We start from the raw sequence: 57,671 nt of genomic DNA, 5'->3' as shown, positions 1-57,671 counted from the left end.
CTGATGGCGATCACCAGCAGGTGGTACCAGAGAAAAGGCAGATACTGCAGCGTGGACACGCCCAGCGTCGCCGCCATGAACACGCCGCCGTCGCTCCACGGCACCATGGGCGCGGTCACCGTGCCGCCGGCCTCGACATTGCGCGACAGCACCCGGCGCTCTATGCCCTGCAAGTCGTAATTGCGCTCGGTGATGGTGCTGGCGGTGATCAGCGACACATAGGCGGCGCCGCCGAAGAAGTTGCCGAAGAAACCGCCCAGAATCGTCGAAACGGTCAAGCGGCCCGGATTATTGGCCCAGCGCAGAAAATTGGCGCTGATCACTTCCAGGATGCCGGCGCGCTCCATCAGGCCGCCCAGGCCCAGCGCGAACAGGATCAGCGCGATCACGCTGAGCATGGACTCGATGCCGCCGCGATTGAGCAAGGTGTTGAGAAACTCGACGTCGGACGTGGTGCGGTTGCCGAAATAAGCGGTGCGCACCGCATCCAGCACGGGCATGTCCTGCGCCCACCAGGCGCAGACCACGCCCATCACCGCGCCGGCGGTGATCACCGGAATGGATGGCAGCCGCATCGTCAGCATCGCGATCACCGCCACCGCCGGCAGCAGTAGCCAGCCATTGATGGTGAAGTGCGAGGCCAGCGCCTGCATCGCCTGATCCGCGCGGCTGGTGTCCAGGCCGGCGTCGACATAGAAAAAACCGACGCCGAGGAACAGCAGCGCGGTCAGCGTCGCCGCCGGCACGCTGACCCACATCATCGAACGGATATGGTCGATCAGGTCCACCTTGCACAAGGAGGCGGTCATCACCGTGGTGTCGGACAGCGGCGACATCTTGTCGCCGACGTAGGCGCCGGAAATCACCGCGCCGGCCACCAGCGGCAAGGGCATGCCGAAGCTGTAGCCTATGCCCATCATCGCGATGCCCGCCGTGCCGGCGGTGCCAAAGGAGGTACCGGTGGCCAGCGAGGTCAGCATGCAGATGATGAAGGCCGCGCCCAGGAAGATCTGCGGACTCATGATGGCCAGGCCGTAGTAGATGATGGCCGGCACCACGCCGCCGGCGATCCAGGTGCCGATCAAGGCGCCCACGGTGATCAACACCAGCACCGCCACCATGCCGTTGTAAATGCCCTGGATCAGGCCTTGCTGCATCGCGTCGTAACTATGGCCCAACCAATTGCCCAGGCCTATCACCAGGAACCAGCTGCTGAACAGCGCCAGTTGGATTGGCAGGTCCAGCACATTCAGGAACAAGAACATGATGGCGATGAAGCCGGCCATTACCGCGACGACCTGGATTGCGCTCGGCAACCGTGGCGATCTTGCTTGCATGATGCTTCTCCTCTGCTTTAGTTATGCCGCGCGTGGAATCGAGTCCACACGCGGAAACGGCCCACGCGGCCATCAGCCGGTGCATGGCCTGGCGCGCGAGACCAGACGAAAACGCGGCCATCGCCTTGGATAGGGAATCGCCCTAAGAACCTGTTTACGATCTGCTGCGCATGGGCCATACGGCGTTGAAAACGCTTTCAGAATGCTCATGTACCCCCTGTACATTCCGCTGCTTCAACCGTTTTCGCCTTGTCTCGCCCACGTTCTAAAAACGCGCCAGCCGGTAGGGCCGCAGATCCAGGCCGCTGGGACGCTGCAGCAGCATGTCGCACAGCAGCGCGCCGGTGGTGGCGGCCAGCGTCAGGCCCAGATGACCATGGCCGAACGCGAAATACAGGCCCTGGCGATCCGGCGCCGGGCCTATCACCGGCACGGTGTCCGGCAACGACGGCCGGTTGCCCATCCACAGCGTCATGCCTTCGGTGGAAAAATCGCCGACGATGCGCCGCGCCTTGTCCAGCAGGATTTCGGCGCGCCGCCAATCCGGCGCCGCGTCGCGGTGCGCCAACTCCACGGTGCCGGCCAGGCGCAGGCCGCCGTCGGCCAGCGGCAGGATCACGAAGCTTTCGCTGGCGCACTGGATGAAATGGCGCAAGGCCACGCCGGCCTTGGGCAGATTGACGTGATAGCCGCGCTCGCTTTCCAGCGGCACCCGGTAGCGACACTGCCGGGTGAAGCGGTCGCTCCAGATGCCGGCGGTGACGATCACGTTTCCCGCCGCCAGCGTGCGGCCATCGGCGCAGACCACGCCATCCACCTTGCCGCCGCGCTCGCTCAAGGCGGTCGCTTCCACTCGCTCGAAAGCGCCGCCCGCGGCGAGGAAGGCGTCGAACAGGCCGCGGCTGAACAGATAGGGATCATCAACATGGGACCAGGCCGCCACCTTGACCGCGCGCTCCCAGCCGTCCTGCAACATCGGTTCGCAGGCCTGCGCCGCCGACCGGTCCAGCGTCTGCCAGGCCACGCCGTGCTCGGCCTTGCGCCGCCACGCCGGCAAGGCCTGTTCCAATTCGGCCGCGTCGCGATACAAGGTCAGCGCGCCGTGCCGCCGCCACATGCCATCCAAACCGGCCTGCGCCACCAGCGGCGCGTAATCGGCCGCGGCGCGGTTCAGCAGCGCCGCCAGCGCGCGGGTCAAGGCCGCCACTCGCGCCGGCCGGCTGGCCAGCGCGAAACGCGCCAGCCACGGCGCCAGCGAGGGCAGATAGCGCCAGCGCACCGCCAGCGGCCCTAGCGGATCCAGCAGCCAGCCGGGCAGACGCCGCCACACACCGGGCTCGGCCAGTGGAATCACATCGCTGACCGCCAGCGCGCCGGCGTTGCCGTAGCTGGTTTCCCGCGCCGGCTCGCCGCGGTCCAGCAGCAGCACCTCCAGGCCGGCCTGCCGCAGCTGCAGCGCCGTGGCGATGCCCACCACGCCGGCGCCGACGACAATGACTCGCTCGCTCATCTCAGGCCACCTCGAAGCCGTGGACGTAAGGATCGGCATCGTCCAGCAGGATGCGGTTGTAGCCGGTGAAGCGCGCCCAGCCCTGCACCGAGGGCACGATGGCCGGGTAGTCGCCGACCCGGGTTTCCTCGAGCACGCGGCCGATGAACTGGCTGCCGATGATGCTCTCGTGCACGAAATCCTCGCCGATGGCGAGCAGGCCGCGCGCGTGCCGCTGCGCCAGCCGCGCCGAGGTACCGGTGCCGCAGGGCGAGCGATCCAGCGCCGATTCGCCGTACAACACCGCGTTGGCGGCGCTGGAGCCGATGTTCTTGGGCGCGCCGGTCCACAGACAATGGCGCACGCCGCGGATATTGGGGTCCAGCGGGTGGACGATGTCGTAATGCCGGTTCAGGTATTCGCGCAGTTCGCGTCCCATCGCCACCAGTTGCGCCGGCGAAAAGTCGGCCATGTCGCGATAGCCCGGCTGCGTCTCGACGATGGGATAGAAATTGCCGCCATAGGCGATGTCCAACCGCAAGCGCCCCAGCGCCGACACCTCGACCTCCACATCGCGCAGATAGAGAAAGGACGGCACATTGGTCAGCGTCACCGCGGCGACCTTGTCGCCGTCCATCCGGTAGCGCGCCGCCACCTTGCCCGCCGGCGTGTCCAGATTCAGTACACCGGGCGTGGCCGGCGTCACCAGGCCATGCTCCAGCGCCATGGTGACCACGCCTATGGTTCCGTGGCCGCACATCGGCAGGCAGCCGCTGGTTTCGATGTACAGCACCGCGATATCGCAATCCTCTCGTGTCGACGGATACAGAAAAGCGCCGGACATCTGCGCATGGCCGCGCGGCTCGAACATCAGGCCGGTGCGTATCCAGTCATAGCGGCGCATGAAGTCCAGCCGCCGCTCCGCCTGCGTCTCCCCTTCCAGCTGCGGGCCGCCGTTCACCACCAGCCGCACCGGGTTGCCGCAGGTATGGCCATCGAGACATTCAAATTCATGTACCGCCATCTTCGTGCTCCTCGCTTGGGATGGCCTCACTGTAACCGCGCTTATTTTTGAATACAATTTTCACATCCAGCCAGATGGAGTCTTGCCTACAAAATTTCTTTCATTTACATGGAAATCAATATTTTTATCATTAAAATCAATGCGTTAATTTATGTTGCGTTTTATACACCTTGCATCGCAGCATAAAAACAGGCTGTTCATACCATCTTTATGGATACATAATTCTCAAAAATTGAATACAAAATTGCCAATGCGGTCCATGCCAGCCATTGCCGGCCCAGGGCGCGCCTGTGATAATTCGCCGGTTCAAACCGCCGACACCGCCATGACTCAAGCCAACACGCCGCGCCAGACCCTGACCTCCGCCACCACCGACGCATTGCGCCAGCGCATCCTGATGGGCGAATGGCCGGCCGGCACCCAGTTGCGGCAAGAAGCATTGTCCAAGGAGCTTGGCGTCAGCCGGGTGCCGCTGCGCGAAGCGCTGCGACAATTGGAAGCGGAGGGATTGGTGGCCATCACCGAGCGGCGCGGCGCGGTGATCGCCCAGCTATCGCTGCCGGAAGTGCTGGAATTGCTGCGCGTCAGAGTGCTGCTGGAATGCGATATGCTGCTGGAGGCGGTGCCGCGGCAGACCCAGGCGGATCTGGACGCCGCCGGCGCCTTCCTCGCCCAGTTCGAGGATGCGCTGCATAGGCGCGATGTCGGCACCTGGGGGATTCTGAATTGTCGTTTCCACCTGGCGCTGTACCAGGCGGCCAATCGACCGCAAACGCTGGCGCTGATCGAGCAACTGCACAACCGCACCGATCGCTATACCCGGATGCAGATCCTGCTGACCAATTTCAGCGACCGCGCCCATCGCGAGCACAGCGAGATGCTGGAATTATGCCGCCGCAAGGACGCGGTCAGCGCCGCTGCCTTTCTGCGACAGCACATCCTCAACGCCGAAGAGGCACTGGAAGCCTGGCATCAGACACACCAAGGGGAAAGCGGCCGCGGCGTGGCGGCCAGACAGGCCTGAGCCCACATCCTGGGCACATTGCATGACCATGCCCTGTCACGCCTATCGATCGCTGATGGCCGCCACCGATTCGACGACTCACTTCTCATCCAGTTTACCGACCGTGAGCCCACCTTGATCGGCAAGGTTGGCCATACCCAGATAGTCAATATGACTACTTTTCTTATATTCAAAATAGCTCTATTGACATTACAATTTTGATCGTTTGATTATTATCAAATAATGCACAGCTTTGAAAATGCTATAGGCATCAAAATAACAGCAAAACATATTCCCCAGACAAAGCGATATTGATTCCCATAGGCTTACCGCTTTGTTTAACAAACAAAAATCATACCCCCACACCACCCCACACAGTCCTGCCCACCCCAATCTGTATACATCTGATCACACCAAACTGTACATTGCCTGTATCCATACAATGCGATAACAATGCTCACGACAATTAAAAAGCGATTCATCATAATTAGGCTATGAATTTCAGCGCATAGCCCGATTGTCAGACGATTGACTGACAACATGAAATCGCCCGCCGCCGGAAGCAACTGTCGGACCCGCGTTCCATCCGGCACCTCTTATCGTGTCAGCTGAAACAAAATGAGCCATTGTGATGCCACATTTAGACAGAAAATATGACATTCAAGAACTGAATGATAATCAGATCGCCATAAACATTAATGGCGACACCGTAGCCGCCGCCCAGGGCGAGACCGTGCTCAGCGTGCTCAACGCCATCGGCCTGCGCCGCGTTGCCCGCAACGACAATCAGCAAACCATGGCCTCCTACTGCGGCATGGGCGTTTGCCATTGCTGCCTGGTGCGCATCGACGGCCGCTACAAGCGCCGCGCCTGCCAGACCGTGGTACAGCCTGGCATGCGGGTGGAAACCGGAGCCAATCGTATCGAGCAGGAGGGCTTGCAATGAGCTTGCGCCCCGTCATCGTCGGCGGCGGGCCGGCCGGCATGGCCGCCGCCATCGAACTGGTCAAGCACGGCCTGCCTTGCACCCTGCTGGATGAAGCCTCCCGCCTTGGCGGCGTGGTATACCGCGGCCCCTTGCGCCAGGGCGTGACCCTGGACTATCTGGGCGAGCGCTATCGCGACGCGATGCACGCCCTGCACGCGGAATTCGCCGAGGTCGCCCATGCGGTGGACGTCAAGCTGAACAGCCGCGTCGTCGGCGGCGAGGCCGGTCAATGGCTGTACGCGCTGAACGCGGAAGAAAAGGTGGAGAAGATAGACTTCGAGCACTTGCTGCTATCCGCCGGCTGCCACGAGCGCAGCGTGCCCTTCCCCGGCTGGACTCTGCCAGGCGTGATCATGCTGGGCGGCCTGCAACTACAGATCAAGAGCGGCGTGGTCAAGCCGCTGGGCCGCACCACCATTGTCGGCACCGGCCCGCTGCTGCCGCTGGTCGCCTGTCAATTGCACCGCGCCGGCGCCGCCGTGCAAGGGGTCTACGAAGCCTGCTCCTTCAGCCGCATGGCCAAGGAAACCCTGGCCATGCTCAATAAGCCGCAGCTATTCCTGGACGGCCTGAGCATGCTGGCCTACCTGAAACTGCACGGCATCCCGCTGCATTACGGCTGGGGCGTGGTGGAAGCCTGCGGCCAGCAGGAATTGCAGCAAGTCACCGTCGCGCCTTACGACGACAACTGGACGCCGGATCTGAACCAGGCCGTCAACCTGGCCACGGAAACCCTGGCGGTCGGCTATGGCTTCATCCCGCGCACCCAGCTGACCCAGCAAATGGGCCTGCGCCACGCTTACGACTCCGACGGCTTCCTCAAGCCGGAAATCAACGGCTGGCAGCAAAGCAGCGAAAGCCACATCCACCTGGCCGGCGACATCGGCGGCCTGCGCGGCGGCGAAGCCGCCATGCTCAGCGGCCGCATCGCTGCCCAGTCCATCCTCAAGCAACGCGGCGCGATCAGCGCCGAGCTGGCCGAAAAGAACCGCCAGCGCTACCTGACCGAACTGAAAGCGATACTGCGCTTCCGCGTCGGCATCGACAGCTTCACCCAACGCGGCAGCGGCCAGCTTTCGCTGCCGCGCGAAGACACCGTGATCTGCCGCTGCGAAAACGCGCTGCGCAAGGACATAGACACCGCGCTGGAACAGGGGGTACAGGATTTGATCAGCCTGAAGATGCGCACCCGCGTCAGCATGGGCGATTGCCAGGGCAAGATGTGCGTCGGCTATTGCAGCGACCGCCTGCGCGAACATACCGGCAAGGCCGATGTGGGCTGGATCCGCCCGCGCTTCCCGCTGGACCCCTTGCCGTTCTCCGCCTTCCAAACCGAAACCGAAGAGGCCTGACCATGAGCAGACAATACGATATCGTGATTGCCGGCGGCGGCGTGATCGGCGCCTCTTGCGCCTACCAACTGTCCAAGCGCAAGGATCTGAAAATCGCGCTGATCGACGCCAAGCGCCCCGGCAACGCCTCGCGCGCGTCCGCCGGCGGCCTGTGGGCGATAGGCGAATCGGTTGGCCTGGGCTGCGGCGTGATCTTCTTCCGCATGACCTCGGCCAAGAACAAGCGCGAGGCGGCCGGCGCCGCCATCGCCGTGGACGCCAGCACCCCGCACATCCTGCCGGAATCCTTCTTCAATTTCGCGCTGGCTTCCAATGCGCTGTATCCGGCCCTGCATCAGGAATTGATCGAAAACCACGGCATGGATTTCAAGTTCGAGGAAACCGGGCTGAAATTCGTGATTTACGATGAAGAAGATCAGCTCTACGCCGAACACATCGCCGCGCAGATCCCCCATCTGTCCGACCAGGTGCGCTGGCTGGACCAGGCTCAGCTGCGTGCAAACGAGCCCTATATCAGCCATGAAGCCACCGGCGCGCTGGAATTCCTGTGCGACCACCAGGTCAGCCCCTTCCGCCTGACCGACGCCTACACCGAGGCGGCCCGCCAGAACGGCGTCGACGTGTTCTTCAACACCAATGTCACCGGCGTGCTCAAGCAAGGCTCGCGCGTCACCGGCGTGCGCACGCTGGAAGCCGGCGAATTCCATTGCCACACCCTGATCAACGCCGCCGGCTCCTGGGCCGCCGAACTGAGCCAATGGGCGACCGGCGTCAGCATCCCGGTCAAACCGGTCAAGGGCCAGATCGTGCTGTCGGAAAAGATGCCCAAGCTGCTGCGCGGCTGCATCACCACCAGCGATTGCTATATCGCGCAGAAGGACAACGGTGAAATCCTGATCGGCAGCACCACCGAGGACAAGGGCTTCGACGTCAGCAATACCTATCCGGAAATCGCCGGCCTGGTCAAGGGCGCGATCCGCTGCCTGCCGGAGATGAAGAACATCAATATCAAGCGCTGCTGGGCCGGCTTGCGCCCCGGTTCGCCGGACGAGCTGCCCATCCTGGGGCCGATGCAGGGCGTGGATGGCTACCTGAACGCCTGCGGCCATTTCCGCACCGGCATTCTGACCTCGGCCATCACCGGGGTGATGCTGGACGCGCTGGTGCGCGGCGAAACGCCGCCGCTGGACGTGAGCCCCTTCCTCGCCGACCGTTTTCACGCCGCCCCCGTCAAACCGGCCGCGGCCGAGCTGATGCCGGCCTAAGAGCCAGTCAAAGACAAACCAGTTCCCAGATGTTCCTCTGTTACAGGCCGGCTAGTCCGGCCTGCTTTTTTTGTCCAGCCGAGCCCACCCTCTTACTGGCCAACGCCGCGACGTTCGTACACCGCCTGCGCCAAGGTGCCCAGGTCGACATACTCCAGCTCGCCGCCCACCGGCATGCCACGCGCGATGCGCGTCACCTTCAGGCCGCGCTCCTTCAGCAGTTCGGCGATCATGTGCGCGGTGACCTCGCCCTCGGCGGTGAAATTGGTGGCGATGATCACCTCCTCCACCCCCTGGTCCTGGACCCGCACCAAGAGCTTGTCCAGATTGATGTCGCGCGGGCCGACATTATCCAGCGGCGAGATGCGGCCCATCAGCACGAAATACAGGCCGTCGAAGCACTTGGCCTGTTCCAGCGTCAGCAGGTCCGCCGGCATCTCCACCACGCACAGCAAATCCTGCCGGCGCTCCTCGTCGGCGCAGATCGGGCACAGCGGCGTTTCGCTGAAGGTGTTGCAGCGCTCGCAGTGGGTCAATTGGGTCAGCGCACGGTCCAGCGCGCGCGCCAGCTTGTCCGCGCCCTTCTTGTCGCGTTGCAGCAGATGGAAGGCCATGCGTTGCGCGGTCTTGGGGCCGACGCCGGGCAGCACTTTCAGCGCGGAGATCAGGTGGTCTAGGGCGGGAGGATTTTTCATCGCGTTCACAATCGGGAAAAACGGCGGCGCAGGCGCGCATGCCGCCAGGCAAAGACCAAGTGGAAAATAGCGTAATGCAGCCGCAGCAGCAGCAGCGCGCTCGGCGCGAAGCCGACACGGTCCACCACTTCGCAACCGCCGGCCACCGCGCGCACCCGCCGCCGGTGCAGCCAGCGCCGCTGGGTCAGCATGGTCGAACGCTCGTCGAAGGCGCCCGGCTCCAGCCGCGTCAGCTCCAGCTCGTCATACTCCACCGGCAGCAGGCCGAACAACAGGATCCAGCAACGCCCTATGCGCGCCGGCGGCGCCAGCCCGGCGGGCAGCGCATTGCCAGGCAAGCGCATGCGGAGCCAGGGGCGCAGCTCGGCATTGATGCCGACGGCGTTGGTGGCGTGCGCCCACACCTGGTCCGCATCGGCGCGCAGCCGGCTACGCACGGTGAAATGAGCGAATCGGCGCATCGCGGCCTCCATCGGACAACGCAAAAATGGCCCGGCGCGCGCCGAGCCATCCGGATAGCGAAGCCGCTGCGATCAGAACGGCAGCTTCATGCCGGCCGGCAGGTTCAAGCCGGCGGAAAAACCGGACATCTTCTCCTGGGTGGTGGCTTCCACCTTGCGCACCGCGTCGTTGAGCGCGGCGGCGATCAGGTCTTCCAGCATTTCCTTGTCTTCCTTGGCGTCTTCCAGCAGGCTGTCGTCCAGGCTGACGCGCTTGACGTCGTGAGAGCAGGTCATCACCACCTTGACCATGCCGGCGCCGGACTGGCCTTCCACTTCCACCTTGGCCAGCTCTTCCTGCGCCTTTTTCATATTGTCTTGCATTTGCTGGGCCTGCTTCATCAGGCCGGCGATACCACCTTTGCCAAACATAATGGTTTCACTCCTTAACGGGTTGAATGGTTTCGATGAGCAGCGTCGCGTCGAATTCACGCACCATTTGCTGCACCACCGGATCGTTTTTCATATTCTCGCGGGCGATGTCCAACTGCTCCTGCCGATGGCGGGCGTCTTTCATCGCCGGCGTTTCCAGGCCCAGTTCCTCCACCGTCACCGTCAATTCCACCGGCCGGCCGAAACGCTCGCGCAAGGCGAGCTTGAGCTTGTCCTGATAATCGCGGCTGGTCATGTGGCGGAAGCTTTCCGGCACCGCCAGCGCCAGGCTGTGCTGGCTCCAATCCTTCAATACCGCATTATGGGCCAGCATGCGCGCGGCGCCCAACTTGACGCCCAACTCGGTCACCAGCGCCTGCCAGTCGCCGTCGAACTCATAATCGACCGCTTCCTCCGGCGGCGCCTGCAGATAGGACGGCATCTCCTCGTCCGCCGCCGCGCCCTGGCCCCAGGGCACATCCTCCGGGCCGACATCGCCGGCCTTGTCCTCGTCTTCCTCGCCGGCCACTGGCGCCGCGGGCCGCGGCGGCGGGCTTGCCGGCGCGGCGGCCGGAATCGGGGCCGGTGCGGGGCTGGCCGCGGGCTCGGGTTCGGGTTCCGGCGCCGGAGCGCTGTCCTCGGCGGCCGGCTGCGGCGCGGCACGCGGCGCCGGCGCGCTCAGGCCGGCGGCCTGCAAGGCGCGTGCGGCTGGCGACACCCCGCCGCCAGCGGCCTGGGCCGGTGGCGGATTGGGCCGCGCCGGCGCGCCTGCCGCCGGGCGCGGCGCCGCGGCTTCCGGCTGCGCGTTGACCGGATGGAAGGCCAGCATGCGCAGCAGAGTCATATTGAAACCGGCGTGCTCATCCGGCGCCAGCGCCAGGTCTTTGCGGCCATGGATGGAAATCTGGTAATACAGCTGCACGTCCTGCGGCGCGATCGCGTCCGCCAGCGCCTGCAGCGCTTCGCGCTCCGGCTCGTCCGCCGCAATCGCCTGCGGCACCGTCTGCAGCAGCGCCAGTTGCTGCAGCAGCACCGCCAGCTCGGTCAGGGCGCTGTCGAAGCTGATGCCGCGCTCGGCCAATTGTTCAGCCTCGGCCATCAGCTGCGGGCCGTCGCCAGCCGCCAGCGCCTGCAGCAAGGCGTACAGGTAGCGGCGGTCCACCGCGCCCAGCATCGCGCGCACGCCGTCTTCCTTCACCTCGCCCAGGCCATAGGCGATGGCCTGGTCCAGCAGCGACTGCGCGTCGCGCATCGAACCGGAAGCGGCGCGGCCCAGCAAGGCCAGCGCCGGCGCCTCGTAGGCGATGCTTTCCACGTCCAGCATGTGGGCCAGGTGGCCGGCCACTTGCTGCGGTGTCATATTGCGCAGCGAGAACTGCAGGCAGCGGCTCAGCACCGTGACCGGCACTTTCTGCGGATCGGTGGTGGCCAGGATGAATTTGACGTGGGCCGGCGGCTCCTCCAGCGTCTTCAGCATCGCGTTGAAGGCGCTCTTGGACAGCATGTGCACTTCGTCGATGATGTAGACCTTGAAGCGGCCGGATGTCGGCGCGTACTGGGCGTTTTCCAGCACTTCGCGGATATTGTCGATGCCGGTGTTGGACGCGGCGTCGATTTCCAGCAGATCAACGAAGCGGCCGGTGTCGATCTGGCGACAGGCCGAGCATTCGCCGCAGGGTTCGGCGGTGGTGCCGGTTTCGCAGTTCAGGCTCTTGGCCAGAATCCGGGCGATGGTGGTCTTGCCCACTCCGCGCGTCCCCGTCAGCAGGTAGGCGTGGTGAAGACGCTGTTCTTTCAGGGCATTGGTCAAGGCGCGCACCACGTGCTCCTGGCCGACCAGGTCGGCAAAGCGCTTGGGACGCCACTTACGGGCAAGGACTTGATAGCTCATGGGGGCGGATTTTAATGGCAATCGCCGCGCGTGGCGACAGGTTTCGCGCCGCCGCCGCGGCGGGCGGCGCGTGGTTTCAAGGCTGAGCCGCCGCCTGGCCGGCCAGATAGCGCAGGCGCAGCTGATCGGCGATTTCCTGCACCGCCTTGGCGTACAGCGTGCTGCGGTTGTAGCGGGTGATCACGAAGAAATTATTGAGCCCCAGCCAGTATTCGGTCACGCCCGGCGCGGTCTCCAGCGGCACCAACACAGCCGGCACGTCGTCGGCCACCGGCGCCTGCGGCGTCACGCCCATTTTCTTCAGCTCGCCCACGGTGTAGTGCAGATTGAATTTATCGGCGACCAACTGATCGATCTGCGGCCCCGGCTGCACGCTGGCCGGCAGGATCACGTCGGCGCCATGGCGCCAGCCGTGACGCTGGAAGTAATTGGCCACGCTGCCGATCACGTCGTCGGAGTCGCTCCAGATGTCGCGATGGCCGCTGCCGTCGAAATCCACCGCCCATTTGCGGAAGCTGGACGGCATGAACTGCGGCCAGCCCATCGCGCCGGCGTAGGAGCCCTTCAGCGTCAGCGGGTCCTTGCCCTCTTCCTTGGCCAGCAGCAGGAACTCGGTCAGCTCCTTGCGGAAAAACTCGGCGCGGCGCGGATAATCGAAGCCTATGGTGGACAGCGCGTCCACCAGGCGGAAACTGCCGGTGTTGCGGCCGTAATGCGATTCCACGCCCAGGATGGCGACGATCACCTCCGGCGCCACGCCGTATTGCTGTTCCGCGCGCGTCAGCGCGGCGGCGTTGGCGCGCCAGAACGCCACGCCGTCGGCTATGGTCTGCTCGCCCACCGTGGATTTGCGGAATTGATACCAGGGCCGCGAGGTGGACGGCTTGTCCAGTATCTTGATGATATTGGGCTTGAGTTCGACATTGGCGAACACCGCCTCCAGTTCCGGGCGGTTGAACTGACCGCTGGCCACTTGCTCGTCGATATAGCGCTGCACGTCCGGGCGCGCCAGGAAGGCCGCGTCGGCCTGGGCCAGTTGGAAGGAGAACAAGGCCGCCAGCGGGGCCAGTTTGCACAAGAGTCTCATAGGCGAAGAAAAGTGATAGCTGTTTTCAAGTTGCAAGACCGCGCGCGCATCACGCCCGGAACGACAAGGCGCTGGATACCAGCCGCGCGGTGATGTCGACGATGGGAATCACCCGCTCGTAGGCCATCCGGGTGGGGCCGACCACGCCCAGCGCACCGACCACCTGGCCGTTGATGCGATAAGGCGCGGTCACCACCGAGCATTCGTCCAACGTTACCACGCCAGACTCCTCGCCGATGAAAATGTTCACGCCCTGGGCGTCCCGGCCCTGGTTCAGCAGCTTCAGCAGCTCGGTCTTGCGTTCGAAGACATTGAACAGCTGACGCAGCCGCGACAGGTCGTCGGACAGGTCGTTGACCTCCAGCAGCCGGTTGCCGCCCGCCACCACCACCGCGGCGTTGCTGGCGTTCATCGAGCTTTGCCCCAGCCGTATCGCCGCCGACATCAGCTCGGCGATATCGCCCTGCAACTGGCGCAGTTCGTCCGCCACGCGGCTGGCGATGCTGGCCAGGCCCTGGCCGGCGTAATGCTGGTTGATGAAATTGCCGGCCTCGATCAACTCGGACGGGGAGTAATCGCGCTCGGTGGTCAGCAAATGGTTCTGCACATCGCCGTCCAGCGTCACCAAGATCATCAGCACCCGCCGCTCGGACAGGCGCAGGAATTCGATCTGGCGGAAGGCGATGTCGGAACGCTGCGGCGTGACGATCACGCCGGCGAAATGGGTCAATTCGGACAGCAGCGAGGACGCCGACTGGGCGATGCGCTGCGGGCTGTCCGGCTGCAGGTTCAATTCCAGCTCGTGCAGCGCCGCTTCTTCCAGCGGCCGGATAGTGAGCAGGCGATCGACGAACACGCGGTAGCCGCGCGCGGTGGGCACCCGGCCGGCCGAGGTGTGCGGCGCCACGATCAATCCCATGGTTTCCAACTCCGCCAGCACATTGCGGATGGACGCGGACGACAACTCGATGCCGGGCAGCATGGACAGGGTTTTGGACCCCACCGGCTGGCCGTCGACGATATAGCGTTCGATCAGGACCTTGAGCAGGTGTTGCGCGCGTTCGTTCATCATGATGGTTTCATTGTACACAGGGTGGACACTTGTAAAAGTGGTCGCAATCACAACTTTTTCAAGCAATATCGCCACGCGCCCGTCCCGAAGGACGGTGGCGCCGGCAAGCGGCTCTGCCGTTGGCCAAGGCTTTATGAGATAATCGACGGCATCTTTTCGGCTATCGGCGCGGCAAGCGCGAGCGCGGCGGGATCCGCCCCCGCGCCGCGCAAACCCCTGTCCGGCATCGGGTTTTTCCCGCCGCCATGGACGCGGGCCGCTGCTGGCCGAGCATTCATTTTGTTTAGCGCCCCCCACACTGGAGACAGCATGGCATCCGAAGACAAGAGCAAAGCGTTGGCCGCGGCCCTTGCCCAAATTGAAAAACAATTTGGCAAGGGTTCGATCATGCGCATGAGCGACAACCAGATCAACGAAAACCTGCAGGTGGTCTCCACCGGCTCGCTGAGTCTGGACCTGGCGCTGGGCGTCGGCGGCCTGCCGCGCGGCCGCGTGGTGGAAATCTACGGCCCGGAGTCGTCCGGTAAAACCACCTTGTGTCTGCAGGCGGTGGCCGAGATGCAAAAATTGGGCGGCACCTGCGCCTACATCGACGCGGAAAACGCGCTGGACCCGCAATATGCGCAAAAGCTGGGCGTCAAGGTCGACGACCTGCTGATCTCGCAGCCGGACACCGGCGAGCAGGCACTGGAAATCTGCGACATGCTGGTGCGCTCCAGCGGCGTCGATCTGATCGTGATCGACTCCGTGGCCGCACTGGTGCCCAAGGCTGAAATCGAAGGCGAAATGGGCGACAGCCACGTCGGCCTGCAAGCCCGCCTGATGAGCCAGGCGCTGCGCAAGCTGACCGGCAACATCAAGCGCACCAACACCCTGGTGATCTTCATCAACCAGATCCGCATGAAGATCGGTGTGATGTTCGGCAACCCGGAAACCACCACCGGCGGTAACGCGCTGAAGTTCTACGCCTCCGTGCGCCTGGACATCCGCCGCACCGGCGGCATCAAGAAGGGCGAGGAAGTGATCGGCAACGACACCCGCGTCAAAGTGGTGAAGAACAAGGTGTCGCCGCCGTTCCGCCAGGCTGATTTCGAAATCCTGTACGGCGAGGGCATCTCCCGCCAGGGTGAAATCATCGAACTGGGCGTCAAGCATGGCTTCATCGACAAATCCGGCGCCTGGTACGCCTACAACGGCCAGAAGATCGGCCAGGGCAAGGACAACACCCGCGAATGGCTGAAGTCCAACCCGGAAATCGCCGCCGAAGTGGAACGCAAGATCCGCGACGCGGTGGGCATCAAAGTGGAAATCACCGAAGGCCAGCCGGACGAAGAGTTCGCCGACGACGCGCTCGACGCCTGATTCCCTGAATGGAAAAAAGCCTGAGGGCGCGAGCCGTCGATCTCCTGTCCCGCCGCGAATACACGCGGCGGGAACTGGAGCGGCGGCTCGCTCCGTTTGCGGAGAGCCCGGAACAATTGACGGCCTTGCTGGATGATCTGGCCGAACACAGCTGGCAGTCCGATCAGCGTTTCGCCCAGCAGTTCGCCGACAGCAAGGGCCAGCGCTACGGCAGCCGCCGCCTGCAACAGGAAATGCGTCAACGCGGCGTGGACGCCGAGCTGATCCGCGACGCCTTGCAAGGCCGCGACGACCTTGCCGCCGCCCAGGCGCAATGGCGGAAGAAGTTCGGCCAGCTGCCGGACACGCCGCAGGAACGCGCGCGCCAGATCCGCTTCCTGGCCGGGCGCGGCTTCCCGATGGCGGTGATCGCCAAGGTGCTCAGCGGCGCCGGCGACGACGACCTGCCGCTGGACGAGGACTAAAATGACCGCGCGCGGCATCGCCACCCATATCGACATCGCCGCCGCGCCGGCCCTGGTCTGGCGCGTGCTCGGCGACTGGGCCGCCTATCCGGAGTGGAACCCCTTCATCGTCGGCCTGCACGGACGTCAGCAAGTCGGCTCCCGCCTGGTGCTCAGCCTTCATCCGCCCGGCCGGCCGCGCCTCACGCTGCGGCCGCGGCTGGAAGTCTGGCAAGAGGTCGACGAACTAGCCTGGCAAGCGCGCGCGCTGCTGCCCGGCCTGCTGGACTGCCGCCACGGTTTTCAGCTGGAAGCGCTGGAAAACGGCGGCACTCGCCTGCATCAGACGGCCAACTTGAGCGGCCTGCTGCTGCCGCTGCTCGGCCCGGCGCTGCTGGCCGATATCCGCCAGGGTTTGGAAATGATGAACCAGGCGCTCAAGCGCCGCGCCGAAACCCTTGCCAGCGCCGCTGCGGCTTGACACAATCAGCTGTCCGCGCCGCCAGGGTTTGAGCGCCCAAAGCGGCCCAGAATTCGCAATCTTACGAAATCAAACATGAAAACCTCTGAAATTCGCCAGAAATTCCTGGATTTCTTTGCCGGTAAAAACCATCAGGTGGTGCCTTCCAGCAGCCTGATCCCCGGCAACGACCCCACACTGATGTTCACCGTCGCCGGCATGGTGCAGTTCAAGGACGTGTTCCTGGGCTTCGAAAAGCGCGATTACACCCGCGCCACCACCAGCCAGAAATGTCTGCGCGCCGGCGGCAAGCACAACGACCTGGAAAACGTCGGCTACACCGCGCGCCACCACACCTTCTTCGAAATGCTGGGCAACTTCAGCTTCGGCGACTACTTCAAGCAAGATGCGATCACCTTCGCCTGGGAATTCCTGACCGGCGAGCAATGGCTGAACCTGCCCAAGGACAAGCTGCTGGTCACCGTCTACGCTTCCGACGACGAAGCCTACGACATCTGGCACAAAAGCGTGGGCCTGCCGGCCGACAAGATCATCCGCATCGGCGACAACAAGGGCGCGCCGTACGCCTCCGACAATTTCTGGACCATGGGCGACACCGGCCCCTGCGGCCCCTGCACCGAGATCTTCTACGACCACGGTCCGAGCGTGGCCGGCGGCCCTCCGGGCAGCCCGGACGAAGACGGCGACCGCTTCATGGAAATCTGGAACAACGTGTTCATGCAGTTCAACCGCGACGAGTCCGGCACCCTGCATCCGCTGCCCAAGCCGTCGGTAGACACCGGCATGGGCCTGGAACGCCTGTCCACCGTGCTGCAACACGTCAAGTCCAACTACGAGACCGACGCGCTGGCCTGCCTGGTGCGCGCCGCCGCGCGCGAAACCGGCGTGGCCTACAGCCAGGACGTGCCGTCGCTGAAAGTGATCGCCGACCACATCCGCGCCTGTTGCTTCATGGTTGCCGACGGCATCCTGCCGTCCAATGAAGGCCGCGGCTACGTGCTGCGCCGCATCGCCCGCCGCGCCATCCGCCACGGCTACAAGCTGGGCCAGAAAGGCCTGTTCTTCCACAAGATCGCCGCCGACCTGGTGGCCGAGATGGGCGACGCCTATCCGGAACTGCGCGAGAAGCAAGCGCATATCGAAGACGCGCTGCGCGCCGAGGAGATCAAGTTCGCCGAGACGCTGGAAATCGGCATGGGCCTGGTGGACTCCGCGCTGGAAGGCGGCAAGACCGCGCTGGACGGCGACACCATCTTCAAGCTCTACGACACCTTCGGCTTCCCGGTGGACCTGACCGCCGACATCTGCCGCGAGCGCGACATCCACGCCGACCTGGAAGGCTTCGAGCGCGCGATGGAAGCGCAACGCGAGCGCGGTCGCGCCGGCTCCAGTTTCAAGATGACCGGCAAGGTCAGCTACAGCGGCGCCGACACCTGCTTCCACGGCTATGAATCCGCCAGCACCGACGCCAAGGTCTTGGCGCTGTTCAAGGGCACCGAGGCAGTCGCCGCGCTGGAAGCCGGCGAAGAAGGCATTGTGGTGCTGGACGACACCCCCTTCTACGCCGAAGGCGGTGGCCAGGTCGGCGACGTGGGCGAGATTTCGCTGCAAGGCGGCATCGGCGCGCTGTTCGACGTCAACGACACCCAGAAGATCCAGGCCGCGGTATTCGGCCACAAAGGCAAGCTGGCCCGCGGCCGCCTGGCCGTCGGCGACAGCGTGACCGCCACCATCGATCTGCACGCGCGCGCCGCCAGCGCCCGCAACCACTCCGCCACCCACCTCTTGCACGCGGCGCTGCGCCACGTGCTGGGCGACCATGTCGCGCAGAAGGGCTCGCTGGTGAATCCGGAGCGCACCCGCTTCGACTTCGCTCACGGCGAACCGGTCAGCGCAGAACAGATCGCCGAGCTGGAGCGCGTGGTCAACCGCGTGATCAGCCACAACTTGCCGGTCAAGGCCGAAGTGATGAGCATGGAAGCCGCGCAGAAATCCGGCGCGATGATGCTGTTCGGCGAAAAATACGGCGATGAAGTGCGCGTGCTGACCATGGGCGACTTCTCCGCCGAACTGTGCGGCGGCACCCATGTGCAACGCACCGGCGATATTGGCCTGTTCAAGATCGTGGCGGAAAGCGGCGTCGCCGCCGGCGTGCGCCGCGTAGAAGCCGTCACCGGCGAAGGCGCCATCGCCCACATCCAGGCTCAGGACGCGCTGCTGAAAGATGCGGCCGCGGCGCTGAAAGCCCAGACGCTGGACGAAGTGGCCACCAAGATCGGCAGCTTGCAGGACAACGTCAAGACCCTGGAAAAAGAGCTGGCCAAGCTCAAGGGCCAACTGGCCGCCTCCGCCGGCGACAGCCTGGCGGACAGCGCCGCCGACATCAACGGCGTCAAGGTGCTGGCGGTGGAACTGCCGGGCGCCGACAACACCGCGCTGCGCGAAACCCTGGACAAGCTGAAGGACAAGCTGGGTTCCGCCGCCATCGTGCTGGCCGCCAAGGGCGACGGCAAGGTGGCGCTGGTGGCCGGCGTCACCGCCGACCTCACAGCCAAGCTCAAGGCCGGCGAACTGGTCAACTTCGTCGCTCAGCAAGTGGGCGGCAAGGGCGGCGGCCGTCCGGACATGGCCCAGGCCGGCGGCACCCAGCCGGAGAACCTGGCGGCGGCCTTGGCCGGCGTGCAGGCCTGGGTGGCCGGCAAGTTGTAACAGTCGGTTTACGAGCTGTCGCGCGTCGCGAGGCCTCACACGGTGAGCGCCGCTTCGGAATCGTAAACACGCGCTAGCCTGCATCCCCATCAAAAGACCGCGCATGGCGCGGTCTTTTTTTGCCCATGGCGTGGCGAAGGCCGCTTTCTTGTTTCAGATCAAGGGATAAAGAATCACGGAATACTAATATTGAGAGGCTAAATTATGGCTTCTCCTTTTGTTGTTTGCATTTCAGCCCTGCTCGCCTCTCCGATCAGGGCGTTTTTTTGCGCGTGTCCATGAAAAAAGGCGGCCAGGCCGCCCTTTTCCCACCCTTGCCCCAAAGCGCCGACCGGCGCTCAAAACACCAGCTTGGCCCCGATCAGCCCCAGCATCAGCGCCAGGGTCGGCCGCAACCAGCGTTCCGCCAGCCGCCGCGTCAGCTTGCTGCCCAGCCAGATGCCGGGCAAGGAGCCCAGCAGCAAATTGGCCAGCAGCATCACATCGACATTGCCCAGGCCGGCATGCCCCAACCCGGCCACCAGGGTCAGCGGCACCGCGTGGGCGATCTCGGTGCCCACCAGCCGTGAAGTCGACAAGGCCGGATACAGCAGGAACAAGGCCAGGGTGCCCAAGGCGCCGGCGCCGATGGAACTGAGCGTCACCAGCGCGCCCAGCGCCACGCCGGTGGCGATGGTCAGACCAATGCGCGGCTCGGACGGCAGGCTGACCGCGCCCCCACGATTCAGCCAGCGCAGCAGCAAGGGCTTGCCCAGGATGGCGGCGGCGGTCAGCAGCAAGGCGACGCCCAGCACCAGCTTGAACAAGGTGTCCAGCATCTTCTCGGGCAGATGCAGATAAGACAGGCCGGCCAGCACCAGCAAGGCCGCCGGCACGCTGCCGGCGCTCAGCCAGCCGGCCACGCGCCAATCGACATGACCCTGGCGGTGATGCACCGCCACGCCGCCCATCTTGGTCAGCGCCGCGTACAGCAGATCGGTGCCCACCGCGGTGGCCGGGGAGATGCCGAACCACAGCAAGATGGGCGTCATCAGCGAGCCGCCGCCCACCCCGGTCAGACCGACGATGAAGCCCACCGCCAGCCCCGCGATCGCATATCCCCATTCCATAAACCCGCTCCTGCCGCCTCATTGCAATAGCAGGATGCTACGCCAGTTTCATATAACAATTTATACCGTTTTGAAACAACAATATTCAAAAAATGATTTATCTCAAAGACTTGCCTCGCGGGGTCCACCATCATGCTGCGGTAACATCGCGCCGGTAGCGTGGGCGGAGTTCGCTGCAATGTCCAAGCCCGATTTGCTCCTGATCACAAGCAAACAGGACTTTACAAATCGCGAAAATAGCGTCAATGTCAAAGAGTCGGGGTTTGCCCCGACCTCACACAAGTACGTGACCGAGAGGTGCAAGGATGATGACTTCCCGTATTCCTCTGAGTGTTCGCAGAAAGCAGGCTAGAGACCAGCACGAGAGTTTTCTCTATGCGGTCGCCAAGCCTCAGTTGAGTGATGCTGAGAGGTCGCGCCAACAGAAAGTGCGCCAACGCGCGCACGACCGGGACGATGCCCGGTTCCTGGCCGACCGCTGCGACGACCTGTTCTGAACACCCGCCCGGCGGATTTCCGCCTCATGACGGCTAGCGACCCAGCCTGAAGCCAGGCCGCAGCTCGACTCGCCCGCAAGCCGCGGCGCCGTATCCCACCCGCGCCGCCGTTCCACCGTTTTGCCTCTTGAACTCAGCCCCCGCCGGCAGGCCGCCGGCTGCGCGCCATTTGCGTCGCTCCCATTCCCGCACATAAAAAAAATCTGCTTTCCCGCCAAAACCCGCTCAAAAATGCAAAAAATGCCAGTTTTTCAAACATTTTTATACGATTTTTATCGCCTAACATGGGCTTTTATCGGGTTTTTGACGTGTGCTTGCGTACCTTCTCAGTACTGATTCGAATGGAGATTTTCATGATGGATGTCGTCTATCTGGGACTCTTCCTGCTATTTGGCGCGCTGAGCTACGGCTTCGTCGTCGGCTGCCAACAACTGGGAGACAAGAAATGAGCGTCTGGTATCTGCTCAGCGCCTTGATCGCGCTGGGCCTGCTTGGCTATCTGATCTACGCACTGCTTAAGCCGGAGAATTTTTAATCATGTTCGCCAATTTCATCGGCTCGGCCGCACCCCTGCAGCTGGGCTTGTTCCTGCTGGTGCTGCTGGCGCTGGCCTGGCCGCTGGGCGCCTATATCGCCCGCGTGATGCAGGGCGACAATGTCGGCCCCCTGCGCCTGTTCGCGCCGCTGGAGCGCGGCTTTTACCGGCTGGCCGGCGTCAAGCCGGACGAAGACATGGGCTGGCGCGGCTACGCCGTCGCCTTGCTGCTGTTCAATGTGCTAGGCGCGCTGGCGCTGTACCTGTTGCAGCGCTTGCAGGGCTGGCTGCCGTTCAACCCCCAGGGCATGGGCGCGGTGGCGCCGGATTCCGCGTTCAACACCGCCATTTCCTTCATCACCAACACCAACTGGCAAGGCTACGGCGGCGAGTCCACCATGGGCTATCTGGTGCAGATGCTGGGCCTGACGGTGCAGAACTTCCTGTCCGCCGCCACCGGCGCGGCGGTGGTGCTGGCGCTGGTGCGCGGCTTCGCCCGCCACAGCTCGGCCAAGATCGGCAACTTCTGGGTGGACGTCACCCGCTTCACCCTCTATGTATTGCTGCCGCTGTCCTTCCTGTTCGCGTTGGTGTTCAGCCAGCAGGGCATGATCCAGAACCTGTCCGCCTATCAAGACGTGCAGACGGTGGAAACCACCCATTATCAGCAGCCCAAGACCGATGCCCAGGGCAATGCGGTCAATGGCGCCGACGGCAAGCCGGTGATGATGGACGCCAGCACGCAGAAACAGACGCTGCCGATGGGACCGGTGGCCTCGCAAGAAGCGATCAAGCTGCTGGGCACCAATGGCGGCGGCTTCTTCAACGCCAACTCCGCGCACCCGTTTGAAAACCCCACCCCCTTGACCAACTTCCTGCAAAGCCTGGCCATTTTCCTGATCCCGGCCGCGCTGTGCTTCATGTTCGGCCGCATGGTGGGCGACCAGCGCCAGGGCTGGGCCATCATCGCCGCAATGACGGTGATGTTCGCCTGCGCGGTGGTGGTGGAAACCGGCGCCGAGCAGGCCGGCGTGCCGCAGCTGAGCGCAATGGGCGTGGATCAGCAGGCTAGCCATTTGCAGGCTGGCGGCAATATGGAAGGCAAGGAAGCCCGTTTCGGCATCATCGACACCTCGCTGTTCATCGCGGTGACCACCTCCGCTTCCTGCGGCGCGGTCAATGCGATGCACGATTCGCTGACCCCGATAGGCGGCCTGGTGCCCACCTTCCTGATGCAATTGGGCGAGGTAGTGTTCGGCGGCGTCGGCTCCGGCCTGTATGGCATGCTGATCTTCGCCATCCTGGCGGTGTTCATCGCCGGGCTGATGGTGGGCCGCACCCCGGAATACCTGGGCAAGAAGATAGAAACCTATGAAATGAAGATGACGGCGATCACCATTCTGGTGACCCCCATCCTGGTGCTGACGCTGACCGCCATCGCGGTGCTGGCCGCCTCCGGCAAGGCCGGCATCCTCAACCCCGGCGCCCACGGCTTCAGCGAGGTGCTGTACGCCTTCACCTCGGCCGCCAACAACAATGGCAGCGCCTTCGCCGGCCTGTCCGCCAACACACCGTTCTACAACATCGCCACAGCGGTGGCGATGTTCTTCGGTCGCTTCTTCATGATCGTGCCCATCCTGGCCATCGCCGGTTCGCTGGCCGCCAAGAAACGGCTGGCGGTGAACAGCGGCACCCTGCCCACTCACGGCCCGCTGTTCGTAGTGCTGTTGATAGGCACGGTCTTGCTGGTGGGCGCGCTCAACTATGTTCCCGCGCTGGCGCTGGGCCCGGTCGTCGAGCAATTGCAGATGATCAGCGGCCGTTGAGCCTGACGGGAGGAAGCAAAAATGAACAATATCAATCATTCCAATATCCCGGCCGCCCAGGCGGGCCACCGCAGCGCGGCCAAGTCCATGCTGGACCCCAGCCTGGTGAAACCGGCCATCGTCGACTCCTTCAAGAAGCTGTCGCCGCGCACCCAGTGGCGCAACCCGGTGATGTTCGTCGTCTATATCGGCAGCATCCTGACCAGCGCGCTATGGCTGCAATCGCTGGCCGGCCAGGGCGAGGCGCCGTCCGGCTTCATCCTGGCGGTGGCGCTGTGGCTGTGGTTCACCGTGCTGTTCGCCAACTTCGCCGAGGCGCTGGCCGAGGGCCGCAGCAAGGCCCAGGCGGCCAGCTTGCGCTCGGCCAAGAAGAACGTGGTGGCCAAGAAGCTGTCCGGCCCCAAGCACGACGCCGGCAAGACCGTGATCGACGGCAGCAGCCTGCGCAAGGGCGACTATGTGCTGGTGGAAGCCGGCGATGTGATCCCGGTGGACGGCGAGGTGATCGAAGGCGTGGCCTCGGTGGATGAGTCCGCCATCACCGGCGAATCCGCGCCGGTGATCCGCGAGGCCGGCGGCGATTTCTCCTCGGTCACCGGCGGCACCCGCGTGCTGTCCGACTGGATCGTGGTGCGGATTACCGTCAATCCGGGCGAAACCTTCCTCGACCGCATGATCGCGATGGTGGAAGGCGCCAAGCGCCAGAAAACCCCGAACGAGATCGCGCTGACCATCCTGCTGGTGGCGCTGACCATCGTGTTCCTGGTGGTCACCGTCACCCTGCTGCCCTTCTCGCTGTTCAGCGTGGAAGCGGCCAAGGCCGGCTCGCCGATCACCATCACCACCCTGGTGGCCTTGCTGGTGTGCCTGATCCCCACCACCATCGGCGGCCTCTTGTCCGCCATCGGCGTGGCTGGCATGAGCCGGATGATGGGCGCCAATGTGATCGCCACTTCCGGACGCGCGGTGGAAGCCGCCGGCGACGTGGACGTGCTGCTGTTGGACAAGACCGGCACCATCACCCTGGGCAACCGCCAGGCCTCGGCCTTCATCCCGGCGCCCGGCGTCAGCGAGCAAGCGCTGGCCGACGCCGCCCAGCTGGCCTCGCTGGCCGATGAAACCCCGGAAGGCCGCAGCATCGTGGTGCTGGCCAAGAAGCAGTTCAATCTGCGCCAGCGCGAGCTGGCCAGCCATGAGGCCGTGTTCATTCCCTTCACCGCGCAAACCCGGATGAGCGGCATAGACTACGACGGCCGCCAGATCCGCAAGGGCGCCATCGACGCCATCCGTCGCCACATCGCCGAGCTGGGCGGCCAGTTCCCGGACGCGCTGGCGAAAAGCGCCGATGAAGTGGCGCGCCGCGGCTCCACCCCGTTGTTGGTGGCGGAAGGCAATCGCGCCTTGGGCGTGATCGAGCTGAAGGACATCGTCAAGGGCGGCATCAAGGAGCGTTTCGCCGAGCTGCGCCAGATGGGCATCAAGACGGTGATGATCACCGGCGACAACCCGCTGACCGCCGCCGCCATCGCCGCCGAGGCCGGCGTGGACGACTACCTGGCCGAGGCGACGCCGGAAGCCAAGCTCAAGCTGATCCGCAGCCATCAGGCCGAGGGCAAGCTGGTGGCGATGACCGGCGACGGCACCAACGACGCCCCGGCGCTGGCCCAGGCCGACGTGGCGGTGGCGATGAACACCGGCACCCAGGCGGCCAAGGAAGCCGGCAATATGGTGGATCTAGATTCCAACCCCACCAAGCTGATCGAGATCGTGGAAATCGGCAAGCAAATGCTGATGACGCGCGGTTCGCTGACCACCTTCTCCATCGCCAACGACGTGGCCAAGTACTTCGCCATCATCCCGGCCGCCTTCGCCAGCACTTATCCGCAGCTGAACGCGCTGAACGTGATGGGCCTGAATAGCCCGGCCTCGGCCATCATGTCGGCGGTGATCTTCAACGCCATCATCATCGTGTTCCTGATCCCGCTGGCGCTGAAGGGCGTGAAATATCACGCCAAGAGCGCGGCGGAGCTGCTGCGCGGCAATCTGCTGGTCTACGGCCTGGGCGGCCTGCTGGTGCCCTTCGCCGGCATCAAGCTGATCGACATGCTGCTGGGCGCGCTGAACCTGGCATGAGCACTGAAAGGACTATGCAAATGAAACTGTTACGCCCATTGCTGGTGGTGTTCGGCGGCCTGAGCCTGATCACCGGCCTCACCTACCCGCTGCTGACCACCGGAGCCGCCCAGGCGCTGTTCCCGTTCCAGGCCAATGGCAGCCTGCTCCAACGCGACGGCAAGCTCGTCGGCTCGCGGCTGATAGGCCAGAACTTCACCGGGCCGCAATATTTCTGGGGCCGCCCGTCCGCCACCGGTACTATGCCGTACAATGCCGGCGGGTCCAGCGGTTCCAATCTGGGTCCCACCAACCCGGCGCAGCTGGACGCGGTGAAAGCCAATGTGGCGCGCATCCGCGCCGCTCACCCGGCGCAGAGCGGTCCGGTGCCGGTGGACCTGGTCACCGCCTCCGCCAGCGGCCTGGACCCGGAGATTTCCGCCGCCGCGGCTTTCTACCAGTTGGAGCGCGTCGCCGCCGCCCGCAAGATGGAGCCGGCCGCGCTGCGCAAGCTGGTGGAAAGCCGGGTGACCGGCGAAACCTTCGGCCTGCTTGGCGAACCGCGCGTCAATGTGCTGGAATTGAACCTGGCGCTGGATCAGGCCGCCAAGGCCTGATCGACCCGCGGCGCCGGGACGGAGCGGGACTCGCTCCGCCCCGGCGCCGATGAATTGAGCCGTAAAGACCGAAGCAAAGCGCATATGACCGATTCCCGTCCCGATCCGGACGCCCTGCTCGATGAGCTCAAACGCGAAGAACTGGACGCCCAGCGCGGTCGGCTGAAGATTTTCTTCGGCGCCTGCGCCGGCGTCGGCAAAACCTACGCCATGCTGGCCGCGGCCCGCGCCAAGCGTCAGGACGGCGCGACGGTGCTGGTGGGCGTGGTGGAAACCCATGGCCGCAAGGAAACCCAGGAACAGCTGGCCGATCTGGACGTGCTGCCGCCGCGGCGGATCGCCTACAAGGGCCACGAGCTGTCGGAGTTCGACCTGGACGCGGCGCTGGAACGCCGGCCGCAGCTGATCCTGATGGACGAGTTCGCCCACTCCAACGCGCCCGGCTCGCGTCACCCCAAACGCTGGCAGGACGTGGAAGAACTGCTGGCCGCCGGCATCGACGTCTACACCTCGCTCAATGTCCAGCACTTGGAAAGCCTGAACGACGTGGTCGGCCAGATCACCGGCATCGTGGTGCGCGAAACCCTGCCCGACCACGTGTTCGACCGCGCCGACGAAGTCGCGCTGGTGGACCTGCCGCCGGATGAATTGCTGGGCCGGCTGGCCGCCGGCAAGGTCTATCTGCCGCAGCAGGCCGAGCGCGCGGTGAAGAACTTCTTCCGCAAGGGCAATCTGCTGGCGCTGCGCGAACTGGCGCTGCGCCGCACCGCCGACCGCGTCGACGCGCAGATGCGCGCCTACCGCGCCGATCAGTCCATCAACCCGGTATGGCACGCGCGCGAACGGCTGCTGGTCTGCGTCGGCGCCAGCGCCGGCATCGATAAACTGATCCGCAGCGCCAAACGCCTGGCCGCCAGCCTGGACGCTGACTGGATCGCCGTTTACGTGGAAACGCCGCAGCAGCGCAAGCTGTCCGAAGAGCAACGCGCGCGCGTGCTCAAGGGCCTGAAACTGGCGCAGGAGCTGGGCGCGGAAACCACGGTGCTGGGCGGCAGCGAACTGGCGCCCACGCTGCTGGCCTATGCCCGCAGCCGCAATGCGTCCAAGCTGGTGCTGGGCAAATCCACGCGCGGCGGCTGGTCGCGCTTGTGGCGCCGCTCGCTGGCCAGTGAGCTGAGCCGCCGTTCCAGCGATGTCGACCTGTACGTGGTGGCCCACGAGCAGGAAGACGCCGCCAGCGCCGATGCCAAAACCGGCGGCAGCCTGCTGTTCGAAGACCATGAACACCCGCGCTCGCACTTCGGCTACCTCGCCGCCTTCGTCGCCTGCCTGCTGACCACGGCGCTGGCCGGCCTGCTGATTCCGCATGTGGCGCTGGCCAACGACATCATGATCTACCTGCTGGTGGTGGTGCTGGTGTCGGTACGCTACGGCCGCGGCCCCGGCATGCTGGCCTCGCTGCTGTCGGTGGCCTCCTTCGATTTCTTCTTCGTGCCGCCGCATATGTCGTTCGCGGTGTCCGACACTCAATACCTGATGACCTTCGTGGTGATGTTGCTGGTGGCCGCCATCATCAGCCAGCTCACCGCCCGGTTGCGCTTCGAAGCCAATATCTCCACCTATCGCGAACGCCGCACCCGCGCGCTGTACGATCTGGGCCGCGAACTGGCCGGCGCGCTGACCGCCGCCCAGATCGTCGACACCGCCGTCGGCCGGCTGGAGCCGCTGTTCAGCGCCAAAGTCAGCCTGTTCCTGCCCAATAGCGGCGACGAGGTGCGCCTGGCCGGAGAAGAGCACGGCTATGCCGACGTCGGCGTCGCGCAATGGGTTTACGACCACCAGCAGCCGGCCGGCCTAGGCACCAATACCCTGCCCGCCAACCCCGCGCTCTATGTGCCGCTGCGCGCGCCGATGCGCAATCGCGGCGTGATCGCTCTCCTGCCCGAGGTCACCGACCAGGCCTTCCTGCCGGAGCAGCAGCGCTTGCTGGAAACCTGCGCCGCCCAGATCGCGCTGGCGCTGGAGCGCGTGCATTACGTGGAAGTGGCGCAGGACGCCATCGTGGCGATGGAATCCGAACGGCTGCGCAACAGCGTGCTGTCGGTGGTGTCCCATGACTTGCGCACGCCGCTGACCACCATGGCCGGCCTGTCCGAGCGGCTGTGCTCGTCCAGCATGGACGACGGCCAGCGCGCCGAGATCGCCGCCGCCATCCAGGACGAGGCGCTGCGCATGAACAAGCTGGTGACCAATCTGCTGGACATGGCGCGGCTGCAATCCGGCGTCAAGCTGAACAAGGAATGGCAAATGCTGGACGAGGTGGTGGGCAGCGCGCTGCGCGCCGCCGAGCGCGGCCTGCGCGGCCGGGAACTGAGGCTGGAGCTGGCGCCGGATCTGCCGGTGCTGGAATACGACGCGGTGCTGCTGGAGCGGGTGCTGGTCAACCTATTGGAAAACGCCGGCAAATACACGCCGCCGGGCAGCCATATCACGCTGGCGGCCTGGCGCGAAGGCGCGGAAGTGCTGGTATCGGTCAGCGACGACGGCCCCGGCCTGCCGCCCAATATGGAACAGCGCGCCTTCGATAAATTCTCGCGCGGCACGGCGGAATCCAGCACCCCCGGCGTGGGCCTGGGGCTGGCGATCTGCCGCTCCATCGTGGAAATCCACGGCGGCCGCATCAGTGCGCGCAACCGCGCGCCGCACGGCGCGGAATTCCGCTTCAGCCTGCCGGCCGGGCACGCACCGGCGCTGCCGACGGAAGAAACGCCCTAACCCCAAAGAAACCCATGACCATGCAAGACGCACCGATCAGCATCGTCGTCATCGAAGACGAAAAACCGATACGCCGCTTTCTGAGCGCGGCGCTGGAAGAAGAAGGCCTGACCGTCCACGAGGCGGAAACCGGCAAGCAAGGCCTGATCGAAGTGGCCACCCGCAAGCCGGATCTGGTGATCCTGGACCTGGGCCTGCCGGACATGAACGGCCAGGACACCATCAAGCAGCTGCGCGAATGGACCGACCTGCCCATCCTGGTCTTGTCCGCGCGCACCCAGGAAACCGAGAAAGTGGCGGCGCTGGACGCCGGCGCCGACGACTATCTGACCAAGCCCTTCGGCGTGGCCGAATGCTTGGCGCGCGTCCGCGTGCTGCTGCGCCGCCGCACCCACGGCAGCGCCGCCGCGCAGCAGCTGTTCCAGTTCGGCGACATCAAGGTGGACCTGGTCAACCGCCAGGTGGCCAAGGCGGAGACGGCGGTGCACCTGACGCCGATAGAATACCGGCTGCTGTCCACCTTGATCCGCAACGCCGGCAAGGTGATCACCCATCGCGAGCTGCTGCTGGCGGTGTGGGGACCGTCGTTCTCGGAGCACAACCAGTATCTGCGCGTCTATATGGGCCACCTGCGGCAGAAGCTGGAAGACAATCCGGCGATGCCGCGCCACATCCTCACCGAGACCGGAGTCGGCTATCGGCTGGTGGAGGGCTGAGCGCATCGCCGCTTAGAGCCTGTTTACGATCTCGCATGCAAGGGCGAGACAAGGCGAAAATGGCTGAGAAAGCGGAATGCACATTCAGTACATGAGCATTTCGAAGCTGTACTCACCGTGTCACGTCTCACGACGCGCAGCAGACTTTGAACAGGTTCTTAGAAGCTGTTCATGCTCCAGGGAGCCAGGGCCGCGCGCAGCCGCTCACGCGCTGCGCCCCACCCCGTTCTCCACCGCGAACACCGCCGCCTGCACCCGGCTGCTGAGGCTGAGCTTCTTCAGAATGTTCTGCACATGGATCTTGACCGTGCTCTCCGCCAGATCCAGGCTGCGCGCGATTTCCTTATTGCTCTTGCCCTGGGCCAGGAAACCGAGGATTTCACGCTCGCGCGGGGTCAGCCGGTCCAGCTCCTGCTCCGCCGGTTCCACCGGCGCCGCCGCGCCGTGGCGGAACTGGGCCATCAGTTTGGCGGTCATCGAATCGCTCATCACCGATTCACCGGCGGCGGCGCGCGCCACCGCCTGGGTCAGGAAGTCGGCGTCGATGTTTTTCAATAGATAGCCTCGCGCGCCAGCCTTCAAGGCCGCGGTCAGATCGTCGGCCTCCTCGGACACGGTCAGCATCACCACCGCCCGCTTGGCTTGATCCTGCAGCATCAGCGTCAGCGCTTCCACGCCGGAAATGCCCGGCATGTTCAGGTCCAGCAACACCACGTCCGGGTCCAGCTGCCTGGCCAGCTTGACGCCCTCGGCGCCGTCCGCTGCCTCGCCGACCACGTCGAAGCCGGCCTGGCGCGCCAATAAGGCCTTGATTCCACTGCGGAACAAGGTGTGATCGTCCACCAGCAGAATGCGTATGCTCTGTTCAGACATCTTCAAGTCCAGAGGTTTTTAAATTCAGATATGGACAGTATGAGAGTTGTCCTCACCGCGCGCCAGTTTCTCTGGACTTGTTCCAAGTCCGGCGAGCTGGCGCGCGACCAGGCCGAGCCGCCGGGCAAGCGGAATGCGGCAAGGGGTAATGAGCATCTCGCAGCGCTACTCACCATGCCACGCCTCACGAAACGCAGCGGACTTTGAACAGGTTCTCAGGCCGCCAGGCGCCGCGCGCGCGGCAGCAACAGGCTGACCATGGTGCCGGCGTCCGGCGTGGATTCGATATCCAGCTGCAGGCCGGCGCGTTGCGCGCGCTCCTGCATGATGGACAGGCCGAAATGGCCGTCGCCCTTGTTGCGCACCGTGTCCAGGTCGAAACCGACGCCGTTGTCCAGCACGCTGAGCACGAACACCTCGCCGTCGTCGCTGAGGCTGACCGTGACCTGGCTGGCCTCGGCGTGCTTGCGCACATTGGACAGCGCTTCTTGCAGGATGAACAGGATCTGCAACTGCTGCTCCGGCCGCAATGGCGCGCCGGCGCCGGTGGAGCGCAGTTCCACCCGCAGCTTGGTCTGCTTGCGGAATTTGTCCAGCAGGCTGCTCACCGCCTGGCCCAGGCTTTCCGACAGCTTGGAACGGAAGTTGTTGAGCAGCTCGCGCACATCGTCGTAGCTTTCCTGGACGCCGGCCTCGAACAAGGCCAGGGTGTCGTCCACCAGGCCAGGATCGCCGCTGTCCAGCGCCTGGCGCATGATCTGGGTTTGCAGGTTCAGGAAGGACAAGCCCTGGGCGATGCTGTCGTGCAGGCCCTGCGCCACCAGGTTGCGCTCCTCCAGCACCGCCAGTTCGCGTTCCTTGGCCGCCAGCCGCAGGTTCTCGATCGCCACCGCCAGATGCTGGCCCAGCATCTCCAGCTGCCGCACCTGCTGCGGCGGCAGGATGCGCGCCTGGCGGAAGTGCAGATTGAAAATGCCCAAGGTGCGGTTCTGCGTCGCCACCGGAAAGGCGCTGACCACGCGGAAGCCTTCGCGGCTGCATTGCTTGTCCGCGCGGCCGCCCATATTCTCCACCCGGCTCTCGGCCATGGCGGCGGCTTCGCCGCACAGGCAGTCGCCCACCTTCAGGCAATGTTCCTCGCGCAGCAGCGCTTCCGGCAGGCCGTCGTCGGCCACCACGAATACCAGTCCCTGGCCGTGATCGGTCAAGCGCACCGCGCCGCCATCGGCGTCGAAGGCGCGCATCACCCGGGCGAGGAAGCCCTTGCACAAGGCTTCCAGCGGCTGGGACTGATTGCAGAAGGAGGTGATTTCGTACAGCAGCGCCAATTCCTGGTTTTTCTGCTGCAGGCTGGCGGTCTTGCTGCGCACCCGCTCTTCCAGCGTGGCCAGCGATTCGGACAGGCATTCGGCCATCAGATTGAAGCCGGTGCTGACCTGGCCGAACTCGTCGTCGGTCTCCACCGGCACCCGCACGCTGTAATCGCCGGCCGCCAGCCGGCGTATGCCCTGGTGCAGCTTGTCCAGCGGCCGCAGCACGATCAGCAGCATCAGATAGATCAGCGCGACGGTGCCGACCACCGCCATGCTGGCGAGCAAGAGCTGCAGCAGGCGCAGATAATCGGTATTGCGCGCGTTATAAGCCTCCATGCCGCTGACGAAGGTGTTGATGTCCGCCACGTAGAGCGCCACGCGCTCGGCGAAACGGGCGGCCTCCGCGGTATTGTCGGCGGGCCGCGTCAACGCGTCCTGCAGCACCGGTTTCAGTTGCGCGCGCCACTGCTCTTCCACCTGGGTCAGCGCCTGCTGGATGTCGGCCTCGCGCGGCACCAGCAACGGGCGCGCCGGATCGCCGCGGCGCAGCCGTTGCAAGATCTGCTCATAACTGGCCATGTCGCGGCGCAGCGCGTCCGCACGCGCGCCGTCCTGGCCGCTGAGCTGCAGATCCAGCGCCATGCGGGTAACCCGCATGCGCAGACTGCCGGCGTCGTTGATCGCCGCCGCGCCGCCTTCCTGCTGCCAGGACAGCCACAGCGTGGCGCCGATGGAACCCAGCGCCACCACCAGAAAGGCCGCCAGCACGCCGACGATCTTGGCGCTGAGCCGCTGGCCCAGCGGGCCGCCCAACACCGGCGAGACGTTCAGCCGCATCGCCGCGGCCCTAGCCACCGGTCATCGACATGAATCGCACCAGCTTTTGCGGCTTTTCGCTGAATTCATGACGCTCCGGTTTCAGTTCTATCGCCCCGCGGATCGCCGCTTCCAGCTCGGCGTCGGAAATGCCAGCGCGCAGCAGCGGGCGCAGTTCGAAACTTTCTTCCTGGCCCAGACACATGTACAAGGTGCCGTCCACCGATAGCCGCACCCGGTTGCAGGTGGCGCAGAAGTGTTGGGAAATGGGGGTAATCAGGCCCAGCGAGAAGCCGCCGTCCTGGGTTTTCCAGTAGCGGGCCGGGCCGCCGCCCAGCGTGGCCGCCTGTTCCACTAGCTTGAACTCGGTTTGCAGCTGACGCAGCACCGGCTGCAGGTCCAGGTAGTTGGCGGCGCGGCCGGTATCGCCCATCGGCATGGCTTCGATCAGCCGCAGCACGAAACCATGCTCGATACAGAAGGCGACCATGGCGCCGATATCGGCGTCGTTGACGTCCTTCATCGCCACCATATTGATCTTGATCGGAGAAAAGCCGGCGTCCTTGGCCGCCATCAGGCCTTCCATCACCCGCGGCAGGCTGTCGCTGCCGGTGATGTCATGCACGCAATCGCGGCGCAAGGAGTCCAGGCTGACATTGACGCGGCTGACCCCGGCGGCGCGCAGCGCCTGGGCGTGGCGCGCCAACTGGGTGGCGTTGCTGGTCAGCGACAGATCGTTGAGGCCGGGCAGCGCGGACAGGCGCGCCGCCAGTTCCGGCAGATTGCGGCGCAGCAGCGGTTCGCCGCCGGTCAGCCGCAAACGCCGCGTGCCCAGGCGCGCGAAAGCCGCCACCACGCGTTCGATTTCGTCGAAAGTCAGCCAGTTGGCCGGTTCTTCGAAGCCTTTGAAGCCTTTGGGCAGGCAGTAATTGCAACGCAGGTCGCAGCGGTCGGTCACGGACAGACGCAGATATTCGATGGAGCGCCCGAAGCGGTCGGTAAGCATGAGTTCCTCCATGGCAGCCAATGATACCGCTTAGTCGCAACCAAGTGGCCCGGCTGTCGCCGCCAATCTGAGATATTTCCAGATTCCATTTTACTAGCTAGACCAACAATTCGCAGTCCAACCAAAGCACGCTGGCCCCTAGTCACTTGTAACTAGGGGCCAGTCGGCTGAATTGAAGCCTGGGGGCCGGGTGGAGCCGCGCTCACCAGGGTGGGCCAGCGCGGCTATTAGACGTGCTTGAACTTATCCACCAACTCCACCAACTGACCGGCGGAGGCGTTGAGCCGGTCGGACAAGTCCGCCACCTCCTGCACCAGGCCGGAGTTTTCCTCGGCCAGGGACGCGATCACGCTGATATTGTTGGCCACCTCGCCGCTGGCTGCGGTCTGCTGCGCCATCGCCGCCGCGGTGCCCTGGCTCTTGGCGGCCGCCTCGCTGGCCTCGTCGTGGATTTCATCCAGATCGTGCACGGTCTGGCCCACCAGTTCCAGGCCAGACTCCATGCGCTGCCGCGCCTCCTGCATATGATGGGCGGCGGTCTGAGTCTCGCCGCGGATGTCTTCGATCAAGGACGTGATGTCCAGCGTCTCCTTGCCGGTGCGTTCGGCCAGCTTGCGCACCTCGTCGGCCACCACCGCGAAGCCGCGGCCCATCTCCCCGGCGCGCGCGGCCTCGATCGCCGCGTTCAAGGCCAAGAGATTGGTCTGGTCGGCGATTTCGCGGATGGCGGTGATGATGGAGCGGATGTCCTCGGACTTCTGCTGCAGGGCCTCGATCCGGCCGCCGGCGTCACCCAGCACCGATGAGGTCTGGTTCATCGCCTGGGTGGTGCTGCGCATGCGTTCGCGGCCATCGCTGACACTGCTCTGCATCTGCTGCGCCACGTTCAGCGACAGCCGGGTATTGGCGCTGACCGACTCTATGCCCGCGCTCATCTCCTCCACCGCGGCGGCGATGCCGGCCGCCGACTGGCTTTGCGCCTCCGATGCCTTGGCCGCGCGGTGGGATATCCCCAGCATCGCATTGGCCGCGTCCACCAGGGAATGGGCATTGCCGTTAACCTGGTTCAGCGTCTTGGCGAAGGCTTCCACCAAGTGATCGAAGGCCTTGCCCATGCGCGCGATCTCGTCCTGCCCCTGAATGCCGGCGCGCGGACGCAGATCAAAATCCCGGCTCATCGAGGTCATCAGCAGTTCCAGCCGCCGTACCGGTCCATGGATGCCGCGGTAGATGGCGAAGCCCAGGCCGCCCAACAGCAGGATCACCAGCGCGGAGCCGCCCAGCGTCACCCATAGATCGGTGCGCGCCTGGGACACCTTGGCGGCGACCTGGCGCGCCAGATCGTCCAGCAATTGATCCTGCAGCGTCTTCAAGGCGCCGATGCGCTTGCTCGCCGCCTGGAACCATTGCTCCGGCGCCACGCCGGCCGGCTGGCCCAGCGGCTGGCTCAACAGCTTCTCGCGCAGCGCCTGCACCGCCTTGGCTTCCTCGCCGCCTTCCATCGCGTCGACGCGGCCGCGCAGGGCGTCATCCGCCATCAGCCGCAGCTGGCCGGCGCAGGCGGCTTGCTTGGCGTTCAGGCCCGCGGCCTGGCCGAAGCTTTTCTGGTCGAAGGCGCCGCCGCTGAGCACGCCGTTGACGTAGCCGCGCTCGCGGCCGGCGAACTCCTTCTCGCATTGCAGGCTGAGCAAGGCCGCGGTGCTGCGCAGCAGATCGCCGTCGCTATTGGCTTGCGCCAGCTTGGCGATCAGGCCGATCAAGGCGTCGATACGGCTGGAATAGGCGGTGAAAGCCTCGGCCGCCGGCGTCGCGCGTTTTTCCACGTCGGCGCGCAATGGCGCCAGGCCGTCCAACTGCCCGCTCAGGGCGGACAGATCGCCGGCCAGGCTGCTGGCGGCGTGATTGGCCGCCTCGTCGCGGAAGGCGGCCAGGTCCTTGTCGCTGACCGCGCGCGCCTGCTGCAAGGGCGGCGGCAGGCTGGCGGCGTGGCCGTTGAGAAAGCCGTTGCTCAGGCCGCGCTCGGTCTGCAAATCATGGATCAACTGGCTGGAACGCGCCGCCACCTGGATCAGGCGATCCGAGCGTTGCAACTCCGACAGGGTCTGGAAGCGATCAACGGCCAGCACCGAGGCGAGGCCGATCAGGGCGGCGGAAAAAGGCAGCAGCAGCAATAGCAGCTTGCTGGCGAGGGATAGCCTGGACAGCATGGCGGGCTCCGATCTCTATCGACTGTTTCTCTTGATTTTCCATGACAATGGAAACCAACACCCATCAATATAGATCAAGCCCGGTTCATGCTGAATACTGCGATAGGTTTAATGCCAATGGCCGGCTGGACAGCGGCGGCAGCTCAGCAACGGCCTTTCTTGGCCTGGCCCGGCGGGCAGAAATAGCCCTTGTCGCGGTGATGGCGGTGGTGACGATGCTTGCGATAGCGGCGGCCGTCGTCGTCGCGGCGTTCCGACGCCGCCGGCTTGCCGTAGTCGTGGCCGATGGCCGCGCCGGAAGCGCCGCCCACCGCGCCGCCGATGATGGCGCCGTTGCGGCCGCCCACTGCCTCGCCCACCGCCGCGCCGGCCGCGCCGCCCAGCGCGCCGCCGACGATGGTGGAAGTATCCGCCAGGGCGGTGGAGGCCAGGCCGGCCAGGCTCAGCGAAATGATGACAAGTGCGCGTTTCATGCGGCTAACTCCCGAATTTGAACAGATGGCCCAGATTAACCGTTTGGTTGACAGCCAGCTGTATCGAATTGTTAGGGATTGTTCGCTCTTGTTAGTACTACACAACTTCTCGAATTTATATGTAGCCGGACGGCATGAAAAAATGGCGGAGCCCCCCAAGGCGCTCCGCCATTTTTCATTCGAACCTTAACGATCCTGCGGGATCAGCCCCGCGGCCGCACCAGCTGCCAGGCCCGGCCCAGATAGCTCACCGCGCCGAAGCCGCTCCACACGTGCACCAGGCGGGTGAACGGGAAGATCACGAACAAGCTCATGCCCATGAACAGGTGCGCCTTGAACACCGGCGAGGCGTCGACGATGAAGATGGCCGCGTCGCCGCGCAGGGTGACGATGTGCTGGGCCCAGCTCATCAGCAACACCATTTCGTGGCCGTCCAGATGCTGCGCCGACACCGCGATGGTGCTGAGGCCCAGCAGCAAGGTGGCCAGAATCCACAGCAACACCAGCTTGTCGCGCCAGGTGGTGTTGGCCGCCAGCCGGTCACAGGTAAAGCGACGGTGCAGCAGGATCAGGATGCCGATCAGGCACAGGCCGCCCATGATGCCGCCGGCCGTCATCGCGAACACTTGCTTGAAGCTGTGGCTGACACCCAGCGCGTCCCATACCGCCAGCGGGGTCAGCAGGCCCACCAGATGGCCGAAGAACAGGCCGATGATGCCGAGGTGGAACAGGATGTTGCCCAGCCGCAGCTGGCCGCGGTACAGCAACTGCGAGGATTCGCTCTTCCAGCTGTATTGCTCGCGGTCGAAGCGGATCAGGCTGCCCAGCAGGAACACCGCCAGCGCGATGTAGGGGTAGATGCCGAATACGAATTGGTGCAGATAGTTCATGTTGCTCTCCTGGCAGCGGGATTCAGCCCTGCGGCCGCTGCGGGTAAAAATTCACCGGGGCGATGGCCGGCCGCGCCGGCTTCAGCAGCGGCTCCACGCCGTCCGCGCCGGGGCCGAAGGTCTCCAGCATCTCGTCCATGTCGCGCACCGGCGGCACGGTCAGCGCTTCCGGCGCCACCGGCGACAGCAGCACCAGCCCCTGCAACACGCCGGCGTAGTGGGAATGGCTGTCGGCCAGCTTGGCGGCGACGTGGGCGATCACATGCACCGCATCGGAAAGCAGGCGGGTGGCCTCCTCCGGCTGGCACTGCCCCAGGAACTCCAGGAACAGCGGCAGGTAGTCCGGCAGCTCGTTCGCAGCCGGCTCGAAACCCTGGGCCTGGTACTCGGCCAACAGGTCCACCATGGCCTGGCCGCGGGCGCGGTCCTCGCCGTGGATATGCTCGAACAGGTGCAGCGAGTGGCTGGGATTGCGGTCGAAGGTCTGCACATAGCGTTCTTGCAGCGTGATCAGATCCTCGCCCTCCAGCGACAGCAGCAGCGGTTCCAGCAGCCGGGCGACGCGCGGCTCGGCCGCCACTTCGGCGCGGATGTCGTCCGCCGCCGCGAGCAGCTCCGGCTCCGGGTAGCACAGCAGCGCCGACATTGCCTGATAGATGCGCATGGCGTTCTCCTTCACTGACCGGAATTGGACTTGCGGTCGCGCCGCATGTCGTGGAACACGATGGGGGTCGCCTTCTTCTTGCCGAACAGGCTGGCCTCGGACTCGCCGCCGGAGCAGCCGTTGCCGAAGGTGAAGCCGCAGGACGCCTTGTCCTCGAAGGTGTTTTCCACCAATTCCTTGTGGCTGGACGGAATCACGAAGCGGTCTTCGTAATTGGCGATGGCCATCACCTGGTACATCTCTTCCACCTGGGCCGGGTTCAGATGCGTGCCCTTGAGAGTGGCGGCGTCCGACACCTTCTCCACGCTCTTCTTGCGCATATAGCGCCGCATCGCGACCATGGTTTCCAGCGCCTTCACCACCGGCTCTTCCTTGCCCGCGGTCAACAGATTGGCCAGGTACTGGATGGGGATGCGCAAATCCTTGACGTCCGGAATGATGCCGTTCTCGCCTATCAGGCCGTTTTCCATCGCGGACTGGATCGGCGACAGCGGCGGGATGTACCACACCATCGGCAGGGTCCGGTATTCCGGGTGCAGCGGGAAAGCCACTTTCCACTCCATCGCCATCTTGTAGACCGGGGAGCGCTGCGCGGCGTCGATCCAGCTTTGCGGAATGCCCTGCTTCTGCGCCTCGGCGATCACCTCCGGCGCGTTCGGATCCAGGAACACGCCCAGCTGCGCCTCGTACAGGCTCTTCGGATCTTCCACCGCGGCGGCTTCGTCTATCTTGTCGGCGTCGTACAAGAGCACGCCCAGGTAGCGGATGCGGCCGACGCAGGTTTCCGAGCACACCGTCGGCTGGCCGCCCTCGATGCGCGGGTAGCAGAAGGTGCACTTCTCGGCCTTGCCGGAGGTCCAGTTGTAATAAATCTTCTTGTACGGGCAGCCGGACACGCACATGCGCCAGCCGCGGCATTTGTCCTGATCGATCAGCACGATGCCGTCGTCTTCGCGCTTATAGATGGAGCCGGACGGACAGGAAGCAACGCAGGCCGGGTTCAGGCAGTGTTCGCACAGGCGCGGCAGATACATCATGAAGGTGTTCTCGAAGGCCGAGTACATTTCCTTCTGGATGCCTTCAAACAAGGCGTCCTTGCTGCGCTTGGAGAATTCGCCACCCAGATCGTCTTCCCAGTTCGGGCCCCATTCGATCTTGTCCATCTTCTTGCCGGTCAGCACCGACACCGGCCGCGCGGTGGGCGGCGTCTGCATTTCCGGCGCGTTCTGCAGGTGTTCGTAATCGTAGGTGAACGGCTCGTAGTAATCGTCTATCGCCGGCATATTGGGGTTGGCGAAGATATTGCCCAGGATTTTCAGCCGTCCGCCCTGACGCGGCTCCAGCTTGCCGTTGGGCTTGCGCACCCAGCCGCCCTTCCATTTTTCCTGGTTCTCCCATTCCTTGGGGTAACCGATGCCGGGCTTGGTTTCCACATTGTTGAACCAGGCGTATTCGACGCCGTCGCGGCTGGTCCAGACGTTCTTGCAGGTGACCGAACAAGTGTGGCAGCCGATGCACTTGTCCAGATTCAGCACCATGCCGATTTGAGCGCGGATTTTCATTCTTTATCTCCTGCCGGACTATCCATCCAGTCCACCTTGTTCATCTTGCGCACTACCACGAATTCGTCGCGGTTGGCGCCCACGGTGCCGTAGTAATTGAAACCCCAGGACAGTTGCGCGTAACCGCCAATCATGTGGGTGGGCTTGGTCACCGCGCGGGTCACCGAGTTATGGATGCCGCCGCGCTTGCCGGACACTTCCGCGCCCGGCACGTTCACGATCTTCTCCTGAGCGTGGTACATCAGCGTCATGCCCTGAGGCACCCGCTGCGATACCACCGCGCGGGCGGTCAGCGTGCCATTGACGTTGAACACCTCGATCCAGTCGTTGTCCACGATGCCGGCCTTCTTGGCGTCATCCTCGGACAGCCACACGTGCGGGCCGCCGCGGCTCAGGGTCAGCATGCGCAGATTGTCGGAATAGGTGCTGTGGATGCCCCACTTCTGGTGCGGGGTCAGGAAGTTCAGCACCAGCTCGTGATTGCCGTTGCCGCGCTTGCCCAGCACCGCCTGGGTGGTTTTCAGATCCACCGCCGGCTTGTACACGCACAGGCCTTCGCCGAAGGCGCGCATCCACTGGTGATCCTGGTAGAACTGCTGACGGCCGGTGATGGTTCTCCAAGGGATCAGCTCGTGCACATTGGTGTAGCCGGCGTTGTAGCTGACTTCTTCGCTTTCCAGGCCGGACCAGGTGGGCGAGGAAATGATCTTGCGCGGCTGCGCCTGCACGTCGCGGAAGCGGATGCTGTCATGCTCGCGCGGCTTGGCCAGATGGGTGTGATCGCGGCCGGTGATCTTGGACAGCGCGTCCCAGGCCTTCACCGCCACGTGGCCGTTGGTTTCCGGCGCCAGCGTCAGAATCATCTCGGCGGCGTCGATAGCGGTTTCCAGCTTGGGCTGGCCCTTGCCGGCACCCTGGCTCGCCACCTGGTTCAGGCCGCGCAGGATGTCCACTTCATGGCCGGTTTTCCAGTTGATGCCCTTGCCGCCGTTGCCGGCTTTTTCCAGCAAGGGGCCGATGGTGGTGAACTTGTCGTAGATCGCGCCGTAGTCGCGCTCCACCACCGTCATCTTGGGCATGGTCTTGCCTGGCACCGGCTCGCACTCGCCTTTTTTCCAGTCCTTGGGATCGAAGGGCTGGCCCAGCTCTTCCGGGGTGTCGTGCATCAGCGGGGTCAGCACCAAGTCTTTTTGCACGCCCAGGTAGTCCTTGCCGATCTCGGACAACTTCTTGGCGAAGCCCTTGTAGATCTCCCAGTCGGTGCGCGACTGCCACAAGGGTTGCACCGCTTCGGACAGCGGGTGGATGAAGGGGTGCATGTCCGAGGTGTTGAGGTCGTCCTTCTCGTACCAGGTGGCGGTGGGCAGCACGATATCGCCGTACAAGCAGGTGGTGGACATGCGGAAGTCCAGCACCACCAGCAGGTCCAGCTTGCCTTCCGCCGCCGGGCGCACGGTGATTTCGGTCGGCTTGATGCAATCGTCTTCCGAATTCAGCACCGCGTTCTGGGTGCCCAACAGGTATTTGAGGAAGTATTCGTGGCCCTTGCCGGAGCTGCCCAGGATGTTGGAACGCCACACAAACATATTGCGCGGGAAGTTCTGCGGGTTGTCCGGGTCGTTGCAGGCCAGGTCCAGCTTGCCGGACTTGAGGCCGTCCACCACGTAGGCGGCGGCGTCCTGGCCGGCGGCAGCCGCGGCGCGGGTCACCTCCAGCGGGTTGGCGGACAGCTGCGGCGCGGACGGCAGCCAGCCCATGCGCTCGGCCTTGGCGTTGTAGTCGATCAGCGCCATGCCGGCCATGCGGCCGTCGGCGGTGGGCGCCAGGATTTCGCCCACGCCCAGTTTTTCATGCCGCCACTGGCTGGTATGCGCATAGAAGAAGCTGGTGCCGTTCATCTGCCGCGCCGGGCGGTTCCAGTCGCCGGCGAAGGCCAACGGCGCCCAGCCGGTTTGCGGACGCAGTTTTTCCTGGCCCACGTAGTGGCACCAGCCGCCGCCGGACTGGCCGATACAGCCGCACAGCATCAGCATATTGATGATGCCGCGGTAGGTCATGTCCATGTGGTACCAGTGGTTCAGCGCCGCGCCGACGATGACCATGGACTTGCCTTGGGTCTGGTCCGCGTTCTGCGCGAACTCGCGCGCCACCTGGATCACCAGTTCCGGCTTCACGCCGGTGTGCTTTTGCTGCCAGGCCGGGGTATAGGGCACGTCGTCCATGTAGTCGACGGCGACATTGCCGCCGCCCAGGCCACGGTCTATGCCGTAGTTGGCCGCCATCAGGTCGAATACCGTGGCCACCAGGGTTTCGCTGCCGTCGGCCAGGCGGATGCGCTTGGCCGGCACATTGCGAGTCAGCAGTTCATCGTGCTCGGCGCCGAAGTAAGGGAAGCCAACGCCCACCACCGCGTCGCTTTCTTTGATCAGCGACAGCTTGCCGGACACTTCGCGGCCGCTGGCGCCATCCTTCTGCTCCAGGTTCCACTTGCCGGTCTTGCCCTCGGCCTGGCCCCAGCGGAAGCCGATGGAACCGTTGGGCGCGACGATGTCGCCACTGGCCTCGTCGATCAGCAGGGTTTTCCAGTCCGGATTGTTGTCTTCGCCCAGGCTGTCCGCCAGATGGGAGGCGCGCAGGAAGTAGTCCGGAATGTAACGCTCGCCGTCTTGCTTCAGCGCCACCAGCATCGGCATGTCGGTATAGCGGCGGATGTAGTCGGTGAAATAGCCGGATGGATTATCGAGGTGGAATTCCTTGAAGATCACATGGCCCATCGCCATCGCCAGCGCGGCGTCGGTGCCCTGCTTGGGCGCCATCCAGATGTCGCCGAACTTGGCCATTTCGCCAAAGTCGCTGGACACCGCCACCGTCTTGGTGCCCTTGTAGCGCACCTCGGTGTAGAAGTGGGCGTCCGGGGTGCGGGTCATCGGCACATTGGAGCCCCACACCATCAGATAAGTAGAGTTGTACCAGTCGGCGGACTCGGCCACGTCGGTCTGCTCGCCCCAGGTCTGCGGGCTGGCCGGCGGCAAGTCGCAATACCAGTCGTAGAAGGACAGCGGCACGCCGCCGATCAGGCTGAGGTAGCGGCTGCCGGCGGCGTAGGACACCATGGACATCGCCGGAATCGGCGAGAAGCCCACCACGCGGTCCGGACCGAACTTCTTGATGGTGAAGGCGTTGGCGGCGGCCACGATCTCATTGGCCTCTTCCCAGCTGGCGCGCACGAAACCGCCCTGGCCGCGCTTGGACTTGTACTGCTTAGCCAATTCCGGCGTCTGGCTGATCTGCTCCCAGGCTTCCACCGGACTCAGGGTCTGGCGCGCCTCGCGCCACAATTTGGCCAGCCGGCCGCGGATCATCGGGTATTTGACGCGCTGGGCGGAATAAACGTACCAGCTGTAGGACGCGCCGCGCGGGCAGCCGCGCGGTTCGTGATTGGGCAGGTCCGGCCGGGTGCGCGGGTAATCGGTCTGCTGGGTTTCCCAGGTGATCAGGCCGTTCTTCACATACACCTTCCAGCTACAGGAGCCGGTGCAGTTCACGCCATGGGTGGAACGCACCACCTTGTCGTGCTGCCAGCGTTGGCGGTAGGCGTTTTCCCAACCGCGATCCTCGTTGACGACGGCGCCATGACCATTGGCAAAGGTGGAGCGGGTCTTGCCCAGGAAATTCAAACGGTCGAGAAAGTGACTCATCTTGCCTCCAAATATCGGGGTCCGCGCCGCGCGGATCGGTGGCTCCAGCCACCGGGGGAAACGGACCTTTTCACTTGATTGCAAGCTTAGAACCTAGCGACAAGCATCGACATTCGCCGAAGGTTGGCGCGTGGCGGCGCATTGGCACTAGTCACGGTTAGTACTTTGGCGAGAAGGACTAGCCAGAAAGAACTAGTCCCGCGCATCCGGCGCTTGTCGCGGAAAAATAAAATGTTATAACATAACAAAAACGACGGCCGGGCCGGCTGTCTTCCCCATAGCGCAATCACTCAATTGGACCCCTCGCGATGACAAGCTCCGCCTCCCCCGCCGACGCCAGACTGCCGGTCACCGTGCTGTCCGGCTTCCTCGGCGCCGGCAAGACCACCTTGCTCAACCACATCCTCAACAACCGCGAAGGCCGCCGCGTGGCGGTGATCGTCAACGATATGAGCGAGGTCAATATCGACGCCGCCCTGGTGCGCGACGGCGGCGCCGCGCTGTCGCGCACCGAGGAAAAACTGGTGGAAATGAGCAATGGCTGCATCTGCTGCACCCTACGCGAAGACCTGCTGCTGGAAGTGTCGCGGCTGGCGCATGAAGGGCGCTTCGACCAGTTGGTGATCGAATCCACCGGCATCGCCGAGCCGCTGCCGGTGGCGGAAACCTTCACCTTCGCCGACGAGCAAGGCCGCAGCCTGGCCGACTCCGCGCGGCTGGACACCATGGTCACCGTGGTGGACGCCTGTCACTTCCTGCGTGACTACGCCTCGCGCGATCAGCTGCGACAACGCGGCGAATCCCTGGGCGAGGCCGATGAACGCACGGTGGCGGACCTGTTGATCGAACAAGTGGAGTTCTGCGACGTGATCGTGCTCAACAAGACCGATCTGATCGACGCCGCGGACAAGGAACGGCTGGCCGGCATCCTGCGCCAGCTCAACCCGCGCGCCCGCATCGTCGAAGCCCGCTTCGGCCAGGTGCCGCTGGACGCGGTGCTCAACACCGGCCTGTTCGACTTCGACGCCGCCGCCGATGCCCCCGGCTGGCTCGGCGAGCTGCGCGGCGAGCACACGCCGGAAACCGAGGAATACGGCATCGCCAGCTTCGTCTACCGCGCGCGCCGCCCCTTCCATCCGCAGCGCTTCTTTGAACTGGCGCAGCGGGAATGGCCGGGCGTGCTGCGCTCCAAGGGCTATTTCTGGCTGGCCAGCCGCCCGGCCCACGCCCAGCTGTGGTCGCAGGCCGGCGCGGTGTGCCGCCACGAGCTGGCCGGCCAATGGTGGGCCGCCACCCCGCGCGAACACTGGCCGCAGGACGAAGACAGCCTGCGCCAGATCGAAAGCCACTGGCTGGACGGCATCGGCGACGCGCGCCAGGAACTGGTGCTGATCGGCATCGCCATGAACGAAGCCGAACTGCGCCGGCAACTGGACGCCTGCCTGCTGGACGAGGCCGAAATGGCCGCCGGCCCGGCCGCCTGGGCGCTGCTGCCGGACCCCTTCCCGCCGCTGGAAACCGCCGTGGCGGAGGAAACGGCATGAACGCCCCGCTGCCCGATATCGCGCGCAGCGGCGCCGCCGCCGCGCTGCTGTCCTTGAACTGGGTGGGCATGGACGGCATCGCGCTGCCGCTGCGGCTGGCGGACGCCGCCCACGGCTGCGTCTCCGCCCGCGCCAGCGTGCAAGTCAACCTGCCCCAGCCGGCGATCAAGGGCATACACATGTCCCGGCTCTACCGGCTGCTGCAGCCTCACGCCGGCGCCGCGCCGCTGAGCCCGGACGCCCTCGGCCGGCTGCTGCGGGCGATGGCGGACAGCCACGCCGACTGCGGCAGCGACGCCGCCCGCGCCGAATTCCGCTTTGAACTGCTATGCCAACGCCCGGCGCTGGCCACGCCGGGCCTGTCCGGCTGGAAAGCCTACCCGGCCGCGCTGGGCGCCGAACTCGATGGCGACGGCTGCCGGCTGTGGGCCGAAGTGGAAATCGCCTACTCCTCCACCTGCCCCTGCTCCGCCGCGCTGGCGCGCCGGCTGATCGCCGACGCCTTCCTCCAACAGAACTGCGCGGCCACGCCGGACGCGGTTTACGACTGGCTGCTGGAACACGCCACCCTGGCCACCCCGCACAGCCAGCGCAGCCAGGCGCGGCTGCGCTTCGACATCCCCGCCGACGCCGCCGGCTGGGAGCTGGCGGCGCGCATAGACCTGGCCGAGCAGGCACTGGCCACCCCGGTGCAAACCGCGGTCAAGCGCGCCGACGAACAAGCCTTCGCCGCGCTCAACGGCGCCAATCTGATGTATGTGGAAGACGCCGCGCGCCGGCTGCAAGCGGCGCTGGCCGGCCACGGCCTGAGCCGGGTCGACGTCCGCCACCAGGAAAGCCTGCACCCTCACGACGCGGTGGCGGCAAGTCAGCTCCCGGAGGGGCTCGCATGATACGCAAGAACCCTTCGGGCCACCTGCCGGTGATCGCCGAATCCGCCTACGTCGACAAAACCGCCATCCTCTGCGGCAAGATCATCGTCCACGACCATGTCTTCATCGGCCCCTACGCGGTGATCCGCGCCGACGAAGTGGACGCCAACGGCGAGATGGAGGCCATCGTCATCGGCCCCCACTCCAATATCCAGGACGGCGTGGTCATCCACTCCAAGGCCGGCGCCGCCGTCGCCATAGGCGCGCACACCTCCATCGCCCACCGCTCCATCATCCACGGCCCCTGCACCGTGGGCGAACGCGTCTTCGTCGGCTTCAACAGCGTGCTGTTCAACTGCCGCGTCGGCGACGGCTGCGTGGTGCGCCACAACGCGGTGGTGGACGGCTGCGAACTGCCTGCCGGCTGCTACGTGGCCTCCACCGAACGCATAGGCGCGGCCAGCGACACCGCGCGCCTGCCCAAGGCCAGCGTGTCCGCCGCCGAATTCTCCGAAGACGTGCTGCGCGCCAACAGCGAACTGGTGCGCGGCTACAAAGCGCTGCAAAACGAGTTCTGAATGAGCGACATCCTGATCCGCAACGCCCGCCTGGTCAGCGACGGCCGCGAGTGGGAAGCCGACCTGCGCGTCGGCAACGGCCGCATCCGCCGCATCGATGCCAGCCTGCCCGGCCGCCCCGGCGACATCGACATCGACGCCGCCGGCCAATGGCTGCTGCCCGGCATGATCGACGACCAAGTCCACTTCCGCGAACCCGGCGCGCCGCACAAGGGCAGCATCGCCAGCGAATCCCGCGCCGCGGTGGCCGGCGGCGTCACCAGCTTCATGGACATGCCCAACACCCGGCCGGCCACCACCTGCCTGGACGCGCTGGCGGACAAGGAAAGCCGCGCCGCCGCCGGCTCGGTGGCCAATTACGGCTTCCACCTCGGCGCCACCCGCCACAATCTGGACTTGATCGCCGCGCTGCCGCCCAAGCGCGCCGCAGGCGTCAAAGTGTTCATGGGCGCCAGCACCGGCGACCTGCTGCTGGACGACCCGGCCGCGCTGGAACGGCTGTTCGCCGCTTGCCCGCTGCCCATCCTCACCCACTGCGAACACACGCCGCGCATCCGCGAACGCGAAGCCGCCTGGCGGCTGCGCTTCGGCGACGACATCCCGCCGAACCAGCACCCGCTGATCCGCGACGCCGAAGCCTGCTACCAATCCACCCGGCTGGCGGTGGAGCTGGCGCGGCGCCACGGCAGCCAGCTGCACGTGCTACACCTGAGCAGCGCGCGCGAACTGGAGCTGTTCCAGCCCGGCCCCGTCGCCGGCAAGCGCATCACCGCCGAAGCCTGCGTCCACCACCTGCTGCTGGACGACGGCGACTACGCCCGCCTGGGCCACCTGATCAAATGCAATCCGGCGATCAAAAGCCGCGCCGACCGCGCCGCGCTGCGCCAGGCGCTGCGCGACGGCCGCATCGATCTGATCGGCACCGATCACGCGCCGCACGCCTGGGAGGAAAAACAGCAACCCTACGCCCAGGCCCCGGCCGGCCTGCCGCTGGTTCAGCACGCGCTGCCGGCGCTGCTGGAACTGGTGGCCGACGGCGAACTGACGCTGCCGCAACTGGTGGACAAGACCAGCCACGCGGTGGCCACGCGCTTCGCCATCGCCGAACGCGGCTATCTGCGCGAAGGCTATTGGGCCGATCTCACGCTGGTGCAGCGCCTGCCCGCGCCGCGCCCGGTGTGCCGCGACGCCCTGCTGGCCCATTGCGGCTGGACCCCGTTCCCGCATCTGGCCTTCCGCCACGCGGTCAGCGCCACCATCGTTTCCGGTCAGTTGGCCTGGCATCAGGGCCGCATCCAGCCGGACTGCCAGGGACTGCCGCTGCGGTTTATGCGTTGAACAGGCAAAAAAGCCCGCTGTTTCCAGCGGGCCAAGTCTTACCCCAATTTTGATCAAGCAGCTCAAGCCTCCGTGGCGGCCAGCTCGCGCCGCGCCTCCGGCGCCGGACGCGCCAACAACTCCATCCACTTGCGGCAGGCGGACAGCAGGATCACCAGGCCCAGCGCCAGCATGGCGATGGAGATGGCGGCGTTGAACAGGTTGTAGCCCTTGGCCGCCGGGTTCAGGTAAACGTGCTTGATCATCCAGTAGCCGGCGTAATTGACGGTGACGTAGAGATAAGCCAGCGGCAGCAAGCAAGTCATCATGTAGGCGCGATTGTGCGACAGCCGCAGGATGATGGTGGCGCCGATGATCAGGCCGATGGACGCCATCAGCTGATTGGACACGCCAAACAGCGCCCACACCGAATTGATGTCGCCGGAGTTCAGCAGATAACCCCACAGCAGGCAGGCCACCACCGAGGCGCCGATGGCGCCGGGCATCCAGTCGGTGCGCTTGAGCGGCGCCCAGGCGTCGCCAACGAAATCCTGGATCAGATAACGGGCGACGCGGGTGCCGGAATCGATGGCGGTAAGGATGAACACCGCTTCGAACATCACCATGAACTGGAAGAAATAGGACGCCAGATTATGGAACCAGGGAATGCGGGTGAAGATGTCCGCCATGCCCACCGCCAGCGTCACCGCGCCGCCGGTGCGGCCGTACAGGTCCAGGCCGATCTCCTGGGACAGCTGCGGCAGGTTCACCACCTGCATGCCCAGCTTGGCGAAGGTGTCCGGCGCGGAGTTGATGGCGAAGTAATCCGCCGGGTGCAAGGCGGTGGCGGCGATCAAGGCCATCACCCCCACCACGCATTCGGCCAGCATCGCGCCGAAACCCACCGGCAGGATGTCGCTCCAGCGGTCTATCTGCTTGGGCGTGGTGCCGGAGCCGATGAAGGCATGGAAGCCGGAAATCGCGCCGCAGGCGATGGTGATGGAGATGAACGGCCATACCGGGCCGGCCAGCACCGGGCCGCCGCCGTGGATGAACTGGGTGACGGCGGGGAACTGGATTTGCGGGTTGATGAACACCACGCCCACCACCAGCAAGCCGAACACGCCTATCTTCATGAAGCTGGACAGGCAGGCGCGCGGAGTCAACAGCATCCACACCGGCAACGCGGTGGCGAAGAAGGCGTAGATGGGCAGCAGCAGGGACACGGTGGACGCTTTCAGCGTCAGCAGTTCGCCCAGCGCGGTGCCCTGGATATAAGGGCCGGCGAACACACAGGCCATGATGGCGGCGACGCCGACATAGCTGGCGTTCTTCATGCTGCCGGTGACGCGCTCCCACAGGCCGACGGCGATGGCGATGGGAATGGTCATGCTCACCGCGAACGCACCCCAGGGATTGCGCTCCAGCGCATGCACCACCACCATGGACAGGCCGGCCATGGTGATAGTGATGATGAACAGCATGGCCAGGCCGGTGCACCAGCCGGCCCAGGGGCCGAGTTCGGTCTTGGCCACTTCCGACAGCGATTTGCCGTGATGCTTCATCGAGGCGAACAGCACCACGGTGTCGTGCACCGCGCCGCCGATCACACAGCCTATCAGCAGCCACAGCATGCTGGGCAGATAGCCGTACTGGGCGGCCAGCACCGGCCCCACCAGCGGGCCGGCCGCCGCGATGGCGGCGAAGTGGCCGCCAAACGCCACCCACTTGCTGGTGGGCACATAGTCCTTGCCGTCCTGCAATTCATGCGCCGGGGTCACGGCGCTATCATCGACACCCAATACCTTGCGCGTGAAGAACACCCCGTACAGGCGGTAGCAGATGGCAAGTATGCAAAGGGTGGCGATCACGAAGGTCAATGCGTGATCCATTTTTGTCAGCTCCGGTGATAGTCTTACCCGGAACTTACGCGCGGGCGCGGCCGCCGTGGGGCGGAAACCGGCTCAGCGGCAGCATGGCGGCGCCAGCGGTAGCCCAAAGGGGGCGAGCGGCGCCCGGAAATCTCGCTCGCAGGCACGACGACGAAAACCATGGGAAAGCAGAACGGTAAAGAACGGCATGAACACCCGCCGCTCAGGGCTGCCAATCCTGATAAGGCTTATGCACCTTGAGATAAGCTTGTTGCAACTCGCCGCTGGCGCGCGCGGCGCGGATGGCCCGGCTCAGCGCCTGATTGACGAAATCGCCGCGATGGTTGCAATTGAGGAAGAGCACGTCCGGGTAATCGTCGAAGCGGGTGCGATGGATATTGGACAGCTTGAACTTGCGCACCAGATAATCCGCCTCCTCCTGAGCCCACAACACCCCGTCCACCCGGCCCAGGTTCAGCTTTTTCAACGACAGTTCCAGATTGACCACGCTCTTGCTGGGGAAGCCCCAGTTCACTGGCGGCGCTTCGATGTCGTACTTGGCCAGATTGGCCATGCGCAGCACATCGTCCCGGCTCAACGGCCGGCTCTTGTGGGTGTAGAGCACGAAAGTGACCTTGCCCAGCATTTCCCGGGTGAACTGATACGGTGTGGCATCGTCGGCGCTGTCGCGCACCTTCATGATGGGAAAGCGGAAATCCGCGTTCTTGTCACTGGTGTCCATGTACACGCGCTTGACCGGCTCGATGCTGAAGCTGATCTTGCCTTCCTTGTAATGCCTGGCCACCACTTGCAGCAGTTCAGCGAACGGGCTGCTTTGATTGTTCTCCAGCAATTGCGGCAGAAACACGGCAATGCCGTGCAAGTCCGGCCGCCGGATGTCCGGCGAGCTGTCCTGCGTCGCCGTGCCATTGCAGGCATGAAGCAGCCCAGGCGTCATCCCCAGCGCCAAGGCCGCGCATTGTAATAGTCGCATCGCCATCTCACACTCCCCCTGTCTGAGATGTAGCACACGCGGCTGGCCGCCGCTTCAGCCGGCGATGCCCAACGCGTCCTTCAAGGGCTTCAGATAGCGGCGGCTGACCGGCAGGCTGTGGCCGTCCAGCGTATGGATGGTGGCGACGCCGTTGTCGCCGAACAGGATTTCCCGGATCGCCGACAAGCGCACCAGGTATTGCCGATGGCAGCGGAACAGATCGCTGCGCTCTTCCAGCGTGCGCAGCGTCAGCTCGGTGAAGCGCTCCACACCGGCGGCGTCCACCACGTAAACGCCGCTGAGCCGGGAGCAGACATAAGCCACCTCCTCCAAGCGGCACAGCACGATGCGGTTGACGCCCTGGCAGGGAATCAGGCTTAGCGGCGCCAAGGCGCTCATCGCTGCTAGCGGCGGCGCGGCGCGCTGGCGCAGCCGCGCCAGGGTCTTGGTCAAGCGCGCCGGGTCCACCGGCTTCAGCAGATAGTCGCAGGCGTGTTCTTCAAAGGCCTGCAACGCGTAGGCGTCGTAAGCGGTGACGAACACCACTTGCGGCATGGCCTCCGGGTCCAACATCGCCAGCATTTCCAGGCCGCTGATGCGCGGCATCTGGATGTCCAGGAACACCACGTCCGGCTTACGGCGATGGATGAAGGCGATGGCCTCCACCGCGTTGCCGCACTCGCCGACGATGTCCAGTCCGCCGGCGGCCTGCAATAGCTGGCGCAATTCGTCGCGCGCCAGCGGCTCGTCGTCCACCAGCAGCGCGCTGGGCAGGCCGGCCGCGCTCATGCCGCCGCTCCGGCGCGGCGCGCGTCCGCCTGCGGGCAACGACAGGGCAGCAGCAGGCTGACTCGGGTGTAAAGCTCAGGCGCGCAATCCACCGCCACCCCGTAGGCCTCGCCGTAACGGGCGCGGATGCGGCGGTCCACCAACGACATGCCCAGGCCGTCGCTCTGCTCCGGCTTGCGGTAGAGCCCGGCGTTGTCCTCCACCGTCACCCGCAGGCCTTGCGCGTCGCAGCGGGCGGAGATGCGGATGCGCCCCGGCTCCAGCAGCTGGGAGGTGCCGTGCTTGATCGCGTTTTCCACCAGCGGCTGCAGGGAAAAGGCCGGCAGCTCGGCGCGGCGCGCCGCCTCCGGCGCTGCTATCTCCACCTGCAGCCGGCCGGCGAAGCGCGCCTCCTCGATGCGCAGATAGGCGCTGACGTGATCGATCTCGTCGCCCAGCGTGGCCATCTCGCTGGAGCGCTTCAGATTCTTGCGGAAAAAAGTGGACAGGTATTGCACCAGTTGGCGCGCGTGTTCCGGGTTGCGGCGTATCACCGCGGACAGGGTGTTGAGCGCGTTGAACAGGAAATGCGGATTGACCTGGGCGTGCAGCAGCTTGATCTCGGTCTGAGCCAGCAGCTGTTTCTGCTGCTCGTACTTGCCTTGCAGGATCTGGTTGGACAGCAGCCGGGCAATGCCCTCGCCCAGGGTCAGGTTGATGCCGGAAAACAACTTGTTGCGCGTCTCGTACAGCTTGATGGTGCCTATCACCCGCTCGTCCTCGCCGCGCAAGGGGATCACCAGCGAGGAGCCCAGCTTGCAGGCCGGGCTGATGGAGCAACGGTAAGGCGTCTCGTTGCCGTCGGCGTACACCACCTGGTTGGCGGCAATCGCGCGCTGGGTCAGCGGCGAGGTGATCGGCGTGCCCGCCAGATGGTGGTCGGCGCCGGCGCCGATGAAGGCCAGCAGCCGCTCGCGGTCGGTCAGCGCCACCGCGCCCACGCCCAGTTCCTCGTACAGGATGCGCGCCATGGTCATGCAGTTGTCGCGATCAAAGCCGTGGCGCAACACACCCTCGGCACGGGCGGCGATCTGCAGCGCCTTGGAGGAGAAAGCGGAGGAATACTTCTCCGCCAGCGCGCGCCGGTCCAGCAAGATGCGCATGAACATGGCCGCGCCCAGGGTGTTGGCTATCATCATCGGCAGCGCGATGCTGCGCACCAGATGCCAGGCGGCGGCGAAGGGCTTGACCGCCGCCAGCAGGATCAGCATTTGCATGCACTCGGCCAACAGCGCCACCGCGGCCACCGCCAGCGGGTCGAACACCCGCCCCAACTGGCCGCGCCGCACGAAATAATGGTGCACCAGCCCGCCCAGCAGGCCTTCGGCCATGGTGGACGCCATGCAGGCGCCGGCGGTGACGCCGCCCAGCGAATAACGATGCAGGCCGCCGGTGAAGCCCACCGCCAGCCCCACCCACGGCCCGCCCAACATGCCGCCCAGCACCGCGCCGGTGGCGCGGGTATTGGCGATGGAGTCGTCGATGTGCAGGCCGAAATAAGTGCCCATCACGCAGAACACCGAAAATACCAGATAGCACACCAGCTTGTGCGGCAGGCGGATGGTGACCTGGGTCAGCGGGATGAACAGCGGCGTCTTGGACAAGAGATAGGCGATCACCAGGTAAACGCACATCTGCTGCAACAAGGTCAGGATCAATGAAAACTCGGTCAACATGCGGGCAGCACAGTAAGGGTGTGCCGTCGAGCATAGGCGACGGTTCGCCGCCCGACCTTGGTCTGGATCAAACCGTTTTCAAGCGCCGCCGGCGCAAACAAAAACGGCCGCCGAAGGCGACCGTTTCTTTCCATCCAGACTTTACACCGGGATCACCGGAATCTTGCCTATCTTCACGCGCCACTCGGCCGGGCCGGTGTTGTGCACGCTGGAACCACAGGAATCCACCGCCACCGTCACCGGCATGTCCTTGACCTCGAACTCGTAAATGGCTTCCATGCCCAGGTCTTCGAAAGCCACCACCTTGGACGCCTTGATCGCCTTGGACACCAGGTAGGCGGAACCGCCTACGGCCATCAGATAGACCGCCTTGTTGTCCTTGATCGCCTCGATCGCGGAGGGACCGCGCTCGGCCTTGCCTATCATGCCCAAGAGGCCGGTCTGCTCCAGCATCTGACGGGTGAACTTGTCCATGCGGGTGGCGGTGGTGGGGCCGGCCGGGCCCACCACTTCGTCGCGCACCGGATCCACCGGACCCACGTAGTAGATGAAGCGATTGGTGAAGTCCACCGGCAGCTTCTCGCCCTTGTTCAGCATGTCCACCATGCGCTTGTGCGCGGCGTCGCGGCCGGTGAGGATCTTGCCGTTGAGCAGCAGCACGTCGCCCGGCTGCCAGCTTTGCACCTCTTCCGGGGTGATGGCGTCCAGGTTGACGCGCTTGCCGTTGGAGTTGTCGTAGGTGATGTCCGGCCAGTCTTCCAGGCGCGGCGCTTCCAGCGCGACCGGGCCGCTGCCGTCCAGGTGGAAGTGCACGTGGCGGGTGGCCGCGCAGTTGGGGATCATCGCCACCGGCAGGCTGGCCGCGTGGGTGGGGTAATCCAGAATCTTCACGTCCAATACCGTGGTCAGGCCGCCCAGGCCCTGGGCGCCGATGCCCAGCGCGTTGACCTTTTCAAACAGCTCCAGGCGCAGTTGCTCCACGCGGCTCAGTTCCGCGCCGCTGTCGGCCTTGGCTTTCAAGTCCTGGATGTCCACATGGCTCATCAGGCTTTCCTTGGCCAGCAGCATCGCCTTTTCCGGCGTGCCGCCGATGCCGATGCCGAGAATGCCCGGCGGACACCAGCCGGCGCCCATGGTGGGCAGGGTCTTCAGCACCCAGTCCACGATGGAATCGGACGGATTCAGCGCGTAGAACTTGGATTTGTTCTCCGAGCCGCCGCCCTTGGCCGCACAGGTCACTTCCACGCCGTCGCCTTCGACGATCTCGAAATGCACCACCGCCGGGGTATTGTCCTTGCTGTTCTGGCGTTTGCCGGCCGGGTCCAGCAGCACCGAGGCGCGCAGCTTGTTGTCCGGGTTCAGGTAAGCGCGGCGCACGCCTTCGTTCACCATCTCCTGCACCGACAACTCGGCGTCCCACTGCACCTTCATGCCCACCTTCAGGAACACCACGGCGATGCCGGTATCCTGACAGATCGGGCGCTTGCCTTCGGCGCACATGCGGCTGTTGATCAGGATCTGGGCCATGGCGTCCTTGGCCGCCGGGCTCTCTTCCTTCAGATACGCCTGGTACAGCGCGTCGATATAGTCTTTGGGATGGTAATAGCTGATGAACTGGAAGGCGTCGGCAATGCTTTGCACGAAGTCTTCCTGACGGATGATGGCCATTTTCGGGTTTCTCCAGCGTAGGGCTATTTGGGGTTTGCCCTGTTATTTTATGGAGGCGCGCCGCCCGCGCCAATCCAAACCCTCAACAGTACCCGATAAAACCGTCCGCGGCCAGCCAATGGGCGGCCTAAAGACCGCTGCGATCCTCGCGATCTTCCCTCGGACTGCGGTCGAAACGCTTGCGATAGGCGCGGGAAAAATAAGACGGCGACTCAAAGCCGCAGACCACGCTGATTTCCACCACGCTCAGCTCGGTCTGGCGCAGCAGCCAGCGGGCGCGATCCAGCCTCAGCGCGCGGTAGAACTCCGCCGGCGAGGCCTTGAGATGCGCGCGGAACAAGCGTTCCAGCTGGCGGCGGGTGGCGCCGCAACGCGCGGCCAGCTCCTCCGGCGGCCACGGCTCCTCCAGTTGCTCCTCCATCAGCCGTATCGCCTGCGCCAGCTTCTTGTTGTGCACCTGGTAGCGGCTGGCTACCTGCAGGCGCTGGTGCTCGGATGGGCTGCGCATCTGCCCCTGCACCAATTGCTCGGACACCGCCAGCGCCAGCTCGCGGCCGTGACGGCGCGCCAGCAAGGCCAGCGCCAGATCCAGCCCGGCCACCGCGCCGGCGGAGGTGGGCCGCCGCTCGGTCAGGAACAGCTCCTGGCTGGCGGTCACCTGCGGGTAGCGTTCCCGGAAAGCCGGAATCGCCTCCCAGTGCAGCGTCACCGTCTCGCCGCGCAGCAAGCCGGCCTCGGCCAGGATGAAACAGCCGGTGTCTATCGCCCCCAGGGTCACGCCCCCGCGCTCCAGCCGCCGCAGCGCCGCGCCCAGCTCCGGCGTGTAATGCCGCAACGGATGGAAGCTGCTGACCACGAACAGACAGGTGCACGGCCCGGCCTCCGCCAGCGCGCCGTCCACCATCAGTGCGATGCCGTTGCTGGCCGCCACCGCCTGCCCGTCCACGGACAACAGCCGCCAGCGGCTGGCGCCGGGCTGAAAGCGATTGGCAATGCGGAACGGCTCCATCAACGCGGCGAAGCCGATGAAGGAAAACTCCGGCAACAGCAGGAAATGGTATTCGTCCACCGCCCCCTCCCCAGTCCAAGACCCAGCATAAGCGCGAGCGCCCGGTTCGCGCCAATGCAAATTGTCGCGCAATGAAAAGTAAGCGTCGCCGCCATCCGCTCCGCAGCCGCCGGCAAACCGTTAAATCATCAACAGCCGTCCCCCACTCAAGGCTTTTTAAGGAGCCCCGTCATGCAGCAGCACGCCATCATCCAGCCCCCGCCCGCCGCGCCGCGCCTGCCCGCCGACTTCTGCAGCGACATCGACCGCGCCCACACCCTGCCGGCGCGCTGCTACACCGCCGACGAGGTGTTCCAGTACGAAAAAGAACAGATCTTCGCCAAATCCTGGCTCTGCCTGTGCCACGGCAGCGAGCTGGCCCGGCCCAACGATTACGTCACCCGCCGGGTGATAGGCGAGAACATCCTGCTGCTGCGCGACCGCGACGGCGAGCTGCGCGCCTTCTACAACGTCTGCCCGCACCGCGGCCACGAACTGCTCAGCGGCAGCGGCCAAGCCAGGAATGTGATCACCTGTCCCTACCACGCCTGGGCCTTCAAGCTGGACGGCCAACTGGCCCACGCGCGCAACTGCGAGCAGGTGGCGGACTTCGACCGGGCCGGCAGTCACCTGAGCCCGTTGCGGGTGGCCGAAAACTGCGGCTTCGTCTTCGTCAACATGGACCCGGACGCGGTGGACATCGACGTCGAATACGCCGGCCTGCGCGAGCACTTCATGCAAGTATGTCCGCGAGTGGCGGACTTGAAGGTGGCCGAGCGCGTGGTCACCACCACGCCGGCCAACTGGAAAGTCATCGTCGACAACTACATGGAGTGCTACCACTGCGCGCCGGCCCACCCCAGCTTCTCGCAATCGGTGACCACCGACGGCTACACCCACAGCCTTCACGGCCGCTGGACCTTGCAGCGCGGCGCCGCCCAATCCAGCGACAGCAGCTACGCCTTCGACGGCGAGGCCGCCAACCAGGCTTTCAACGGCTACTGGCTGTGGCCCGGCGTGATGTTCAACGTGGTGCCCGGCGACGCGGCGATGACGGTGATCTACGAATTTCCGGAATCCGCCGGCGTCACCGTCCAGCATTACGAAATCCTCTTCCTGAACCAGGATTTGAGCGAGGAACAGCGCCGCTTCGTCAGCTGGGCACGCGACGACTTCCGCCCCGAAGACCTGCGGCTGGTGGAAAGCGTGCAACGCGGGCTGCAATCGCGCGGCTACCGCGGCCAGGGCCGCATCATGGCGGACAGCCAGCGCAGCGGCATCAGCGAGCACGGCATCGCCCATTTCCACCAGATGGTGGCCGCCGCTTACCGCGGCTGAACCGGAGCGCCGCGCATGCCCGCCATCGTCACCGAAGTCTGCGCCATCGAAGAAGTAGCCGCCGGCGTCAAGGCCTTCACCCTGCGGCCGCTGGACGGCCCGGCCCCGCCCTGCCCGTCCGGCAGCCACATCGTGGTGGAGATGCCGCCGCCGGGCCGGCCGGCGGCCTATTCTCTGTTGGACCCCGGCGGCGGGGTCTACCGCATCGCGGTAAAACACGAGCCGGATTCGCGCGGCGGCTCGCGTTATCTGCACGCGCTGGCGCCGGGCAGCCGCCTGCGGGTGCAAGCGCCGGCCAATCGTTTCCCGCTGGCCGCCGTGCCCGGCCCGCGGCTGTTCATCGCCGGCGGCATCGGCATTACGCCCTTCATCGCCCATATGGCGGCGCTGGGCGCTGACGCGAACTACCAGCTGCACTACGCCTTCCGCGACGCCACCGGCGCCGCCTTCGCCGCCCAGCTGGCCGAGCGCAGCGAGCGCGGCGACGCCAGAGTCCGCCTGTACGAGAGCCGGGCCGGCCGCAGGCTGGACCTGGACGCGCTGATCGCCGCCGCGCCGGCGGACAGCCAGGTGTATGTCTGCGGACCGGAGCGACTGATCGCGGCGGCTGCGGACGCCTGCGCGCGGCGCTTGCCGGCCGGCCGGCTGCACTATGAGCGCTTCAGCGCCGACACGGCGGCGGCGAGCGCCGGCTTCGAGGTGGAACTGGCCCGCTCCGGCCTGCGGCTGCGGGTGGATGCTGACGAATCCATCCTGGCGGCGATAGAACGGCAGAGCTCGCTGCGGCCGGACTACCTATGCCGGGAAGGCTATTGCGGCAGCTGCGAAACCAGGCTGCTGGCAGGAGACGCCGAACACCGCGACCAATACCTGAGCGCGGCGGAGCGGCGGGAGCGCATCATGATCTGCGTGTCGCGGGCGGCGGGGAGCGGGCCGCTGGTGCTGGATTTGTAACTAAGGCCCGCTAACAAAACCCCTGATCCTGCGTTGCGTCTCCTGGTCGTACCACTTGTACTGTAGCTTCGCAGAAACTTCGTTTTCTGCGTCGGCGCGCCTTGGCTCAGGTACGCTGCGCGGTTTTGTTAGCAGGCCTAAGAGCCTGTTCACGATCTCGCGGGCTAAGGCGAGACAAGGCGTTGCGGCTGAAGAAGCGGAGTGTACAAGTGGTACATGAGCAT

General features: G+C 65.1%; 46 protein-coding genes (1 of these 46 running past the window's edge). 20 read left to right on the top strand and 26 right to left on the bottom strand.

Features of this window, described 5'->3' with window-relative positions; all coding sequences use genetic code 11:
* The 3 genes from nhaC to VI26_RS11250 form a co-directional block, all read right to left on the bottom strand.
* Positions 1–1,337, bottom strand: partial view of a Na+/H+ antiporter NhaC gene (gene nhaC, locus VI26_RS11260; RefSeq protein ID WP_048409843.1) — the 5' portion only. It extends 70 nt beyond the left edge of the window; 1,337 of the gene's 1,407 nt are visible here — the first part of the coding sequence; it begins with the start codon at positions 1,335–1,337; its stop codon lies off the left edge, out of view.
* Positions 1,338–1,602: 265 nt separating this feature from the next.
* Entirely contained in the window at positions 1,603–2,847 is a 1,245-nt protein-coding gene (locus VI26_RS11255) for an FAD-binding oxidoreductase (RefSeq protein WP_048409842.1), read from the bottom strand.
* A 1-nt stretch (position 2,848) separates the two neighbouring features.
* Positions 2,849–3,850, bottom strand: coding sequence for a 4-hydroxyproline epimerase (locus VI26_RS11250; protein WP_048409841.1), 1,002 nt, complete (start codon positions 3,848–3,850; stop codon positions 2,849–2,851).
* Between the two features lie 325 nt (positions 3,851–4,175).
* On the opposite strand from VI26_RS11250, the gene VI26_RS11245 reads away from it, so the two are divergent.
* The 4 genes from VI26_RS11245 to hcnC all read left to right on the top strand — a co-directional run bounded on the left by VI26_RS11245 (position 4,176) and on the right by hcnC (position 8,458).
* On the top strand, positions 4,176–4,874 hold the full coding sequence (locus VI26_RS11245) for a GntR family transcriptional regulator (protein WP_048409840.1): 699 nt from the start codon (positions 4,176–4,178) through the stop codon (positions 4,872–4,874).
* Between the two features lie 610 nt (positions 4,875–5,484).
* The gene (locus tag VI26_RS11240) at positions 5,485–5,799 is read left to right on the top strand and encodes a (2Fe-2S)-binding protein (protein WP_048409839.1); all 315 of its coding nucleotides are present in this window, start codon (positions 5,485–5,487) and stop codon (positions 5,797–5,799) included.
* Complete coding sequence (locus VI26_RS11235; protein WP_048409838.1) at positions 5,796–7,193, top strand: NAD(P)/FAD-dependent oxidoreductase; 1,398 nt, start codon at positions 5,796–5,798, stop codon at positions 7,191–7,193. The genes VI26_RS11240 and VI26_RS11235 overlap by 4 nt, the downstream gene beginning before the upstream one ends.
* Positions 7,194–7,195: 2 nt before the next feature.
* Positions 7,196–8,458, top strand: coding sequence for a cyanide-forming glycine dehydrogenase subunit HcnC (gene hcnC, locus VI26_RS11230; protein WP_048409837.1), 1,263 nt, complete (start codon positions 7,196–7,198; stop codon positions 8,456–8,458).
* 92 nt (positions 8,459–8,550) lie between these two features.
* Here the strand turns inward: hcnC and recR are convergent, their stop codons facing one another.
* The 7 genes from recR to VI26_RS24805 all read right to left on the bottom strand — a co-directional run bounded on the left by recR (position 8,551) and on the right by VI26_RS24805 (position 14,470).
* Positions 8,551–9,153 (bottom strand): recombination mediator RecR, encoded by a 603-nt coding sequence (gene recR, locus VI26_RS11225; RefSeq protein WP_048409836.1) that lies wholly within the window; start codon positions 9,151–9,153, stop codon positions 8,551–8,553.
* A gap of 5 nt (positions 9,154–9,158) precedes the next feature.
* Positions 9,159–9,614: a hypothetical protein gene (locus VI26_RS11220; RefSeq protein ID WP_048409859.1), complete on the bottom strand. Its 456-nt coding sequence runs from the start codon at positions 9,612–9,614 to the stop codon at positions 9,159–9,161.
* 72 nt (positions 9,615–9,686) lie between these two features.
* The gene (locus tag VI26_RS11215) at positions 9,687–10,025 is read right to left on the bottom strand and encodes a YbaB/EbfC family nucleoid-associated protein (protein ID WP_048409835.1); all 339 of its coding nucleotides are present in this window, start codon (positions 10,023–10,025) and stop codon (positions 9,687–9,689) included.
* A gap of 7 nt (positions 10,026–10,032) precedes the next feature.
* Complete coding sequence (gene dnaX / locus VI26_RS11210) at positions 10,033–11,916, bottom strand: DNA polymerase III subunit gamma/tau (protein WP_048409834.1); 1,884 nt, start codon at positions 11,914–11,916, stop codon at positions 10,033–10,035.
* Between the two features lie 76 nt (positions 11,917–11,992).
* Positions 11,993–13,003, bottom strand: coding sequence for a lytic murein transglycosylase B (mltB, locus tag VI26_RS11205; RefSeq protein WP_048409833.1), 1,011 nt, complete (start codon positions 13,001–13,003; stop codon positions 11,993–11,995).
* A 49-nt stretch (positions 13,004–13,052) separates the two neighbouring features.
* The gene (hrcA, locus tag VI26_RS11200) at positions 13,053–14,075 is read right to left on the bottom strand and encodes a heat-inducible transcriptional repressor HrcA (protein WP_048409832.1); all 1,023 of its coding nucleotides are present in this window, start codon (positions 14,073–14,075) and stop codon (positions 13,053–13,055) included.
* A gap of 131 nt (positions 14,076–14,206) precedes the next feature.
* Positions 14,207–14,470: a hypothetical protein gene (locus tag VI26_RS24805; RefSeq protein ID WP_197081441.1), complete on the bottom strand. Its 264-nt coding sequence runs from the start codon at positions 14,468–14,470 to the stop codon at positions 14,207–14,209.
* Here VI26_RS24805 and recA point away from each other — a divergent pair.
* The 4 genes from recA to alaS all read left to right on the top strand — a co-directional run bounded on the left by recA (position 14,385) and on the right by alaS (position 19,070).
* Positions 14,385–15,437 (top strand): recombinase RecA, encoded by a 1,053-nt coding sequence (gene recA, locus VI26_RS11195; protein ID WP_043591738.1) that lies wholly within the window; start codon positions 14,385–14,387, stop codon positions 15,435–15,437. The genes VI26_RS24805 and recA overlap by 86 nt on opposite strands.
* Before the next feature lie 8 nt (positions 15,438–15,445).
* Entirely contained in the window at positions 15,446–15,901 is a 456-nt protein-coding gene (gene recX / locus VI26_RS11190; RefSeq protein WP_048409831.1) for a recombination regulator RecX, read from the top strand.
* A gap of 1 nt (position 15,902) precedes the next feature.
* The gene (locus VI26_RS11185; RefSeq protein ID WP_048409830.1) at positions 15,903–16,361 is read left to right on the top strand and encodes an SRPBCC domain-containing protein; all 459 of its coding nucleotides are present in this window, start codon (positions 15,903–15,905) and stop codon (positions 16,359–16,361) included.
* A gap of 75 nt (positions 16,362–16,436) precedes the next feature.
* Entirely contained in the window at positions 16,437–19,070 is a 2,634-nt protein-coding gene (alaS, locus tag VI26_RS11180; RefSeq protein ID WP_048409829.1) for an alanine--tRNA ligase, read from the top strand.
* Positions 19,071–19,408: 338 nt separating this feature from the next.
* On the opposite strand, the gene VI26_RS11175 is transcribed toward alaS, so the two are convergent.
* Complete coding sequence (locus VI26_RS11175) at positions 19,409–20,179, bottom strand: sulfite exporter TauE/SafE family protein (RefSeq protein WP_048409828.1); 771 nt, start codon at positions 20,177–20,179, stop codon at positions 19,409–19,411.
* Between the two features lie 942 nt (positions 20,180–21,121).
* On the opposite strand from VI26_RS11175, the gene kdpF reads away from it, so the two are divergent.
* The 6 genes from kdpF (at position 21,122) to kdpE (ending at position 29,257) form a co-directional block, all read left to right on the top strand.
* Positions 21,122–21,211 carry a K(+)-transporting ATPase subunit F gene (gene kdpF, locus VI26_RS23855; RefSeq protein ID WP_019103745.1) on the top strand — a complete coding sequence of 30 codons (90 nt, stop codon included), beginning with the start codon at positions 21,122–21,124 and terminating at the stop codon, positions 21,209–21,211.
* 2 nt (positions 21,212–21,213) lie between these two features.
* Complete coding sequence (gene kdpA, locus VI26_RS11165; protein WP_082151011.1) at positions 21,214–23,037, top strand: potassium-transporting ATPase subunit KdpA; 1,824 nt, start codon at positions 21,214–21,216, stop codon at positions 23,035–23,037.
* A gap of 87 nt (positions 23,038–23,124) precedes the next feature.
* Positions 23,125–25,170 carry a potassium-transporting ATPase subunit KdpB gene (gene kdpB / locus VI26_RS11160; RefSeq protein ID WP_197081440.1) on the top strand — a complete coding sequence of 682 codons (2,046 nt, stop codon included), beginning with the start codon at positions 23,125–23,127 and terminating at the stop codon, positions 25,168–25,170.
* A 20-nt stretch (positions 25,171–25,190) separates the two neighbouring features.
* Positions 25,191–25,766 carry a potassium-transporting ATPase subunit KdpC gene (gene kdpC / locus VI26_RS11155; RefSeq protein ID WP_048409857.1) on the top strand — a complete coding sequence of 192 codons (576 nt, stop codon included), beginning with the start codon at positions 25,191–25,193 and terminating at the stop codon, positions 25,764–25,766.
* A gap of 84 nt (positions 25,767–25,850) precedes the next feature.
* Positions 25,851–28,541 (top strand): DUF4118 domain-containing protein, encoded by a 2,691-nt coding sequence (locus VI26_RS11150; protein WP_048409825.1) that lies wholly within the window; start codon positions 25,851–25,853, stop codon positions 28,539–28,541.
* A gap of 20 nt (positions 28,542–28,561) precedes the next feature.
* A complete protein-coding gene (gene kdpE / locus VI26_RS11145) occupies positions 28,562–29,257 on the top strand; it encodes a two-component system response regulator KdpE (RefSeq protein ID WP_048409856.1) in 696 nt (231 codons plus the stop codon).
* Positions 29,258–29,461: 204 nt separating this feature from the next.
* Here kdpE and VI26_RS11140 read toward each other — a convergent pair whose 3' ends face one another.
* From VI26_RS11140 to VI26_RS11100, 9 genes are all read right to left on the bottom strand, one after another.
* Positions 29,462–30,130: a response regulator gene (locus VI26_RS11140; RefSeq protein WP_048409855.1), complete on the bottom strand. Its 669-nt coding sequence runs from the start codon at positions 30,128–30,130 to the stop codon at positions 29,462–29,464.
* A 215-nt stretch (positions 30,131–30,345) separates the two neighbouring features.
* A complete protein-coding gene (locus VI26_RS11135) occupies positions 30,346–32,280 on the bottom strand; it encodes a type IV pili methyl-accepting chemotaxis transducer N-terminal domain-containing protein (protein WP_048409824.1) in 1,935 nt (644 codons plus the stop codon).
* A 10-nt stretch (positions 32,281–32,290) separates the two neighbouring features.
* Entirely contained in the window at positions 32,291–33,265 is a 975-nt protein-coding gene (gene moaA / locus VI26_RS11130) for a GTP 3',8-cyclase MoaA (protein WP_048409823.1), read from the bottom strand.
* 227 nt (positions 33,266–33,492) lie between these two features.
* Positions 33,493–35,472, bottom strand: coding sequence for a methyl-accepting chemotaxis protein (locus tag VI26_RS11125; protein ID WP_048409822.1), 1,980 nt, complete (start codon positions 35,470–35,472; stop codon positions 33,493–33,495).
* A 143-nt stretch (positions 35,473–35,615) separates the two neighbouring features.
* On the bottom strand, positions 35,616–35,945 hold the full coding sequence (locus VI26_RS11120; protein ID WP_048409821.1) for a glycine zipper domain-containing protein: 330 nt from the start codon (positions 35,943–35,945) through the stop codon (positions 35,616–35,618).
* A gap of 203 nt (positions 35,946–36,148) precedes the next feature.
* Entirely contained in the window at positions 36,149–36,835 is a 687-nt protein-coding gene (gene narI / locus VI26_RS11115) for a respiratory nitrate reductase subunit gamma (protein WP_048409820.1), read from the bottom strand.
* A 22-nt stretch (positions 36,836–36,857) separates the two neighbouring features.
* Positions 36,858–37,499, bottom strand: a complete 642-nt coding sequence (gene narJ, locus VI26_RS11110; RefSeq protein WP_048409819.1) for a nitrate reductase molybdenum cofactor assembly chaperone — start codon at positions 37,497–37,499, stop codon at positions 36,858–36,860.
* Between the two features lie 11 nt (positions 37,500–37,510).
* On the bottom strand, positions 37,511–39,061 hold the full coding sequence (narH, locus tag VI26_RS11105) for a nitrate reductase subunit beta (RefSeq protein WP_048409818.1): 1,551 nt from the start codon (positions 39,059–39,061) through the stop codon (positions 37,511–37,513).
* Positions 39,058–42,759, bottom strand: a complete 3,702-nt coding sequence (locus VI26_RS11100) for a nitrate reductase subunit alpha (protein ID WP_048409817.1) — start codon at positions 42,757–42,759, stop codon at positions 39,058–39,060. Before VI26_RS11100 ends, narH begins: the two co-directional genes overlap by 4 nt.
* A 308-nt stretch (positions 42,760–43,067) precedes the next feature.
* Here VI26_RS11100 and zigA point away from each other — a divergent pair, with 308 nt between their 5' ends.
* Genes zigA through VI26_RS11080 form a run of 4 tightly spaced genes read left to right on the top strand, consistent with a single transcriptional unit; the run spans position 43,068 to position 47,091 of the window.
* Entirely contained in the window at positions 43,068–44,303 is a 1,236-nt protein-coding gene (zigA, locus tag VI26_RS11095; protein WP_048409816.1) for a zinc metallochaperone GTPase ZigA, read from the top strand.
* The gene (gene folE2, locus VI26_RS11090; protein ID WP_048409815.1) at positions 44,300–45,196 is read left to right on the top strand and encodes a GTP cyclohydrolase FolE2; all 897 of its coding nucleotides are present in this window, start codon (positions 44,300–44,302) and stop codon (positions 45,194–45,196) included. The genes zigA and folE2 overlap by 4 nt, the downstream gene beginning before the upstream one ends.
* The gene (locus tag VI26_RS11085; protein ID WP_048409814.1) at positions 45,193–45,753 is read left to right on the top strand and encodes a carbonate dehydratase; all 561 of its coding nucleotides are present in this window, start codon (positions 45,193–45,195) and stop codon (positions 45,751–45,753) included. The genes folE2 and VI26_RS11085 overlap by 4 nt, the downstream gene beginning before the upstream one ends.
* On the top strand, positions 45,754–47,091 hold the full coding sequence (locus VI26_RS11080; protein ID WP_048409813.1) for a dihydroorotase: 1,338 nt from the start codon (positions 45,754–45,756) through the stop codon (positions 47,089–47,091). It abuts the gene before it with no gap.
* A gap of 62 nt (positions 47,092–47,153) precedes the next feature.
* Here the strand turns inward: VI26_RS11080 and VI26_RS11075 are convergent, their stop codons facing one another.
* From VI26_RS11075 to VI26_RS11050, 6 genes are all read right to left on the bottom strand, one after another.
* Complete coding sequence (locus tag VI26_RS11075) at positions 47,154–48,962, bottom strand: carbon starvation protein A (RefSeq protein WP_048409812.1); 1,809 nt, start codon at positions 48,960–48,962, stop codon at positions 47,154–47,156.
* Positions 48,963–49,164: 202 nt separating this feature from the next.
* On the bottom strand, positions 49,165–49,935 hold the full coding sequence (locus VI26_RS11070) for a hypothetical protein (RefSeq protein ID WP_156183845.1): 771 nt from the start codon (positions 49,933–49,935) through the stop codon (positions 49,165–49,167).
* A 54-nt stretch (positions 49,936–49,989) separates the two neighbouring features.
* Positions 49,990–50,724 carry a two-component system response regulator BtsR gene (gene btsR / locus VI26_RS11065; RefSeq protein WP_231462624.1) on the bottom strand — a complete coding sequence of 245 codons (735 nt, stop codon included), beginning with the start codon at positions 50,722–50,724 and terminating at the stop codon, positions 49,990–49,992.
* Positions 50,721–52,439 carry a sensor histidine kinase gene (locus VI26_RS11060; protein WP_048409810.1) on the bottom strand — a complete coding sequence of 573 codons (1,719 nt, stop codon included), beginning with the start codon at positions 52,437–52,439 and terminating at the stop codon, positions 50,721–50,723. Before VI26_RS11060 ends, btsR begins: the two co-directional genes overlap by 4 nt.
* A 141-nt stretch (positions 52,440–52,580) precedes the next feature.
* Positions 52,581–54,107, bottom strand: coding sequence for a fumarate hydratase (locus VI26_RS11055; protein ID WP_048409809.1), 1,527 nt, complete (start codon positions 54,105–54,107; stop codon positions 52,581–52,583).
* 127 nt (positions 54,108–54,234) lie between these two features.
* Positions 54,235–55,176 carry a GlxA family transcriptional regulator gene (locus VI26_RS11050; protein WP_048409808.1) on the bottom strand — a complete coding sequence of 314 codons (942 nt, stop codon included), beginning with the start codon at positions 55,174–55,176 and terminating at the stop codon, positions 54,235–54,237.
* A gap of 171 nt (positions 55,177–55,347) precedes the next feature.
* Here VI26_RS11050 and VI26_RS11045 point away from each other — a divergent pair, with 171 nt between their 5' ends.
* Together VI26_RS11045 and VI26_RS25245 are read left to right on the top strand one after the other, a co-directional pair.
* The gene (locus tag VI26_RS11045; RefSeq protein WP_048409807.1) at positions 55,348–56,493 is read left to right on the top strand and encodes an aromatic ring-hydroxylating dioxygenase subunit alpha; all 1,146 of its coding nucleotides are present in this window, start codon (positions 55,348–55,350) and stop codon (positions 56,491–56,493) included.
* A gap of 15 nt (positions 56,494–56,508) precedes the next feature.
* Positions 56,509–57,447 (top strand): PDR/VanB family oxidoreductase, encoded by a 939-nt coding sequence (locus VI26_RS25245; protein ID WP_048409806.1) that lies wholly within the window; start codon positions 56,509–56,511, stop codon positions 57,445–57,447.
* The last annotated feature ends 224 nt before the right edge of the window (positions 57,448–57,671 follow it).

Origin of the sequence: Chromobacterium sp. LK1 (assembly GCF_001043555.1) — a bacterium.
GTDB classification, from domain to species: Bacteria; Pseudomonadota; Gammaproteobacteria; order Burkholderiales; family Chromobacteriaceae; genus Chromobacterium; species Chromobacterium aquaticum.
The sequence above is the reverse complement of the archived record's forward strand: the minus strand, read 5'-3'. Positions and strand labels throughout refer to the sequence as shown.

Bases quoted from the DNA above. Each gene is read 5' to 3' on its own strand.
- VI26_RS25245 (WP_048409806.1), top strand. From the start codon at position 56,509: ATGCCCGCCATCGTCACCGAAGTCTGCGCCATCGAAGAAGTAGCCGCC.
- VI26_RS11250 (WP_048409841.1), bottom strand. From the start codon at position 3,850: ATGGCGGTACATGAATTTGAATGTCTCGATGGCCATACCTGCGGCAAC.
- kdpB (WP_197081440.1), top strand. From the start codon at position 23,125: ATGCTGGACCCCAGCCTGGTGAAACCGGCCATCGTCGACTCCTTCAAG.
- VI26_RS11140 (WP_048409855.1), bottom strand. From the start codon at position 30,130: ATGTCTGAACAGAGCATACGCATTCTGCTGGTGGACGATCACACCTTG.
- VI26_RS11220 (WP_048409859.1), bottom strand. From the start codon at position 9,614: ATGCGCCGATTCGCTCATTTCACCGTGCGTAGCCGGCTGCGCGCCGAT.
- VI26_RS11100 (WP_048409817.1), bottom strand. From the start codon at position 42,759: ATGAGTCACTTTCTCGACCGTTTGAATTTCCTGGGCAAGACCCGCTCC.
- narI (WP_048409820.1), bottom strand. From the start codon at position 36,835: ATGAACTATCTGCACCAATTCGTATTCGGCATCTACCCCTACATCGCG.
- mltB (WP_048409833.1), bottom strand. From the start codon at position 13,003: ATGAGACTCTTGTGCAAACTGGCCCCGCTGGCGGCCTTGTTCTCCTTC.
- VI26_RS11245 (WP_048409840.1), top strand. From the start codon at position 4,176: ATGACTCAAGCCAACACGCCGCGCCAGACCCTGACCTCCGCCACCACC.
- VI26_RS11125 (WP_048409822.1), bottom strand. From the start codon at position 35,472: ATGCTGTCCAGGCTATCCCTCGCCAGCAAGCTGCTATTGCTGCTGCTG.
- VI26_RS11215 (WP_048409835.1), bottom strand. From the start codon at position 10,025: ATGTTTGGCAAAGGTGGTATCGCCGGCCTGATGAAGCAGGCCCAGCAA.
- narJ (WP_048409819.1), bottom strand. From the start codon at position 37,499: ATGCGCATCTATCAGGCAATGTCGGCGCTGCTGTGCTACCCGGAGCCG.
- VI26_RS11185 (WP_048409830.1), top strand. From the start codon at position 15,903: ATGACCGCGCGCGGCATCGCCACCCATATCGACATCGCCGCCGCGCCG.
- narH (WP_048409818.1), bottom strand. From the start codon at position 39,061: ATGAAAATCCGCGCTCAAATCGGCATGGTGCTGAATCTGGACAAGTGC.
- folE2 (WP_048409815.1), top strand. From the start codon at position 44,300: ATGAACGCCCCGCTGCCCGATATCGCGCGCAGCGGCGCCGCCGCCGCG.
- VI26_RS11080 (WP_048409813.1), top strand. From the start codon at position 45,754: ATGAGCGACATCCTGATCCGCAACGCCCGCCTGGTCAGCGACGGCCGC.
- VI26_RS11055 (WP_048409809.1), bottom strand. From the start codon at position 54,107: ATGGCCATCATCCGTCAGGAAGACTTCGTGCAAAGCATTGCCGACGCC.
- VI26_RS11075 (WP_048409812.1), bottom strand. From the start codon at position 48,962: ATGGATCACGCATTGACCTTCGTGATCGCCACCCTTTGCATACTTGCC.
- hcnC (WP_048409837.1), top strand. From the start codon at position 7,196: ATGAGCAGACAATACGATATCGTGATTGCCGGCGGCGGCGTGATCGGC.
- VI26_RS24805 (WP_197081441.1), bottom strand. From the start codon at position 14,470: ATGCGCATGATCGAACCCTTGCCAAATTGTTTTTCAATTTGGGCAAGG.
- VI26_RS11135 (WP_048409824.1), bottom strand. From the start codon at position 32,280: ATGCGGCTGAACGTCTCGCCGGTGTTGGGCGGCCCGCTGGGCCAGCGG.
- VI26_RS11120 (WP_048409821.1), bottom strand. From the start codon at position 35,945: ATGAAACGCGCACTTGTCATCATTTCGCTGAGCCTGGCCGGCCTGGCC.
- kdpA (WP_082151011.1), top strand. From the start codon at position 21,214: ATGTTCGCCAATTTCATCGGCTCGGCCGCACCCCTGCAGCTGGGCTTG.
- zigA (WP_048409816.1), top strand. From the start codon at position 43,068: ATGACAAGCTCCGCCTCCCCCGCCGACGCCAGACTGCCGGTCACCGTG.
- VI26_RS11255 (WP_048409842.1), bottom strand. From the start codon at position 2,847: ATGAGCGAGCGAGTCATTGTCGTCGGCGCCGGCGTGGTGGGCATCGCC.
- recA (WP_043591738.1), top strand. From the start codon at position 14,385: ATGGCATCCGAAGACAAGAGCAAAGCGTTGGCCGCGGCCCTTGCCCAA.
- dnaX (WP_048409834.1), bottom strand. From the start codon at position 11,916: ATGAGCTATCAAGTCCTTGCCCGTAAGTGGCGTCCCAAGCGCTTTGCC.
- hrcA (WP_048409832.1), bottom strand. From the start codon at position 14,075: ATGATGAACGAACGCGCGCAACACCTGCTCAAGGTCCTGATCGAACGC.
- recX (WP_048409831.1), top strand. From the start codon at position 15,446: ATGGAAAAAAGCCTGAGGGCGCGAGCCGTCGATCTCCTGTCCCGCCGC.
- VI26_RS11085 (WP_048409814.1), top strand. From the start codon at position 45,193: ATGATACGCAAGAACCCTTCGGGCCACCTGCCGGTGATCGCCGAATCC.
- kdpC (WP_048409857.1), top strand. From the start codon at position 25,191: ATGAAACTGTTACGCCCATTGCTGGTGGTGTTCGGCGGCCTGAGCCTG.
- btsR (WP_231462624.1), bottom strand. From the start codon at position 50,724: ATGAGCGCGGCCGGCCTGCCCAGCGCGCTGCTGGTGGACGACGAGCCG.
- VI26_RS11235 (WP_048409838.1), top strand. From the start codon at position 5,796: ATGAGCTTGCGCCCCGTCATCGTCGGCGGCGGGCCGGCCGGCATGGCC.
- kdpF (WP_019103745.1), top strand. From the start codon at position 21,122: ATGAGCGTCTGGTATCTGCTCAGCGCCTTGATCGCGCTGGGCCTGCTT.
- VI26_RS11070 (WP_156183845.1), bottom strand. From the start codon at position 49,935: ATGCGACTATTACAATGCGCGGCCTTGGCGCTGGGGATGACGCCTGGG.
- VI26_RS11045 (WP_048409807.1), top strand. From the start codon at position 55,348: ATGCAGCAGCACGCCATCATCCAGCCCCCGCCCGCCGCGCCGCGCCTG.
- VI26_RS11240 (WP_048409839.1), top strand. From the start codon at position 5,485: ATGCCACATTTAGACAGAAAATATGACATTCAAGAACTGAATGATAAT.
- alaS (WP_048409829.1), top strand. From the start codon at position 16,437: ATGAAAACCTCTGAAATTCGCCAGAAATTCCTGGATTTCTTTGCCGGT.
- kdpE (WP_048409856.1), top strand. From the start codon at position 28,562: ATGCAAGACGCACCGATCAGCATCGTCGTCATCGAAGACGAAAAACCG.
- recR (WP_048409836.1), bottom strand. From the start codon at position 9,153: ATGAAAAATCCTCCCGCCCTAGACCACCTGATCTCCGCGCTGAAAGTG.
- VI26_RS11060 (WP_048409810.1), bottom strand. From the start codon at position 52,439: ATGTTGACCGAGTTTTCATTGATCCTGACCTTGTTGCAGCAGATGTGC.
- VI26_RS11150 (WP_048409825.1), top strand. From the start codon at position 25,851: ATGACCGATTCCCGTCCCGATCCGGACGCCCTGCTCGATGAGCTCAAA.
- moaA (WP_048409823.1), bottom strand. From the start codon at position 33,265: ATGCTTACCGACCGCTTCGGGCGCTCCATCGAATATCTGCGTCTGTCC.
- VI26_RS11175 (WP_048409828.1), bottom strand. From the start codon at position 20,179: ATGGAATGGGGATATGCGATCGCGGGGCTGGCGGTGGGCTTCATCGTC.